At 55.3% G+C, this 50,492-nt stretch carries 45 protein-coding genes; 21 read left to right on the forward strand and 24 right to left on the reverse strand.

What is annotated here, in order from left to right; translation table 11 throughout:
• Positions 1-38 precede the first annotated feature (38 nt).
• Both HMPREF0201_RS08465 and malX read right to left on the reverse strand, forming a co-directional pair.
• On the reverse strand, positions 39-1,211 hold the full coding sequence (locus HMPREF0201_RS08465; protein WP_016536154.1) for a MalY/PatB family protein: 1,173 nt from the start codon (positions 1,209-1,211) through the stop codon (positions 39-41).
• Positions 1,212-1,255: 44 nt separating this feature from the next.
• A complete protein-coding gene (gene malX / locus HMPREF0201_RS08470; protein ID WP_016536155.1) occupies positions 1,256-2,845 on the reverse strand; it encodes a maltose/glucose-specific PTS transporter subunit IIBC in 1,590 nt (529 codons plus the stop codon).
• A 186-nt stretch (positions 2,846-3,031) separates the two neighbouring features.
• On the opposite strand from malX, the gene HMPREF0201_RS08475 reads away from it, so the two are divergent.
• Complete coding sequence (locus HMPREF0201_RS08475) at positions 3,032-4,066, forward strand: Mal regulon transcriptional regulator MalI (RefSeq protein WP_016536156.1); 1,035 nt, start codon at positions 3,032-3,034, stop codon at positions 4,064-4,066.
• 104 nt (positions 4,067-4,170) lie between these two features.
• Here the strand turns inward: HMPREF0201_RS08475 and HMPREF0201_RS08480 are convergent, their stop codons facing one another.
• Positions 4,171-5,724, reverse strand: coding sequence for a YdgA family protein (locus HMPREF0201_RS08480; protein ID WP_039899252.1), 1,554 nt, complete (start codon positions 5,722-5,724; stop codon positions 4,171-4,173).
• Between the two features lie 126 nt (positions 5,725-5,850).
• Positions 5,851-7,026: a mannose-6-phosphate isomerase gene (gene manA, locus HMPREF0201_RS08485; RefSeq protein ID WP_016536158.1), complete on the reverse strand. Its 1,176-nt coding sequence runs from the start codon at positions 7,024-7,026 to the stop codon at positions 5,851-5,853.
• Positions 7,027-7,232: 206 nt separating this feature from the next.
• Between manA and fumA the strand changes: the two genes are divergently transcribed.
• Complete coding sequence (gene fumA, locus HMPREF0201_RS08490) at positions 7,233-8,879, forward strand: class I fumarate hydratase FumA (protein WP_016536159.1); 1,647 nt, start codon at positions 7,233-7,235, stop codon at positions 8,877-8,879.
• Positions 8,880-8,929: 50 nt separating this feature from the next.
• Positions 8,930-10,327 (forward strand): class II fumarate hydratase, encoded by a 1,398-nt coding sequence (fumC, locus tag HMPREF0201_RS08495; RefSeq protein WP_039898154.1) that lies wholly within the window; start codon positions 8,930-8,932, stop codon positions 10,325-10,327.
• A gap of 16 nt (positions 10,328-10,343) precedes the next feature.
• On the opposite strand, the gene tus is transcribed toward fumC, so the two are convergent.
• Positions 10,344-11,273, reverse strand: coding sequence for a DNA replication terminus site-binding protein (gene tus / locus HMPREF0201_RS08500; RefSeq protein WP_016536161.1), 930 nt, complete (start codon positions 11,271-11,273; stop codon positions 10,344-10,346).
• A 122-nt stretch (positions 11,274-11,395) separates the two neighbouring features.
• Entirely contained in the window at positions 11,396-12,691 is a 1,296-nt protein-coding gene (rstB, locus tag HMPREF0201_RS08505; protein ID WP_016536162.1) for a two-component system sensor histidine kinase RstB, read from the reverse strand.
• Positions 12,692-12,974: 283 nt separating this feature from the next.
• Between rstB and HMPREF0201_RS08510 the strand changes: the two genes are divergently transcribed.
• Positions 12,975-13,328, forward strand: a complete 354-nt coding sequence (locus HMPREF0201_RS08510) for a hypothetical protein (RefSeq protein ID WP_016536163.1) — start codon at positions 12,975-12,977, stop codon at positions 13,326-13,328.
• 79 nt (positions 13,329-13,407) lie between these two features.
• Here the strand turns inward: HMPREF0201_RS08510 and rstA are convergent, their stop codons facing one another.
• The 4 genes from rstA to ydgH all read right to left on the reverse strand — a co-directional run bounded on the left by rstA (position 13,408) and on the right by ydgH (position 17,484).
• Complete coding sequence (gene rstA / locus HMPREF0201_RS08515) at positions 13,408-14,136, reverse strand: two-component system response regulator RstA (protein ID WP_016536164.1); 729 nt, start codon at positions 14,134-14,136, stop codon at positions 13,408-13,410.
• A gap of 78 nt (positions 14,137-14,214) precedes the next feature.
• The gene (folM, locus tag HMPREF0201_RS08520; RefSeq protein WP_016536165.1) at positions 14,215-14,988 is read right to left on the reverse strand and encodes a dihydromonapterin reductase; all 774 of its coding nucleotides are present in this window, start codon (positions 14,986-14,988) and stop codon (positions 14,215-14,217) included.
• Positions 14,970-16,352: an amino acid permease gene (locus HMPREF0201_RS08525; protein WP_039898155.1), complete on the reverse strand. Its 1,383-nt coding sequence runs from the start codon at positions 16,350-16,352 to the stop codon at positions 14,970-14,972. The genes folM and HMPREF0201_RS08525 overlap by 19 nt, the downstream gene beginning before the upstream one ends.
• A gap of 187 nt (positions 16,353-16,539) precedes the next feature.
• Positions 16,540-17,484: a DUF1471 family protein YdgH gene (gene ydgH / locus HMPREF0201_RS08530; RefSeq protein WP_016536167.1), complete on the reverse strand. Its 945-nt coding sequence runs from the start codon at positions 17,482-17,484 to the stop codon at positions 16,540-16,542.
• A gap of 787 nt (positions 17,485-18,271) precedes the next feature.
• Here ydgH and pntA point away from each other — a divergent pair.
• The 3 genes from pntA (at position 18,272) to HMPREF0201_RS23040 (ending at position 21,471) form a co-directional block, all read left to right on the forward strand.
• Positions 18,272-19,798 carry a Re/Si-specific NAD(P)(+) transhydrogenase subunit alpha gene (gene pntA / locus HMPREF0201_RS08535; RefSeq protein WP_039898158.1) on the forward strand — a complete coding sequence of 509 codons (1,527 nt, stop codon included), beginning with the start codon at positions 18,272-18,274 and terminating at the stop codon, positions 19,796-19,798.
• Positions 19,799-19,808: 10 nt separating this feature from the next.
• Positions 19,809-21,197 (forward strand): Re/Si-specific NAD(P)(+) transhydrogenase subunit beta, encoded by a 1,389-nt coding sequence (gene pntB, locus HMPREF0201_RS08540; RefSeq protein WP_016536171.1) that lies wholly within the window; start codon positions 19,809-19,811, stop codon positions 21,195-21,197.
• A gap of 136 nt (positions 21,198-21,333) precedes the next feature.
• On the forward strand, positions 21,334-21,471 hold the full coding sequence (locus HMPREF0201_RS23040) for a hypothetical protein (RefSeq protein ID WP_016536172.1): 138 nt from the start codon (positions 21,334-21,336) through the stop codon (positions 21,469-21,471).
• A gap of 57 nt (positions 21,472-21,528) precedes the next feature.
• Here the strand turns inward: HMPREF0201_RS23040 and uspE are convergent, their stop codons facing one another.
• From uspE to ogt, 3 genes are all read right to left on the reverse strand, one after another.
• Complete coding sequence (gene uspE, locus HMPREF0201_RS08545) at positions 21,529-22,479, reverse strand: universal stress protein UspE (protein WP_016536173.1); 951 nt, start codon at positions 22,477-22,479, stop codon at positions 21,529-21,531.
• Positions 22,480-22,613: 134 nt separating this feature from the next.
• Positions 22,614-23,366, reverse strand: coding sequence for a fumarate/nitrate reduction transcriptional regulator Fnr (gene fnr / locus HMPREF0201_RS08550; RefSeq protein WP_147293938.1), 753 nt, complete (start codon positions 23,364-23,366; stop codon positions 22,614-22,616).
• A gap of 197 nt (positions 23,367-23,563) precedes the next feature.
• Positions 23,564-24,079: a methylated-DNA--[protein]-cysteine S-methyltransferase gene (gene ogt / locus HMPREF0201_RS08555; RefSeq protein WP_039898162.1), complete on the reverse strand. Its 516-nt coding sequence runs from the start codon at positions 24,077-24,079 to the stop codon at positions 23,564-23,566.
• A gap of 379 nt (positions 24,080-24,458) precedes the next feature.
• On the opposite strand from ogt, the gene smrA reads away from it, so the two are divergent.
• On the forward strand, positions 24,459-25,022 hold the full coding sequence (gene smrA, locus HMPREF0201_RS08560) for a DNA endonuclease SmrA (RefSeq protein ID WP_039898163.1): 564 nt from the start codon (positions 24,459-24,461) through the stop codon (positions 25,020-25,022).
• Between the two features lie 24 nt (positions 25,023-25,046).
• On the opposite strand, the gene HMPREF0201_RS08565 is transcribed toward smrA, so the two are convergent.
• On the reverse strand, positions 25,047-25,970 hold the full coding sequence (locus HMPREF0201_RS08565; RefSeq protein WP_016536178.1) for a LysR substrate-binding domain-containing protein: 924 nt from the start codon (positions 25,968-25,970) through the stop codon (positions 25,047-25,049).
• 379 nt (positions 25,971-26,349) lie between these two features.
• On the opposite strand from HMPREF0201_RS08565, the gene hglS reads away from it, so the two are divergent.
• Positions 26,350-27,693 (forward strand): 2-oxoadipate dioxygenase/decarboxylase HglS, encoded by a 1,344-nt coding sequence (gene hglS, locus HMPREF0201_RS08570; protein WP_016536179.1) that lies wholly within the window; start codon positions 26,350-26,352, stop codon positions 27,691-27,693.
• A gap of 41 nt (positions 27,694-27,734) precedes the next feature.
• Positions 27,735-29,237: a carboxylesterase/lipase family protein gene (locus HMPREF0201_RS08575; RefSeq protein ID WP_016536180.1), complete on the forward strand. Its 1,503-nt coding sequence runs from the start codon at positions 27,735-27,737 to the stop codon at positions 29,235-29,237.
• Here HMPREF0201_RS08575 and HMPREF0201_RS08580 read toward each other — a convergent pair.
• Positions 29,224-30,075: a LysR family transcriptional regulator gene (locus tag HMPREF0201_RS08580; RefSeq protein ID WP_039898164.1), complete on the reverse strand. Its 852-nt coding sequence runs from the start codon at positions 30,073-30,075 to the stop codon at positions 29,224-29,226. The two genes, HMPREF0201_RS08575 and HMPREF0201_RS08580, sit on opposite strands and share 14 nt — an antisense overlap.
• 118 nt (positions 30,076-30,193) lie before the next feature.
• Between HMPREF0201_RS08580 and HMPREF0201_RS08585 the strand changes: the two genes are divergently transcribed.
• From HMPREF0201_RS08585 to HMPREF0201_RS08595, 3 genes are all read left to right on the forward strand, one after another.
• The gene (locus tag HMPREF0201_RS08585; protein WP_039898166.1) at positions 30,194-31,363 is read left to right on the forward strand and encodes a pyridoxal phosphate-dependent aminotransferase; all 1,170 of its coding nucleotides are present in this window, start codon (positions 30,194-30,196) and stop codon (positions 31,361-31,363) included.
• A gap of 11 nt (positions 31,364-31,374) precedes the next feature.
• Positions 31,375-32,151, forward strand: coding sequence for a transporter substrate-binding domain-containing protein (locus HMPREF0201_RS08590; RefSeq protein WP_039898167.1), 777 nt, complete (start codon positions 31,375-31,377; stop codon positions 32,149-32,151).
• A gap of 270 nt (positions 32,152-32,421) precedes the next feature.
• Positions 32,422-34,077: a glucan biosynthesis protein D gene (locus tag HMPREF0201_RS08595; RefSeq protein WP_016536184.1), complete on the forward strand. Its 1,656-nt coding sequence runs from the start codon at positions 32,422-32,424 to the stop codon at positions 34,075-34,077.
• A 38-nt stretch (positions 34,078-34,115) separates the two neighbouring features.
• Here HMPREF0201_RS08595 and HMPREF0201_RS08600 read toward each other — a convergent pair whose 3' ends face one another.
• Both HMPREF0201_RS08600 and HMPREF0201_RS08605 read right to left on the reverse strand, forming a co-directional pair.
• Positions 34,116-34,478 (reverse strand): type II toxin-antitoxin system HicB family antitoxin, encoded by a 363-nt coding sequence (locus HMPREF0201_RS08600; protein ID WP_016536185.1) that lies wholly within the window; start codon positions 34,476-34,478, stop codon positions 34,116-34,118.
• A complete protein-coding gene (locus HMPREF0201_RS08605) occupies positions 34,475-34,750 on the reverse strand; it encodes a type II toxin-antitoxin system HicA family toxin (RefSeq protein ID WP_016536186.1) in 276 nt (91 codons plus the stop codon). The genes HMPREF0201_RS08600 and HMPREF0201_RS08605 overlap by 4 nt, the downstream gene beginning before the upstream one ends.
• A 270-nt stretch (positions 34,751-35,020) precedes the next feature.
• Here HMPREF0201_RS08605 and rimL point away from each other — a divergent pair, with 270 nt between their 5' ends.
• Positions 35,021-35,575 (forward strand): 50S ribosomal protein L7/L12-serine acetyltransferase, encoded by a 555-nt coding sequence (gene rimL / locus HMPREF0201_RS08610; protein ID WP_016536188.1) that lies wholly within the window; start codon positions 35,021-35,023, stop codon positions 35,573-35,575.
• Here the strand turns inward: rimL and ydcK are convergent, their stop codons facing one another.
• The gene (ydcK, locus tag HMPREF0201_RS08615; protein WP_039898169.1) at positions 35,576-36,502 is read right to left on the reverse strand and encodes a YdcK family protein; all 927 of its coding nucleotides are present in this window, start codon (positions 36,500-36,502) and stop codon (positions 35,576-35,578) included.
• A gap of 113 nt (positions 36,503-36,615) precedes the next feature.
• Between ydcK and tehA the strand changes: the two genes are divergently transcribed.
• Positions 36,616-37,608, forward strand: a complete 993-nt coding sequence (tehA, locus tag HMPREF0201_RS08620; RefSeq protein ID WP_016536190.1) for a dicarboxylate transporter/tellurite-resistance protein TehA — start codon at positions 36,616-36,618, stop codon at positions 37,606-37,608.
• Positions 37,605-38,198 (forward strand): tellurite resistance methyltransferase TehB, encoded by a 594-nt coding sequence (gene tehB, locus HMPREF0201_RS08625; protein WP_016536191.1) that lies wholly within the window; start codon positions 37,605-37,607, stop codon positions 38,196-38,198. The genes tehA and tehB overlap by 4 nt, the downstream gene beginning before the upstream one ends.
• A 119-nt stretch (positions 38,199-38,317) precedes the next feature.
• Here the strand turns inward: tehB and pepT are convergent, their stop codons facing one another.
• Complete coding sequence (gene pepT / locus HMPREF0201_RS08630; protein ID WP_016536192.1) at positions 38,318-39,547, reverse strand: peptidase T; 1,230 nt, start codon at positions 39,545-39,547, stop codon at positions 38,318-38,320.
• Between the two features lie 119 nt (positions 39,548-39,666).
• Between pepT and HMPREF0201_RS08635 the strand changes: the two genes are divergently transcribed.
• Positions 39,667-41,262 (forward strand): ABC transporter substrate-binding protein, encoded by a 1,596-nt coding sequence (locus HMPREF0201_RS08635; RefSeq protein ID WP_016536193.1) that lies wholly within the window; start codon positions 39,667-39,669, stop codon positions 41,260-41,262.
• 83 nt (positions 41,263-41,345) lie between these two features.
• On the opposite strand, the gene celB is transcribed toward HMPREF0201_RS08635, so the two are convergent.
• The 3 genes from celB to HMPREF0201_RS08650 all read right to left on the reverse strand — a co-directional run bounded on the left by celB (position 41,346) and on the right by HMPREF0201_RS08650 (position 44,431).
• The gene (celB, locus tag HMPREF0201_RS08640) at positions 41,346-42,713 is read right to left on the reverse strand and encodes a PTS cellobiose transporter subunit IIC (protein ID WP_016536194.1); all 1,368 of its coding nucleotides are present in this window, start codon (positions 42,711-42,713) and stop codon (positions 41,346-41,348) included.
• 91 nt (positions 42,714-42,804) lie between these two features.
• Positions 42,805-44,106, reverse strand: coding sequence for a 6-phospho-beta-glucosidase (locus HMPREF0201_RS08645; RefSeq protein WP_016536195.1), 1,302 nt, complete (start codon positions 44,104-44,106; stop codon positions 42,805-42,807).
• A gap of 19 nt (positions 44,107-44,125) precedes the next feature.
• Positions 44,126-44,431, reverse strand: a complete 306-nt coding sequence (locus HMPREF0201_RS08650) for a PTS sugar transporter subunit IIB (protein WP_039898171.1) — start codon at positions 44,429-44,431, stop codon at positions 44,126-44,128.
• A gap of 250 nt (positions 44,432-44,681) precedes the next feature.
• Here HMPREF0201_RS08650 and HMPREF0201_RS08655 point away from each other — a divergent pair, with 250 nt between their 5' ends.
• Positions 44,682-45,806, forward strand: a complete 1,125-nt coding sequence (locus HMPREF0201_RS08655; protein WP_071704089.1) for a MurR/RpiR family transcriptional regulator — start codon at positions 44,682-44,684, stop codon at positions 45,804-45,806.
• Between the two features lie 82 nt (positions 45,807-45,888).
• The gene (locus HMPREF0201_RS08660) at positions 45,889-46,557 is read left to right on the forward strand and encodes a DUF3313 domain-containing protein (protein ID WP_039898172.1); all 669 of its coding nucleotides are present in this window, start codon (positions 45,889-45,891) and stop codon (positions 46,555-46,557) included.
• A gap of 47 nt (positions 46,558-46,604) precedes the next feature.
• On the opposite strand, the gene HMPREF0201_RS08665 is transcribed toward HMPREF0201_RS08660, so the two are convergent.
• Complete coding sequence (locus HMPREF0201_RS08665; RefSeq protein WP_016536200.1) at positions 46,605-47,504, reverse strand: DMT family transporter; 900 nt, start codon at positions 47,502-47,504, stop codon at positions 46,605-46,607.
• Between the two features lie 172 nt (positions 47,505-47,676).
• Here HMPREF0201_RS08665 and HMPREF0201_RS08670 point away from each other — a divergent pair, with 172 nt between their 5' ends.
• Positions 47,677-48,546 carry a helix-turn-helix domain-containing protein gene (locus HMPREF0201_RS08670; RefSeq protein WP_039898173.1) on the forward strand — a complete coding sequence of 290 codons (870 nt, stop codon included), beginning with the start codon at positions 47,677-47,679 and terminating at the stop codon, positions 48,544-48,546.
• Here the strand turns inward: HMPREF0201_RS08670 and HMPREF0201_RS08675 are convergent.
• A complete protein-coding gene (locus HMPREF0201_RS08675; protein ID WP_016536203.1) occupies positions 48,529-49,695 on the reverse strand; it encodes a benzoate/H(+) symporter BenE family transporter in 1,167 nt (388 codons plus the stop codon). The two genes, HMPREF0201_RS08670 and HMPREF0201_RS08675, sit on opposite strands and share 18 nt — an antisense overlap.
• A 94-nt stretch (positions 49,696-49,789) precedes the next feature.
• Here HMPREF0201_RS08675 and HMPREF0201_RS08680 point away from each other — a divergent pair, with 94 nt between their 5' ends.
• Positions 49,790-50,329 carry a helix-turn-helix domain-containing protein gene (locus HMPREF0201_RS08680; protein ID WP_016536204.1) on the forward strand — a complete coding sequence of 180 codons (540 nt, stop codon included), beginning with the start codon at positions 49,790-49,792 and terminating at the stop codon, positions 50,327-50,329.
• The last annotated feature ends 163 nt before the right edge of the window (positions 50,330-50,492 follow it).

Consider the following 50,492-nt stretch of genomic DNA (forward strand, 5'->3'; position numbering starts at 1 on the left):
GAATAGGGGGGAGTTTGTGTATTGCTCCCCCTCTAAAACTATTGCAGCGAGCGTATCCCGGCGATAAGCCGCTCAACGCCTGCCTCGAGCTTGATGCGCGGGCAACCGGCGTTAAGGCGAATAAAACCGTTCCCTTCCACGCCGTAGGTGTAGCCCGGCATAATGGCGACTTTCTGCTGCTCGATAAGCACTTTTTGCAGTTCACGGTCATCCAGCCCCAGCGGGCGCAAATCGACCCAGGCCAGATAAGTGGACTGCGGCGGCTGCCAGTTAAGCTCCGGGAAAGCCCGATTGAGGCTATCGGCTACAAACTGCAAATTGCTTTGCAGGTAAGCACGCAGGGCTTCGAGCCACGGCTCGCCTTCCTGATAGGCCGCGATGTGGGCGACAATCGCCAGCACCGCAGGGGATGAAAGACCGTCCTGGCCTTTCAGCACGTTCAGATAATGCTGGCGGTCTTCTTCATGATTGATCAGGCCGTAAGCGCCGGTCAGCGCCGGAATGTTGAAGCTTTTAGAGCCTGAAGTGAACAGCGCCCAGCCGCCGCGGCCGACTTCGCACCATGGAATGTGCCGGTTCTCGCCCCAGACCATATCCATGTGAATTTCATCGCTAATCACCCGCACGCCGTGGAGTTCGCACAGGTCTGCCATCAGCTCAAGTTCTGCACGTGTCCACACTTTGCCGGTCGGGTTGTGCGGGCTGCACAGCAGCATAATTTTGCACTCGGGGCGGGCGAGCAGGGCTTCCAGCGCGGCCATGTCACACTGCCAGCCGTTCGCCGTATTTTGCAGCGGGGCGCTCAGGACCTGGCGCTGGTTCCCTTCTATCGCTTTATAGAATGCGTCGTAAGCCGGGGTATGGATCAGCACGCCGTCGCCGGGCTGAGACCACTGGCGTACCAGCTGCGAAACCATATAAATCACCGATGGGCCATAAACCACGCTTTCCGCGTCGATGGTGGAATTAAAGCGGCGCTGATACCAGTGGGCAATGGCTCCGAGGAAATCTTCGTTTTTCCAGCGGCTGTAGCCGAGCACGCCGTGGGCCAGGCGTTTTTGCAGGGCTTCAAGAATGCAGGGAGCGGTAGGAAAGTCCATATCGGAAATGGTGAAGGGGAGCAGGTCTGCCGCGCCGAAGCGGTCGGCAACGTAGTCCCACTGGGTACACCAGGTGCCGTGGCGGTCTACAGGAACAGAAAAATCAAACATAAAGCCTCACAGCTAAAAAGGGCGCCTGAGCGCCCATTTATAGATTAAGCCTCGACGGTTCGCATCAGGCCGACCATCTCATCTTTTACCGACTGAACCTGCGGCCCGATAACGACCTGGAGGTTATGGTCGTTGAGCTGTACCACGCCGATAGCGCGGTTAGCCTTCAGGGCTGCGGTATCAACCAGCGTCATATCTTTTACCGACAGGCGCAGGCGGGTGATGCAGTTATCAAGCGTGGTGATGTTATCGCTGCCGCCCAGCGCCGCCAGAATCGCCGGAACATTATAGCCGGACTTGCCAGGCTGGCCGATAACCGGTTTTTCAGCCGTGGTGGTTTCGATATCACGACCCGGCGTTTTGATATTAAAGCGGGTGATGGCGAAGCGGAAGATGGCGTAGTAGCCAGCAAACCAGACCGCCGCCACTACCGGCACCATGTACCACTTGGTGGACAGGCCGTGCAGCACGCCGAAGACGAAGAAGTCGATAATGTTGCCGTCGGTGTTGCCGATGGTGACGCCCAGCACGGACATTAAGGTGAAGCCGATACCCGTCAGCACGGCGTGGATGAGGTACAGCACCGGCGCGACGAACAGGAACAGGAACTCGATTGGCTCGGTGGTGCCCCCGACTACGCAGGCGATAACGCCGGAAATCAGCAGGCCTTTAATCTTGTGGCGGTTTTCAGGGCGAGCGCAGTGGTACATCGCCAGCGCGGCGCCGGGCAGGCCGCCAAGGAAGGCAGGCATTTTACCCTGAGAAAGGAACTGGGTAGCGCTTTCAGAGAAACCGTGGGTGGTCGGGCAGCTTAACTGAGCCTGGAAGATGGTCAGCGCGCCGCTTACGGTGTGGCCGCAGACGTCCATCGTGCCGCCCGCTTCGGTGAAGCGAATCAGGGCAACCAGGATGTGTTGCAGGCCGAACGGCAGCAGCAGACGTTCGCCGGTGCCGAAGATCATCGGTCCGAACACGCCAGCGCTGTGGATCATATAGCCCAGAGCGTTGATCCCGGCGGCAAATACCGGCCAGATAAGCGGAATAACCAGGCCAACAAGGCCCATCACTACGGTGGTGATAATCGGGACGAAACGTGTGCCGCCGAAGAAGGCCAGCGCATCCGGCAGGCGGATGTTATGGAAACGTTCATGCAGCAGGTAAACGATAATCCCGGCAATCACCGCCCCGAGAATACCGGTATCGATGGATTGAACGCCAAGCACGCTTTGAATGTTGTTGGCTTTCAGAATTGCGGCGTCGGTAGTCGGCAGAATTCCCTTGGCGGTGAGCCAGAAGTTAACCGCAAGGTTCATCACCATATAGCCGACGAAGCCCGCAAATGCGGCAACGCCCTTGTTTTCACGCGCCAGGCCAAGCGGGATGGCAATACAGAACATCACCGGCAGGAAGCTGAAGGCGAATGAGCCCATTTTGCTCATCCAGGTGAAGATCAGCTGCAGGACAGGGTTGCCCAGTGCCGGAATTTCTGTAATGACGTCGTGGCTGCTTAACGAGCTGCCGATGCCGAGCATGATGCCGCAGAACGACAGCAGCGCCACGGGTAACATAAAGGTTTTGCCGAGGTTCTGGAAAAATTCCCAAAGCGATTTTTTTTGTGGTGTATTAGCCGCCATCACGACTCCTTGACCCGGTTAAAATGAGATGTTGAGTAACGAAAGTTTGGCGATGATAAAACGTTTTACCAAACTTTATCGTGAGGACGATCGCAGAATTACCGCGCATAATGAAGCTTAATATGCCAGCATAAGTAAAACGTTTTATCTTTATATTTACCGATTCACGGAGGATCTGACTTAACGATGTCGACGCTGACCAAAAGAATCACTATTAACGAGGTTGCCGAAGCCGCAGGCGTATCGGTGACCACGGTATCGCTGGTCCTTAGCGGCAAGGGGAGGATCTCCACCGCCACCGGCCAGCGGGTCAATGAAGCCATCGAAAAGTTAGGGTTTGTGCGTAACCGCCAGGCGGCGTCGCTGCGCGGCGGGCAGAGCGGCGTAATTGGTCTGATCGTGCGTGATTTGTGTAACCCGTTTTATGCCGAGTTAACCGCCGGGCTGACCGAGGCCCTGGAGCAGCAGGGGCAGTTGCTGTTTCTCACCCAAAGCGGCAGCAAAGGGCAGCATATGCAGCGCTGCTTCGACACCTTAGTGTCGCAGGGCGTGGACGGCATTATTATCGCCGGGGCGGCTGGGCAGGGGGCAGACCTGCGTGAAATGGCGGCGCAGAATAAACTGCCGCTGGTTTTTGCCTCCCGCGCCAGCTATCTCGATGAAGTGGATATTATCCGGCCGGACAATATGCAGGCCGCGCAAATGGTGACCGAACATCTGATTAAGCGCGGGCACCAGCGTATAGCCTGGCTTGGCGGGCGCAGTTCATCCCTGACGCGGGCCGAGCGGCTGGGCGGCTTTTGCGCCACCCTGATGCAGCACGGCTTACCGTTCCACAGCGACTGGATCCTCGAATGCGAGCCGAGCCAGAAGCAGGCGGCGGACGCGATAACTGAATTGTTGCACAATTTTCCGACCATCAGCGCGGTGGTCTGCCACAACAGCACGGTGGCGATGGGCGCGTGGTTTGGCCTGACACGTGCTGGCTGGCAGATGGGCGGCGGCAGCGTGGACAGCTATTATGACAGGCATATCGCCCTTGCGGCCTTTGCCGAAGTGGGCGAAGACGACCTGGATGATGTCCCGATGACGTGGGTAACGACTCCGGCCAGAGAAATTGGGCGCAGTGCGGCACAGCGTATTCTCCAGCGCGGCCAGGAGAGCGAAGTTGCCTTTAGCAATCAGATAATGCCCGCCCGCCTGATAACCATCAAAAACTGATCTTCCCCGAACGCTGGAAGGGATTGTGCGCCATGAAAGAATTATGCCGGATGGCCGCGAGGGACTAAAAAAATAGCCAGTCATTCGACTGGCTATTTTTAAGCTTACTGCTGAGGAGCCGGAGCGGCATCCTGAGGCTGAGGAACGGCATCGCTGTCGTTATCCTGTCCCGCCGGGCCGCCGAGGCCTGCCGGCAGGGCAAACATGCTAAACAGTTCGCCCAGAGACATTTGCTCGCCGTTCAGGGAGGCTTTCCCCGTGCCGTATTGCAGGCTGGTGGTGATGTTGTCGCCGTCAACTTTAGTGACGCGGAACATCTGGCCCATTGCCGCGAGGCCTTTGATCTGCTGGCTTGCCAGTTTACCCGCTTCATCCTGGTTGTAGCCTTCCAGTTGAGCAATCTGGGTCATCATTTCGGTTGCCATCGGCATCGGAATAACCAGCTTCGCGTCAAGAGACTTCACATAGCGGTCCAGCTGTTCTTCCGGCGTGTTGGCCGGGCCGGTTACGCCCTGCGGATCTTTCATAAACAGCGACAGGTTGAAGCTGGACTCGCCTTTTGCGTTCTTCCAGCTCAGCGGCGCGACGGTAATTGTCGGGTTGCCTTTCAGCAGCAGCGGCAGGTTAGCGCCAAGCAATTCAACGGACTTCTGCTGATACAGCTCAGGATTTTGCTGCAACGCCGGGTCGGTCATTAATTGCTGCACGCCAGCGTTATATTTCTGGGTGAATTCACGCAGCGCGGCGGCGTCGATATTGCCCACTTTCAACGTCAGTTTGCCGCTGCCCATATTCTGGCTTTGCACTTTAAGCGCGTCCAGGCTGTAGTCGAACTGGCCGGTGAAGTGTTTTTTATCGTCCTGAACGTCGGTTTTGGCGTTGAGGTTAAACCCTTCCACCACAGCAATTTCTTTACCATCCACCACCATCGAGAGCTTATCTACAGTGGCTTTTTGTGAGCCAACGCGCTGGTCGAACAGGCTGCGCTTGCTGTCACCGTCGGTTTTGATGCCGTTGAATGAAAGCTGAACGCGCTGGCCGTATTCGTTAACGGTATTGATAAGCCCGCTATCGGCAGAACCGGAAAGCGTAATTTCATTGCCGGAGCCGTCAACATCGGCGTTCAGTTTAGCTCCGCTGAAGCTGAACTTGTTTTCGCCTTCGGTGGCGTCGATGGCCGCCAGCGTGATGTCAGAGGAGGTTGCTCCGCTATAGCCCACCCGGGTTTCCACTTCAACAGGCTGTTTGTCTTTGGTCAGGGTGAACAGTTGTTTGGTAATGTCGGTGTTCACAAGCTCGGTGTGGATAGACGCCATGCTCGGGATCGGGTTGAATTTCTTCAGCTGAGCGAACGGGAACGGGCCGTGATCGATGGTTTCGTTAAATAATACGCTTTGCTCCGGGGTCAGCAGCGCATTTTTGGTACCGGCAGCCTGTTTAACAACCAGCTGCACGCTGCTGTGGAACAGGCCGCGTTTATAGTTCTGATAGCTCAGAACCAGCCCTGATTCTGGCGCCGAGTTTTTGATCTCCGCATTGGCGTTATCGATCATTTCGGCCATACGGCCTTCGAGCTGTTTGCCCGTAAACCAGGCTCCGCCGGTCCACACTACGCCCAGCGCCACAATTACCCCAACCGCAACCAGAGATTTTTTCATCGTATCATTGTCCATGTTAAGAAGCCGGTAGCCGTCCTCCACCGGGCGAATGAAAAACGCCTGATGACAGGCGTTTTCGTAAACGTAGACTCTAGCTTAGCAATCCGCGCTAAAAAGATCAGTAAGTTAAAGTTTGTTAAACACTCGCGCTACCCGGCCAACGCCGCTGACCGCTACCGGCGACTCGTCGGCACCGATAAACGCCGACTCGCCCGGCTTCAGCACCAGTCGCTGCCGGTCTTTACTCAGGACGGCTTCTCCTTCCACGCAGAACACGATGGCCGCGCTCTGCTGGGCCAGCGTCGATTCCTGAGCGCTCAGGTCGTGCAGGGAGAAAGCGAAGTCGTCCACCGGGATCGGGAAGTCCAGTTCGCTGCCGTTTTTCTGCGGCTGAGTAAGCAGCTGGTCGGCCGGTTTTGGCTCAAATTTAACGTTGGCAACAAGCTCAGGGATATCGATGTATTTTGGCGTTAACCCCGCGCGCAGCACGTTGTCGGAGTTGGCCATAACCTCCAGCGCTACGCCGTTCAGGTAGGCGTGCGGCGTTTCGGCGAACAGGAACATGGCTTCGCCTGGCTCAAGCTTAACCACGTTGAGCAGCAGAGGGGAGAACAGGCCGCTGTCGTCCGGGTAGAATTCGGAGATCACGCGGATGGTTTCCCATGGCTCGCCCTGTTGGCTGTTCAGCGCCGCTTTTAACACGCCTAAAGCCAGCGCTTTTTCTTCACCCTGCATATTCAGCAGACCGGCAAACAGCTTAGCCAGGCCATCGGCGTCCGGCTGTTGCAGGAAGTGAGCAATTAAAGGGTGCGCCCCGGCAACCGGCTGTAGCAGGGAAACTATGTCGGAGAATTCGCGGAAGGCGTTCATCGCAAGGAACGGCGTTAAGGCAAACACCAGCTCCGGTTTATGGTTAGGATCTTTGTAGTTGCGCTCTGCGGCGTCCAGCGGAATGCCCGCTGCGTTTTCTTTCGCAAAACCAATTTCAGAGGCTTTTTTGTTCGGGTGAACCTGAATAGAGAGCGGCTGGGCAGCACACAGCACTTTGAACAGGAACGGCAGCTCGCCAAAACGCTCGGCCACGGCTTTGCCGAGTAAAGTCGGCTGGTCGGCATCAATTATTTCGCGCAGCGAGTGCTGTTTACCGTCGGCTGAGGTGACTTTTGAGCTACTCTTTGGATGGGCACCCATCCACAGCTCGGCCATCGGTTTATGTTCCGGGTTGGCTACGCCGTACAGTTCCGTCAGCGCCGTCTTACTTCCCCAGGCATAATTTTGTACCGCATTGATCAATTTTTGCATTTCTGGTCCCTGTAATCATTTAGTCGAAGTTTCAGTTATTAAAGCAATTATCCGCGGGGAAGTAACCAGGGCAACAAAAAGTCGTATTAGTCTCAGTTTCTGTTAAAAAATTGTGTAGGATGTTATGACTTGTTTTTGGAACACAGCGCGAAATTCTGTGCTGAACAATAAAAATTAACATTACTGTTGTCGCAAGTGAGAGAAATATGTCGAATAAACCCTTTCATTATCAGGAGCCGTTCCCGCTCCAAAAAGACCCAACCGAATACTACCTGCTGAGCTCCGACTACGTTTCCGTTGCCGAGTTTGACGGCCAGCAAATCCTTAAAGTTGACCCTAAAGCCCTGACGCTGCTGGCTCAGCATGCCTTCCACGACGCATCCTTTATGCTGCGCCCCGCTCACCAGCAGCAGGTGGCCGATATTCTTGCCGATCCGGAAGCCAGCGAAAACGATAAGTACGTGGCGCTGCAATTCCTGCGCAACTCGGACATCGCCGCGAAAGGCATTCTGCCGACCTGCCAGGATACCGGCACCGCGATTATCATGGGCAAGAAGGGCCAGCGTGTCTGGACCGGCGGCGGGGATGAAGAAGCGCTGTCCCGCGGGGTGTACAACACCTTTATCGAAGATAACCTGCGCTACTCCCAGAACGCCGCGCTGGATATGTACAAAGAGGTCAACACTGGCACCAACCTGCCTGCGCAGATTGACCTCTACAGCGTGGACGGGGACGAATATAAGTTCCTGTGTATCGCCAAAGGCGGCGGCTCGGCCAACAAAACCTACCTTTACCAGGAAACCAAGGCGCTTATTACTCCGGCGAAGCTGAAAGACTACCTGGTTGAGAAAATGCGTACGCTCGGCACCGCGGCCTGCCCACCGTACCACGTTGCGTTCGTTATCGGCGGCACTTCCGCAGAAGCTACGCTGAAAACCGTGAAGCTGGCCTCGACTAAATACTACGACGGCCTGCCGACGGAAGGTAACGAGTACGGGCAGGCTTTCCGCGACGTACAGCTGGAAGAAGAACTGCTGAAAGAGGCGCAAAATCTTGGCCTCGGCGCACAATTTGGCGGGAAATACTTCGCTCACGACATCCGCGTTCTGCGCTTGCCGCGCCACGGCGCGTCCTGCCCGGTCGGTATGGGCGTGTCCTGCTCTGCGGACCGTAATATCAAAGCCAAAATCAACAAAGATGGCATCTGGCTTGAAAAACTGGAGCATAACCCTGGGAAATACATCCCGGAAGAGCTGCGCCAGGCCGGTGAAGGCGAAGCGGTAAAAGTGAACCTGAATCGCCCGATGAAAGAGATCCTCGCTCAGCTGTCGGACTTCCCGGTTTCAACCCGCCTGTCGCTGACCGGCACCATCATTGTGGGGCGTGATATCGCCCACGCTAAGCTCAAAGAACGTCTTGATAACGGCGAAGAACTGCCGCAGTACGTGAAAGATCACCCGATTTACTACGCAGGTCCGGCGAAAACGCCGGACGGTTATGCATCCGGCTCTCTGGGGCCGACAACCGCAGGCCGTATGGACTCCTACGTGGATCAACTCCAGGCCAACGGCGGCAGCATGATAATGCTGGCGAAAGGCAACCGCAGCCAGCAGGTGACCGACGCCTGCCACAAACACGGCGGCTTCTACCTCGGCAGTATCGGTGGTCCGGCGGCGGTGCTGGCGCAAAACAGCATCAAGAGCCTTGAATGTGTGGAGTACCCGGAACTGGGTATGGAAGCTATCTGGAAAATTGAAGTGGAAGACTTCCCGGCGTTTATCCTGGTGGATGACAAAGGTAACGACTTCTTCCAGAAGATTCAGGCTTCACAGTGCTCTCGATGCGTTAAGTAATACCCGAGCCGCCCTCCGTGGCGGCTTTTTTTATCGCAAAGGAGAAAGAAATGGCATCCAGTCGCAGTGAAAAAGATTCAATGGGCGCAATCGATGTACCCGCAGATAAACTGTGGGGCGCGCAGACCCAGCGGTCACTTGAACACTTCCGCATCTCTACCGAGAAAATGCCAACCGAGCTTATCCGGGCGCTGGCGCTGACCAAACGTGCGGCAGCGAAGGTCAACGTCGACCTCGGCCTACTGCCTGCCGACCGGGGTACGGCGGTTATCGCGGCCGCGGATGAAGTGCTGGCGGGGAAACACCCCGATGAATTTCCGCTAGCCATCTGGCAGACCGGCTCAGGCACCCAGAGCAATATGAACATGAATGAAGTCCTGGCGAACCGTGCCAGCGAAATTCTGGGTGGCGTGCGCGGCATGGAGCGACTGGTGCATCCGAATGATGACGTTAACAAAAGTCAGAGTTCAAACGACGTATTCCCGACCGCAATGCACGTTGCGGCAATTATTGCGGTACGCGAGCATTTGCTGCCGCAGTTAAAAGTGCTGAAGCAGACGCTGGCGCAAAAAGCGGATGCGTTTAAAGATATCGTAAAAATTGGGCGAACCCACCTGCAGGATGCGACGCCGCTGACTCTCGGCCAGGAGATTTCTGGCTGGGTGGCGATGCTGGAGCATAATCTGAAGCATATCGAGCATAGCCTGCCGCACCTCGCGGAACTGGCGCTTGGCGGGACGGCTGTAGGGACGGGGCTGAATACTCATCCTGAATATGCGGTGCGCGTGGCGAAAGAACTTGCTGACTTTACTAAGCAGCCGTTTGTGACCGCGCCAAACAAGTTTGAAGCTCTGGCCACCTGCGATGCGCTGGTACATTCCCACGGTGCGTTGAAAGGGCTGGCATCTTCCCTGATGAAGATTGCCAACGATGTTCGCTGGCTGGCTTCCGGGCCGCGCTGCGGCATCGGCGAGCTGTCCATCCCGGAAAACGAGCCGGGCAGTTCCATCATGCCGGGGAAAGTGAACCCAACCCAGTGCGAGGCGATGACCATGCTCTGCTGCCAGGTGCTGGGCAACGACGTGGCGGTGAACATCGGGGGCGCTTCGGGCAACTTTGAACTGAACGTTTACCGCCCGATGGTTATTCATAATTTCCTGCAATCGGTGCGCCTGCTGGCGGACGGCATGGAAAGCTTTAACGAGCACTGCGCGGTGGGCATTGAGCCGAACCGCGACCGCATCAGCCAGCTTCTGAATGAGTCGCTGATGCTGGTGACGGCGTTGAATACCCACATCGGCTACGACAAGGCTGCTGAAATCGCCAAAAAGGCCCATAAAGAGGGGCTGACCCTTAAGGCGTCTGCGCTCAAGCTCGGCTATCTCAGCGAAGAAGAGTTTGATGCCTGGGTGCGCCCGGAAGATATGGTCGGCAGCATGAAGCCGTAAGTTTTCACCCGCAAATCTATTCTTCGCAATACAGGTGCAGCCGCGGGATAATTAATCTTAGCGGCTGCGCTTTCGGTTTATAGCGATGGCGAATGTTTTCCGCATCGTAATTCAGCAACTCTCCTAAGTCCGGCGGCGTTTCACCATTGTCCTGCCTGCACAGCACAACCAGCGGCGAAGGGCAGGCGAGCTGCACTTGCTTTTGCTGAGCCTGATACCAGACGCGGGCCACGGGCTGTACTTTAACCGGCCTTTTAATTTTCAGTCGTGCGTTTTCCGGCAGGCTCGCCACATCGTTTATTTCCTGCGTCACGCGCTCTGCCCACTGTTCTTTGCTCCACGGAGCAACCGCCCGCCCGGCGTTCAGGCTTTTCTCCAGCATTTCCAGCACCTGCTGGCGGCTCAGGTTTTTGACTATCTGCTTGTTGGCCCAGCCAAAACGCACGGTATCCGGCGTTTCAGGCTGCGTGATGGTGCGGTAGGCGTTGAGCGTGATAAGCCCGGGAATATGGCGATGCACCCACTCAAAACGCTGAGAAGAGGGCAGCCCGGACTCAAGGCTGATTATCTGTTCCAGCGCCTGTTTCAGCTGGTTAACCTGCGTGATAAGCGCCGTGGTTTCCCGAAACTGGCCTTCTGTGACGGCATAGCAAACTGCGCCCGGCAGGCGTACGGCGGCTTTGCTGCTGGCCTTTTCTGACTGCTGCTGGATAAACATCCGGGTGAAGTGGGCTACCGCCGCTTCGTGCGCATCCTGGCCCACGCGTTGCGTGACCTGTATCGACGAGAGCGGGTCGTGCTCCTTGCTCTTTTCAATTTCTGGCAGGGTGAAGACCCGGCCGCTAAGCAGCCTGAGCTCTCCAAGCTGCCCGCGGAGCAGGTTCAACGCCTGCTCCAGAGAGCGGAAGGTGGAAGTCAGGCGTTCAATCAGATCGTAACGGGCCATAAAAACTCACTTTAGTTACAACATACTAATGAACTGTAGCAGGGGGCGATAGCATCGGCAACAGTGTTTGATTTTGTTTAGCAGGAGGGAAATACCCGGCCTGGGGGCCGGGCAAGCTGTTATCAGGAGAGGTAAGTGGTGTTTACCGGCCACGAGAAGCGGAAGCTGGCTCCGCCAAGAGGGCTGCTATCAATGGTGACCTGGCCGCCCATGGCAACGGCGATAGAATGGACGATGGCCAGCCCGAGGCCGCAGCCGCCGGTGGCTCTGTCGCGGCTTGGATCCAGGCGTACAAACGGCTCAAATACCCGGGCGCGTTCTTCTTCCGGTATTCCCGGGCCGTCATCTTCAACCTGTAAATTGGCGATGTCGCCTTCGCGCCACAGGCTGATGCGCAGCTGCTGCTGGCTGTAGCGCAGGGCATTGTTGATCAGGTTGTCGGTCACTCGCTCCATCAGGCGCAAATCAATAGCGCCGTAGTCGATGGCGTTTACTGTATCGGTGGCGAGGGCTATCTGGCGCTGGCGGTGAATGAGCTGCACGTCGGCAATGTGGGTTTCCATCCAACTGGCGAATTTGACGTGAGCAAGATGAAGTTCGGTTTGGGGCCTGTCGAGACGGGCATAGGTCAGCAGCTCGTCAATCAGCGCTTCCAGCTGGCCGATGTCGCGATTAAGCGCCTGCGACTCCTCAGGGCTGAGGTTATCACTCATTTCAAGGCGGTAGCGCAGGCGAACCAGCGGCGTTCTTAGCTCGTGCGCAATGCCGTCGATCAGCTGTTTTTTACTGGCGATCAGGGCGTTGATGTTATCCGCCATCTGGTTAAAGGCGATGCCGAGCCGCTCAAAACTCGAAGCATTATCAAAATGAATATGCTCATCGAGATGGCCTTGACCAAAGCGCTGGGCGGCACTCTCAAGCTTTAGCATGTCCTGCCAGTGCGGGCGCATCCAGATAAAAACCGGGAAGGCGAGGGAGATAGCGATAAAGGCAATTAGCCCGATGTCCAGCAGCCGCATTTGGTGCAGGTAAAACAGGTAGGGAATCGGCCCAACGGCCAGCACATAGTGGCTGCGCGGAATGCGCTGGATAAAGGTGTATTCTTCGTCGAGCGCGACTATTTCGCCCTCGCGCAGGTGACGAGCGGCAATATCATCCAGCTTAAACTTGCTCATTGGCTCAATGTTGAGCTTAAAAGAGAGGTTAAGGTCGAGATCGTTGATGGTTTTATTCCAGTCGCGCGGAGGAATTTCTCTCAGCTCGCTGCGCATCAGGTAGAGCGAACTTTTCATCAAGTCATCAAGCGACTGCCGCCCGGCGCGCTCTGCGGTGAATTTATACACCAGGCCAACCAGCATGGTCATCACCAGGAAGCAGACAAACAGCAGGAGATAAAACTGTACAAACAGCTTTTTCATCAAATATTACCGTGAAATTAATAGATTAGGCGTGGTGCCATAGGCGCGTCAGGCACTATCAATGCATTATATCTGCCGATGTGCTGAATCAGGAATGTAATTCCATCTGGTTTACGCTAAACCCGGCCGACAACATCCATCTATGCCCGTAAATTGGAAGATGCTTATGCGAGATTTTAGCGCTTTTCACAGCAATAATTTCCCGCAAGACAAAATTTTGGTAGTTTTTAACTGAGATAAATCTGATAAATTAGCCGAGCGTAAAATTACAACGGATTTAGAAATGACAAGGAAATGGATTCTGGGTGCTGTTGCACTCACTGTTACTTTAGTTGTGGCTTTGGCAACTCAACTAAGTTTTTCAACCGCTCCTGATTTTGTTTCTGGCGCACAGGGTAGGCTCGAATCTTATCTTTCATACAGCTATGGGCCGCTACATTGCTCGAGCACGAAGGACAAAGAACAGGCATGGACAATCAATTGTGCTGCAAACAATGGAAAAAATAATTTTGTCTATATTGTTCACGATGCGCAAGACGAACCATACGGTTTCTTCCTGACGGCTGTAAATGATGCTGCCAGAGAGACGTCTGGCGTAGATCTGCTCTCATATCTGGATATCAGAGCCAACGGTTAATATTGATTACCGGCATGTCTAAACCCGCTTTTGCGGGTTTTTTTACGCCCGCCTTCGGCAAATAACCGAAGGCGTTTCATCATGCTTCGCTTTCCCAGGCGTGCGGGGCAAATAAGTATCCTTTGTTGCGCACGGTTTTAATGCGGAAGGGTTCTGTCGCATTATCGAGCAGCTTTTTACGCAGGCGAGAAATCGCTACGTCGACGCTGCGATCCATACCGTCATAGGTTACGCCACGCAGGTTCTTCAGCAGCGCATCACGGTCCATTATCTGGCCTGCATGAGTGGCCAGCTCCCACAGTAAGTCAAAGTCAGCGGTAGAAAGCACAACATTTTCTGCCCCAAGCGTGACCTGGCGGTTAAGCGGGTCGATGCACAGAGTGCCAAAGCGTATCGCTTTATGGGGCTTGAGGTTACTGGCCGTTGTATCCGCCGTATGCTGGGCCGACACACGCTGGCGCAGATGCAGCCGCAGGCGAGCCAGCAGCACCGCAGGCGGCGTGGTTTTCAGAATATAATCATTAGCGCCCATCTCGAGCGAAAGGATGTGGTTCATGTCGCTGTCCAGCGAGGTCAGCAGCACAATCGGGCCGTCCCACTGCGGGCGTAGATCCCGACACAATGTCATCCCGTCTTTACCCGGAAGCATAATATCGAGCAGCACCAGGTCAGGTTGCTGTTGTTGAATAACCGCTTCGGCACGATCGCCGCGGGTTTCAACGATAACATCAATGTCGTGTTTCCCGAGGTAGGCCGCTATCAGGCCGCCTACTTCCGGGTCGTCTTCCACATAAACAATTTTGCTCATAACCTGCCGCGTTGGCTGTTAAAGAAATAAACATACAATGATGCAATAGATTACACCATTAATGGTTGGTAAACAGTTTTAGCGCAGGTGGCGCCCGCCGTCGACCGCATGACTGCGCCCGGTAACGTAGCGGCTGGCTAACAGATATTCCACCAGGTTAACGACCTCCTGTTCACCCGGCGCGATTTTCATCAACGATTTATTTAACGCGCGTTGGCGATACTCCGCATCATCACTTTCATTAAACATAATCAGGGCAGGGGCGATGGCGTTAACCTTAACCTCAGGCGCAAGTTTGAGCGCGAAAGAGAGCGTCATGTTTTCAAGTGCGGCTTTGCTGGCGGCATAAGCGATATGCTTGTCGCTCCCACGCTCTGCGACATAATCGGTGATGTGAATAATATCGCTGCCGCCCTGGCCGTGGCCGCGCAACAACGCTTCTAATTCGTGGTTGAGCAAATAGGGCGTGGCAACGTGGATTTGCATCATCGCATTAAGCGTTTCACTTAGCGGCGTGTGGCGACTTTCCGGCTGCCATTCGCTGGCATTGTGGATTATTGCACGTAATGAAGGAGTCAACGCTTTCACCTGCTCCGCAAATCGGAGTATCCCTTCAGTGCTAGAAAAATCCGCATGCAGGCAGGTTACGCCAGCATGTTCGAGGGCGTCGATTGAGGAGTGTCGGGTGCGATAGCTGATAATCAGCGGCTGCCCCTTTGCAATAAACTGTTGAGCCAGCGCCAGGCCAATACGTTTCCCGGCGCCGGTTATCAGAATAGGACGGTTAATAGCAATTCTCCCCTTAGAATGTATCTGCCGGGGGAGTAATGCTTCTAGCCCACCAGCATCCATGTTGCCGGGAATGCTGCCAGCAGCATCAGGCAAATAACGGTTCGCTCTTTTAGGTTAAGCGATTTTTCGTGCATGTGGGTACTGCGGGCATACATAAACACCAGCAGCCCTGGAGCATAAAGTACCACTGAAAGCAGTAAATGCATCGGGCCTGATGCATAAAGCAACCACAGGCCATAAACGCAGGCACCCACGCCAATTGCCTTGTGCAGAGGGCGACTGGCGACTTTCAGCAGGTATGCGCCGACCAGGAAATAGGGCACCAGAATCATTTCCGAGGCGATGGTCAGCAGGGTGTTGTAGTCCGAGCCGGTAAGCCAAATTAATACCAGACAGACCTGCACGCTAATATTAGTTAGCCACAGCGATGCCGACGGAGCGTTGTTTTTATTCTGACGGGCGAACATCTTCGGAAAGGCTTTATGGGTAGCCGCCAGCAGCGGGACTTCCGCTGCCATGATTGTCCAGCTCAGATAAGCGCCGCATACGGAAACAATAAGCCCGGCGGCAATAATAATCTCGCCCCACGGCCCCATCATTTCAACCATCAGGCCAGCCATCGACGGATTGCGCATTGCCGCCAGCTCCGGGCGGGCCACTACGCCAAGCGAAAGTAGAGTGACCAGCAGGTAAACGACCAGGGCGGAGACCACGGCCAACAGCGTTGCGCGACCAACATCTTTTTTATTTCTTGCACGAGCCGAAACAACCACCGCGCCCTCAACGCCGATAAATACCCACAGGGTGATGAGCATAGTATTTTTCACCTGCTCCCAGACGGGCACGCCGAGCTTGAGGCCGGTGAAATCGAGGGTGAATGTCGGGAGTTTGAACGCCATAAAGGCCAGAACCACAAACATACCCAGCGGCAAGAGTTTTGCTAGCGTGGCTACAAGATTGATGCTGGCTGCGGTCTGTACGCCGCGCAGCACCAGCCAGTGCACCATCCACAATAGTATCGAAGCGCCTACGATAGACTGCCAGGTGTTCCCGTCGCCGAACAGCCGAATCTCGGGCGTGTCGGTAAAGAAACTGAGAGCGGAAAAGACGATAACCAGGTAGGAAACGTTGGCGATAACGGCGCACAGCCAGTAGCCCCAGGCCGAGCAAAATCCAATGAGCTCGCCGAACCCTTCGCGCGCATAAGTAAATATGCCGCCATCGAGATCGGGGCGCAGGCGCGTCAGTACCAGCATCGCCAGCGCCAGCAGCAGGATACCTACGCCGGTGATTGCCCAGCCAATAAGCAGGGCCGCAGGGCTAGCGACAGCGGCCATATTCTGCGGCAGGCTGAATACTCCCGCGCCGAGCATAGAGCTTAATACCAGAGCGGTTAGCGCCGCGAGGCCGAGTTTCTTTTCCATAGAGGTCCTGTAAAGAGTTAAGGGATCCAGCATAATTATTATGCTTTTACGCATATAAATAGAGGATCACGCTAAGGCGCGGGATTCTACGGAGTGTGAACACTGCTTGCAATGAGCTGAGCCATAAAATGAACTGAATGGCAAAAAAAAGGGCAGCTTTCGCCGCCCTGAGGTTTTTTAACGCACCTTATTTATACAGGTCTGCGCTAATGGTGATGTTATTACCACGCTCCTGCCACTGGCGGGTAATGTGGTAGAACTTGGCACCTTTTTTAGCCGCGCGTTTGGCGACCTGGTAGGAGATCTCGGTCATGTTGCCGTAGTTCCCTGTGAACTGAATATTATCAAACGGCACCATTTGGGCTGCGGTGATTTTATTCACTTCTTCGATCTTAGTCCCGTCCGGTAAAGTGACGGTGTAACGGCCACCTTTAGAGCTTTGAGTCTCGAAGAAACGGCCCACGTCGCTGGACGGCGCTTCGGAAGAGGCGATACCCGGGATTTCAACCTGTTTCGCCGCCGCGCCACCGGCCGCTAATGCCGCTTTACCTGCTTCAGAGTTAGCCGGCAGCAGGTCCGGGCTCTGAACCACACGCTGTTTAGCATCGGCTTTGTAAATGAATGCGGTAACGCGCTGGTTTCCGCCCTGGTTAGCATCAACCTGGCGCACGATGAAGAATGAGGCGGCACCTTTGTTGCGTGCGGCTTTCGTTATCGCATCATTCACTTCAGGCTGGCTGCGGTAGAAACCCTGAACGGTCACGGTATCGAAAGGCTCAAGCTTAAAGGCCTGCTCTTTCGGCAGTTCCACAATGCCGTTAATTACGCGGTTTTTGATCGCATCTGCTTTTGGTGCGTCGGCTTTGTACACATCCGCTATTACACGAGCATTGCCGCTTTCCCCGATGAAATTGCTGTCCAGTACATAGAAAGAGGCCGCGCCAATTTCATCCGCACGGTGAGAAACAGCAGACACAGCATCGCCGATGGCGTTAAAGCGCCCGGTGACGGTGATACGATCGTAGGGTTTAAGAGCAGATGCTTGTTCAGGCGTCAGTTCTGTCGCAGCCTGAGCGGACAGCGAAGTAACAGAAATAAGAGCTGACGCCAGAAGGGTGTTCTTGAGATTCATAAAAATAATCCTTCGCCTTGCGCAAAATGAGTGCTGATACTGCGTTCTCTGATAATGACAGGTTAACGGCCGATTATGGCACTGAAATTAAGGCTAATCTACAACCGTTTGCTTGGCGATAAGTGCCGCTAAAGTCTAAATCCGGCATGGGGTTTCTGTTTCTCAGCCCATATAACCGGCGATGCCATCCCACAGTAGTTTGATTGCGGTTATCACCAGCAAAAGCAAAAAGTAAATCCGGCTGTAATGGGGAATGGTGCAAGGAATGGCTGCGGGTTCGCATGGTGTACTACAGTTACCGGGACTGCGAGCACTGGCCGTTGAGGCGATTGATGAGGGGATTCGACTACTTGCGGCGGCGATCCAGGATTATATTGCTGCTGGAGAAAAAAGATAAGTTGAAAAAATAGCCTTTGAAGTCTGAAGCCTGCTAAAGATTATGACTTATTTGGTTAATTTATTGTTAATTGCTGGTTTTGCTATGAGTAAGAATCATGTTGACGGGCTTCTATTAAGCGTATTATCAGGCTCTGAGGGTTAAATAGCGGTAAAAACGACTGCCTGGGTGCCGCAGCACTAAATTTTTGCGATAAAAATACAAATACCAGGATGCAGATGTAGATCACAGTCGTTATTTTCAGTAGGTTATAAAAAGTTTGTTACAGATCTAATTTTTGTTGAAGTGAGCGTGGAGAAGATATCTGCCGGCGGCGCGCGGGCGGATGTTTGCGTCTGGCCACGGCAATGTCTGGCAAACCATCATCAAAAACAGGTGGAAGGGAATATTATGCGTATTGGCGTACCAAAAGAGCGGTTGACCAATGAATCCCGAGTAGCAGCCACGCCGAAAACGGTTGAGCAGCTGCTTAAACTGGGGTTTACGGTCGCCATTGAGAGTGATGCGGGAAAACTTGCAAGTTTTGACGACGAAGCTTATGAGCGTGTTGGCGCAAGCATCACTGATAGCGCGGATGTCTGGCAGTCGGACGTAATTTTAAAAGTGAACGCGCCGCTGGAAAACGAAATCGAACTGGCGCGCGAAGGCTCTACGCTGGTGAGTTTTATCTGGCCTGCGCAAAACCCGGAGCTGCTTGAGAAACTGGCCGCACGCAATATTACCGTGATGGCGATGGACTCCGTGCCGCGTATTTCGCGCGCCCAGTCTCTGGATGCACTTAGCTCTATGGCGAACATTGCTGGCTACCGTGCAATTGTTGAAGCCGCACATGAGTTTGGCCGCTTCTTTACCGGCCAGATTACCGCTGCCGGTAAAGTGCCTCCGGCCAAAGTGATGGTTATCGGTGCGGGTGTTGCTGGCCTGGCGGCCATCGGGGCGGCGAATAGCCTTGGTGCCATTGTTCGTGCGTTTGATACTCGCCCTGAGGTTAAAGAGCAGGTTCAGAGTATGGGCGCGGAGTTCCTCGAGCTGGACTTCAAAGAAGAAGCGGGCAGCGGTGACGGCTACGCGAAGGTCATGTCCGAAGCCTTTATTAAGGCAGAAATGGCGCTGTTTGCCGCCCAGGCGAAAGAAGTCGATATCATCGTCACTACCGCCCTGATCCCGGGTAAACCCGCACCGAAGCTTATCACCCGTGAGATGGTTGACTCCATGCAGGCGGGCAGCGTGATTGTCGATCTTGCTGCGCAAAATGGTGGTAACTGCGAATACACCGTGGCGAATCAGGTGACCATTACGCCTAACGGCGTGAAGGTCATCGGCTATACCGATTTGCCGGGGCGCCTGCCGACTCAGTCTTCCCAGCTGTACGGCACTAACCTCGTTAACCTGATGAAGCTGCTGTGCAAAGAGAAAGACGGCAATATTACCGTTGATTTCGAAGACGTTGTGGTACGCGGCGTGACGGTTATCCGCGAAGGTGAAGTCACCTGGCCCGCTCCGCCGATTCAGGTTTCTGCCCAGCCGCAGGCGGCAAAGGCAAAAATCGAGCCTGTTGAAGAGAAAAAACCAACTTCACCATGGTTTAAATACGGCCTGATCGCGCTGGCGATTATTCTGTTTGGCTGGTTCGCAAGCGTGGCGCCAAAAGAATTCCTCGGCCACTTTACCGTGTTCGCGCTGGCCTGCGTGGTGGGCTATTACGTGGTCTGGAATGTTTCGCACGCGCTGCATACTCCTTTGATGTCGGTCACTAACGCCATCTCCGGGATAATCGTCGTAGGCGCATTATTACAAATCGGCCACGGCGGCTGGGTCAGCGTGCTGAGCTTTATTGCTGTGCTGATAGCCAGTATCAATATTTTTGGTGGATTCACCGTCACTCAGCGCATGCTGAAAATGTTCCGGAAGAACTAAGGGGTAACAAATGTCTGGAGGATTAGTTACAGCTGCATACATTGTTGCCGCGATCCTGTTTATTTTCAGCCTGGCGGGCTTATCCAAACACGAGACCTCAAAACAGGGCAACTTGTTTGGGATCGCGGGGATGGCAATTGCCCTGGTGGCGACGATTTTCGGCCCGGAAACCGGCAACGTGGTGTGGATCATCATCGCCATGGTTATCGGCGGGGCAATCGGTATTCGCCTGGCGAAGAAAGTCGAGATGACCGAGATGCCGGAGCTGGTGGCGGTGCTGCACAGCTTTGTCGGTCTGGCCGCGGTGCTGGTGGGCTTTAACAGCTACCTCGATCATGCGCCGGGCCTCGAGCCAATCCTGGAGAATATCCACCTGACGGAGGTATTCCTTGGGATCTTCATCGGGGCGGTGACCTTTACCGGGTCTATCGTGGCGTTTGGTAAGTTGTGCGGCAAGATTTCGTCTAAACCGCTGACGCTGCCTAACCGTCATAAGCTGAATCTCGCTGCGCTGGTGGTTTCCTTTGCGCTGCTGATCGTGTTTGTGCGTACCGAAAGCGTGGGCCTGCAGGTATTAGCCCTGCTGCTGATGACCCTTATTGCGCTGGCGTTCGGCTGGCATCTGGTTGCCTCCATCGGCGGTGCGGATATGCCGGTAGTGGTTTCTATGCTGAACTCCTACTCCGGCTGGGCGGCGGCGGCGGCGGGCTTTATGCTTAGCAACGACCTGCTGATCGTCACCGGTGCGCTGGTGGGTTCTTCCGGTGCCATCCTGTCGTACATTATGTGTAAGGCGATGAACCGCTCGTTTGTCAGCGTGATTGCCGGTGGTTTCGGAACGGATGGCTCCTCAACCGGTGAGACGGAAGAAGCGGGCGAACACCGTGAAGTAAGCGCCGAAGAAACCGCTGAAATGCTGAAAAACTCCACTTCGGTCATCATCACCCCGGGGTACGGTATGGCTGTTGCTCAGGCACAGTACCCGGTTGCTGAGATAACAGAGAAACTGCGCGCTCGCGGCATCAAAGTGCGCTTCGGCATTCACCCGGTTGCGGGGCGCCTGCCGGGCCATATGAACGTGCTGCTGGCAGAGGCCCGCGTGCCGTACGATGTGGTACTGGAGATGGACGAAATCAACGACGATTTTGCCGACACAGACACCGTGCTGGTTATCGGGGCTAACGATACCGTCAACCCGGCGGCTCAGGAAGATCCACGCAGCCCAATTGCCGGTATGCCGGTGCTGGAAGTGTGGAAGGCTCAGAATGTCATCGTGTTCAAACGTTCGATGAACACCGGCTACGCTGGCGTGCAGAACCCGCTGTTCTTTAAAGAGAACACGCAGATGCTGTTTGGCGATGCTAAAGCAAGCGTTGAGGCGATTCTCAAATCACTCTGAGTTTGCAATACGCTGTTCACGAGGCCGCCCAAAGGGGCGGCTTTTTTTTGTCTGAACGGAACAGAGCACTATCCCGAAGGCAATAAATAGGGCACTAACCAGATGGAAACTCTGCACAGGAAGGTCAAGAAACAGAATGCTTAAGACGCCGCCGCTCAGTGGGATCGGAGATGTAGGGGCGGTGATGCCGCAAGGCGGGGTGATGGTTGAGGCCGACAGAGCGGTACTCGATTATTTGCGAGGGGCGATTATCCGCCTTGATGATAACGCCTGAAGGCCAATAAAAAGCCCGCCAGATTGGTGGCGGGCTGCATTACTTCAGAGGCTTCAGCTAGTCGTCTTCGGGGTCATCCAGCTCGACCGGCGTCTGGTAATCGTCCGGTTTTATCACCAGTAGATCACAGCGAAGATGGTCGATAACCTGCTCGGCGGTGTTGCCAAGAAATGCCGCCGACAGGCCTGTTCGCCCAACCGTGCCCAGAACAACAATCCCCGCCTGGAGATGTTCCGCCATATCGGGAATCACTTCCTCGGGCAGCCCTTTCTCGACGTGGGTCATTTTTTCATCAATGGCGTATTTCTGACGCAGCGCCTTCATCGCAACGAGGTGCTGGCCGCGAATCGCATCGTTGTACACGCTGGGATCAAAGTCGGGGAGTTCAATAGCAATATTGATTGGGGTCACCGGGTAGGCGCCAATCAAATGCACTTCGGTGTGGTTAACATCGTCGGCAAGCTTAAGGGTCTCTTTAACCAGCTTTTCGTTCAGCGCATTGTGGTACAGCTCTTCGCTGGCCAGGTTAACCGCCACCAGCGCCTTACCGCCTTCCGGCCAGGGCTGATCTTTAACCATCCACACTGGGCAAGGACATTTGCGCAGCAAATGCCAGTCGGTAGGCGTAAAGATAACCGCTTCCAGCTTATCGTGCTGGTGCGCCATTTTTAGCATCAGGTCGTGGCCGCCGGCGATCACTTCCTGGATGATGGCTTCAAACGGGCGGTTATGCCACACCACTTTGATATCAATAGGAATACCGGCTTCGATGTAGTACTGGGCCTGCTGTTTGATCCAGGCCGTGCGCTGGCTGATAACGCCTTTGCGCATCGCCGTACGTTCGTCAGGTGACAGAAGCGTGGTCATTTCGTAGGAAAAGTCATAGATGGGCAGGAAGGCTTTGATTCTGCCGCCAATCCGTTGATGCAAATAAACAGCTCGCCGCAGGGCAGGTTGATCGTCCTGGTTGGGGTCAATCGCGACTAGCATGTTTTGGTAGTTTGCCATACAGGTCTCCTTACAACTGCTTAACCACAGTCTGTAAAGTAAGATTAACCCATAAGCAGGGAATGAAACAGGTGGGCAGCCCTTGCCGGATCAATAAAACAGAGAAAAGGCGATCCGGCAAAGGAGGGCGGTTATCACGCGACGCTGCGCGACTGACCCGCTAAATCAGAGAGCAGGTCGATATTCTCGATGGTGATGTATTTGCCCTTCACCGCCAGCATGCCGCTTTTCTGGAAGCGACCCAGCAGGCGGCTGATGGTTTCAACCGTCAGACCGAGATAGTTACCGATGTCACCGCGCGTCATGGTCAGGCGGAACTCACGCGGAGAGAAACCACGCTGGGCGAAGCGACGGGACAGGTTATAAATGAACGCCGCCAGGCGCTCTTCAGCATTCTTCTTGGACAACAGCAGGATCATGTCCTGGTCGCCTTTGATCTCGCCGCTCATCAGGCGCATCATCTGCTGACGCAGGCTCGGCATCTTGCCGGACAGGTCATCAAGCGTCTCAAACGGGATTTCACAAACCATTGAGGTTTCCAGCGCCTGAGCAAAGCTCGGATGGTGGCCGGTGCCGATGGCGTCAAAGCCGACCAGGTCGCCCGCCAGATGGAAGCCGGTGATCTGCTCATCGCCCTGTTCGGTAATGGTGTAGCTTTTTATGGTGCCTGAGCGAATAGCGTATAGCGATTTCAGTTCATCACCCGCTTTAAACAGGGTTTGTCCCTTTTGAATCGGTTTTTTACGCTCGATGATATTATCGAGCTGATCGAGTTCATGCTCATTAAGCGTGAAGGGGATGCATAATTGGCTAATGCTGCAATCCTGGCAATGGATAGCGCAGCCGCCAGACTGAATTCGTCGAATAATACGCTTTTCAGGGATCATAGATATGCTCTGACCGTAATTGATATTGGTCAATTTTAACATCTTTTTGCCGGTAGAGTAAGTCTGGCAGAACGCTATTCGGATGATCATAGAGGATGGCGGCAAAAAATAACTCGCCATCTCTTTGAATTTGTTGAAACGTTAAAGAACGGCGTCCTTATTCTGGAAAAAATAGCCGCACTTTTGGCACTATTTGCTTACAGCAATAAATAACCTTCATGTCGCAAAAGCCATTCTTTACGCGCAACGCCGCCCGCATACCCGGTCATTGTGCCGTTGCGGCCGATAACGCGATGGCAGGGCACGACGATACTTACCGGGTTGGAGCCATTGGCGGCGCCAACCGCTCTTGCAGCACCGGCGCGGCCTAGCTGTTCGGCAAGCTCTCCGTAATGCATCACTTTTCCGCACGGTATATCGCGCAGCGCCTGCCAGACCTGGCGCTGAAAATCGGTGCCTGCGGTTGCCGTCGGCAGAGCGTCTATTACCGCCAAATCGCCTTCAAAATAGTCACGCAGCTTGTCGCTCAGCCCGTTGGGGTTAACGCTGCCAATACGCTGAAATCCCCGGGTGCCATAATGAATATTCAGCAACTGCTCCATGCGGGAGCTATGCTCTTCCCACTCCACGGCTCGCAGATTGAATTGCTCGTCGCATAAAATCCATAGTGGACCTACCGGGGTGTCAATTTTATCTTCCAGTATCGTCAGCACAGCTTGCTCCGTTTCACGCAGGCGAGGGCGAATGCCCGGGCCAATTATCCGAAGCAAAAGATAGCACGCGCTGCCGGAAGGCAACCAGACCCCAAAAGGATTAGCATAATAACCGGGCTCGCCTGCGGGTAGATTTATTCATAGATGAGATAAATAAAATGCTGCTCAGGCAGGCCTGATGGCGGAATTATTATTTATTCGTGAGTCTGTTATTTATTTCACGTTTTGTTAACGAACAGGCAAAGCGATTATTTGCGGTTGCGGAATCTGAGTTTCCAAATAATGAACTGCCGAACCGATGGCTTTGCGCCCGGCAGACCCGTTGAGCCGGGGCAAATGCGAGGTTATAGTAGCCGCAGATAATGCAGGAGGATTGACCGTGAACCTTGACGACAAATCGCTTTTTCTTGACGCCATGGAGGATGTCAAGCCGCTGAAAAACTGCGCGGACAGCCAGTGGATCAAACCTCAAAAAGAGCACATCGTCGCTAAGCCGGACCTGCTCCAGCTGGATAACTTCCTGACTACAGATTTTTTGGAAATCGTGCCGCTGGGTACGCAGCTTGAGTATAAACGGGAAGGGCTGCAAAACGGCGTGCTGGACAAGCTGCGCCAGGGAAAATACAGCCAGCAGGCGAGCCTGAACCTGCTGCGCCAGCCGGTGGAACGCTGCCGCCAACTGCTGTTCGCTTACATTATGCAGGCGAAGCAGGACGGCCTGCGTAATTTGCTGATCGTTCATGGCAAAGGGCGCGAAGATAAATCTCACCCCAATGTAGTGCGCAGTTTTCTCGCCCGCTGGCTGGTGGAATTCGACGAAGTTCAGGCTTTTTGCGTGGCGATGCCGCACCACGGCGGGAGCGGTGCCTGCTATGTGGCGCTGAAAAAGTCCGAGCAGGCCAAGCTCGAAACCTGGGAAAAACACGCCAAGCGCAGCCGCTGAAAAAACGGCTGCGCTTCGTTATTTTTAACCCGGCATAGATTTCCGAATCGAAGAAAGCAAGATTTGTGCGGCGGTTGAAAGCGGCCTGTCCACCCGGGTGAGAATGCCGATAGGCTCTCCTGCGCCCGGAATGGCGACCGGCAGCGCGGTCAGCGTGCCCTGGCGCAAATCATCCTTCACCGCGCCGGACGGCACAAACCAGACGTAGTTGTAGTCCACGGTAAGCTGACGCGAAAGCGAGGCAGAAAGAGTCTCGATGCAGGTCGAAGGCAGCTTGCAGCCCTGGGCCGCCAGCAGCGATTCGGCGTTATCACGCGGCACCGTTCCCTGCGGCGAAACGACGGCGGGCCACTCCATCACCCGGCTCAGGGTAATGTTTTCATGCAGCAGAGGGTGGTTAGGGCGCACCACCAGCTTCAGCGACTCAAGGAATAGTAGCTCATAATTTAGCCCGGTCATCAGCTCCGGGTCAGACATCCTCCCGATGCCCAAATCCAGTTCACCGGACTTAAGCCCCGCCAGCAGCATGGTGTTATTCATGGTGCCAACCTGAAGCGTCACGTCGCTTTGTTGCTTATGAAACTCGCCAATTACGGTCGGCAAAATGCCCAGGGCAGCGGTTGGCAAAGCGCCAATTCTCACCACATCCGGGCCGTTTTCGTCTTTGCGGTTAAACGACTGCCCGGCATGATTCAGGGCGTCGAGAACTTTAACCGCATGGGTCAAAAACTGCTCGCCCGTCAGGGTTAATTGCGCGCCGAGGCGGCCACGTTCGAACAGGCGGGTGCCGGTCAACTGCTCCAGTTCATTAAGGGTTTTGGAGAGCGCTGGCTGGCTAAGGTTAAGGGTTTCAGCCGCGCGACCCAGGGTTCCCTGCTGGGCGACGGCTACGAAAGTATGCAAATGGCGCAGGCGAATGCGCTGACTGAAAAGAGCATTTTTTTCCATAGGCGATGTTAAAAACAGACCGGTTGTGCTGACAAGCTTCGTTGTTTGATTTTGATAACCTGATTGCAAAATATCATTAACATTTAGCTATGGGTAGCAACATAAGCGATTTATATCAGAAGAATTTTTGCTCAGCAGGATAACCAGATAGTGCCGAAAAGCGGCATCGCCAGCAGAATTTAGCCTCGCCTGTTTTAGTTAATTTATTGTTAATTTAGAATCTGCCGGGCGGCGATTCCTCATAACACGATGTTATGTAATACGCTGAAACAAATTACTTTTTAGGCGCTGCAAAGCAGATCACAAAACGGAAATTCTTCCACCTGGCCGACTCGCCAGGCTCTACGCTTTCAGCAATATCCACTGGAGGCATGACATCATGGCGAACACCATCACGGCCGATGAGATTCGGGACAAATTTTCGCAAGCTATGTCGGCGATGTACCAGCAAGAAGTGCCGCAGTACGGCAGTTTGTTAGAACTTGTGGCCGATGTGAATTTCGCGGTGCTGGAAAACGACCCGGAACTGCATCAGCAGCTGGAAAATGCCGACGAGCTGGCAAGGCTCAACGTGGAACGCCACGGCGCGATTCGGGTGGGGAAAGCGGAAGAGTTGGCCATCCTCAGGCGAGTTTTTCAGGTGATGGGGATGCACCCTGTCGGCTATTACGATCTCTCGCAGGCGGGCGTGCCGGTGCATTCAACCGCGTTTCGCCCGGTGGATGACCAGGCGCTGGCCCGTAATCCGTTTCGCGTGTTTACCTCGCTGATGCGCCTTGAGTTGATTGATAACCCCGAACTCAGAACCCGAGCCGCTGCCATTCTGGCGAAGCGGGATATTTTTACCCCGCGCTGCCGCGAAATGTTGGATCTCTATGAGCAACAAGGCGGTTTTAGCGAAGCGCAGGCCGATGAGTTTGTGGCCGAGGCGCTGGAAACATTCCGCTGGCACCAGCACGCAACGGTTGACGCCGAAACCTACCGCGCGTTGCATGATGAGCACCGGCTGATCGCCGATGTAGTCTGCTTCCGTGGCTGCCACATTAACCACCTGACCCCGCGCACGCTCGATATCGACCGCGTGCAGTCGCTGATGCCGGAACGCGGAATTACCCCAAAAGCCATTATCGAAGGGCCGCCGCGCCGCGAGCGCCCGATTTTACTGCGCCAGACCAGCTTTAAAGCGCTGGAAGAGCCTATTTTGTTCGCCGGTGAGCATCACGGAACGCATACCGCCCGTTTCGGCGAAATAGAACAGCGCGGCGTAGCGCTGACGCCGAAAGGCCGGGCGCTGTACGACGAACTGCTGCTGGCGGCGGGCAACGGCACGGATAATCTCAGCCACCAGCAGCATTTACACGAAGTGTTCAGCCGTTTCCCGGACAGCGACGCGCTGCTGCGCCGCCAGGGGCTGGCCTATTTCCGCTATCGTTTGACGCCCGTTGGCGAAATGCACCGCCACTCAATCAAGCCAGGCGACGACCCGCAGCTGCTTATAGAACGCGGCTGGCTGGTGGCGCAGCCGGTTATTTATGAAGATTTCCTCCCGGTCAGCGCGGCGGGTATTTTCCAGTCAAACCTTGGCAGCGACGGCGGGCAACGGCAGCACGGCCATTCCAGCCGCAGCGAGTTTGAACAGGCCCTTGGCGCAGAGGTTGCAGACGAGTTCGCCCTCTATCAGCAGGCCGAGGATCGCAGTAAACGCCGTTGCGGTTTGCTGTAAACGCGCTACCCTGCTGGAGTGTCAGTAACAAGGAACAGCAGATGGAACAAGTTGTTAGCGTTGCTCAGGGGAGACTGAGCGGCGTTCTTCAGGGGAAAGTTGCGGTCTATCGCGGCATCCCCTTTGCCGCTCCGCCGGTGGGTGAACTGCGCTGGCGGGCACCTCGTCCCCCGGCGCACTGGCAGGGTATCCGCCAGGCGGATACATTTGCGCCTGCATGCTGGCAAAGCCTCGAATACTGCAAAGCGGTTGGCGGCGGCGATCCCGGCCAGTTTTCTGAAGATTGCCTGTATCTCAATATCTGGACCCCGGCCCGGCGGGATGCGGAGCCGCTGCCGGTTATGGTCTGGCTGCACGGTGGGGGCTACACTATCGGCGCAGGCTCGCTGCCGCCCTACGATGGAGCAGCCTTCGCCTCGCGGGATGTAGTCCTGGTGACGGTGAATTACCGTCTTGGCCATCTCGGCTTTTTCGCCCATCCGGCGCTGGATGAAGAAAATCCAGACGGCCCGGTTCATAATTTCGCGCTTTTAGACCAAATTGCTGCCCTGAAATGGGTGCAGGAAAATATCGCTGCTTTCGGCGGCGACGCGGGGAATGTCACGCTGTTTGGCGAGTCTGCCGGGGCGCGTAGCGTGCTTTCGCTGCTGGCGTCGCCGCTGGCGAAAAACCTTTTCCACAAAGGTATTATACAAAGCGCCTACACGTTGCCGGATGTCGACAGGAAGAAAGCCCTGAAACGTGGCGTAGCGCTGGCCGGTCATTACGGGCTGCAAAATGCCACAGCGGATGAACTCCGCGCTCTGCCTGCGGATGGGCTGTGGGCGCTTGAAGGGCCGCTTAACATTGGTCCAACGCCAATCTCCGGCGACGTCGTGCTGCCTGAGCCGATGCTGGATATATTCTTCGCCGGGCGTCAGCACCGCATGCCCTTGATGGTCGGGAGCAACAGCGACGAGGCAAGCGTGCTGAGCTACTTCGGCATCGATCCTGCCGGGCAGGTCGAACTGCTGCGCCGGGAGCGGCGTTTCGGACTGGGGCTTATCAAACTGCTGTATCCCGGAGTGAAAGGGGATGCCGAACTCGGGCGACAGGTGTGCCGCGATATGGCTTTTACCACGCTGGGTTTTGTTGTGATGCAGGCCCAGCAGCGGGTCAATCAGCCCTGCTGGCGCTACTATTTTGATTATGTGGCGGAGGCGGAACGTAAAATCTATGCCAACGGCACCTGGCACGGCAACGAAGTGCCGTATGTTTTTGACACGTTAAGTCTGACGCCACCCGCAAGTGAATACGTCAACCAAAACGATCTCACGTTTGCCGGGCAAATTTGTGACTACTGGACCCGTTTTGCCCGCAGCGCCGGTCCCCACAGTAAAGCGATACCGGGCCCGCTAAGCTGGCCTGCCTGCGTTCGCGGCAAGGACCGAACGATGCGGTTAGGCGTTCACTCGCGGGCGCGGTTCAAAGTGGAAAACCGCTTTATGCGCATGAGAATGCAGCTGTTTAAGCGGGTCATGAAGCATCACGTCAGCCTTGACTGAGCAACTCATGGCAAAATGCTTCAAGCCCGGCGGCGTGCTCGCTGCCGGGTTTAACCGCCAGACGGTAGCCCGCACCGGTTTTTACACTGCGATCAAACGGCCTGACCAGCCGCCCGGTACGAATATCTTCTGCCACCAGCGTTTCATCGGCGATGGCGATCCCAAACCCCTGAATAGCGGCGCTGATGGCGAGATCCATAGTGTCAAAATGCTGATTTTTACTCATTGCCTGCCAGGGCGCAGAAAACCCGGTCTGCCAGAGTGACCAGTCGGTGCGGTCCCGCGTTGGGTGCAAAAATGTCAGTCTTTCCCAGCCGCTATCTTCTTTTGGCAGCAGGCTCTGGCTTACAACCGGCGTCAGCGCCTCCTCGAACAACAGCGTGCCGGTTTTCGCCGACTGCCCAAAAACAATTGCCGCGTCAAACGGCTCATTTTTGAAGTTCACGCCGTGCTCAACGGTCGTGGTCAGCGCAACCTGTAGCTCCGGCATGCGTTGTTCAAGCTGAATCAGCTTTGGCACCAGCCAGCGCATCGCGCAGGTTGGCGCTTTAAGACGAATAATTTCTGGCTTGTGGCAGGCGCGGTCGGCTACGTCCAGCAGATTATTGAACGCGCTTTGTAATTCCGGGAGCAGGGCGCTGCCCTGTGGCGTAAGGCGCAGCCCGCGCGCGTGGCGTTCAAAAAGCGCAAAGCCAAGCCACTGTTCGAGGGCGGCAATTTTGCGGCTGACGGCGCCCTGGGTGAGGCAAAGTTCCTTCGCGGCCCTGGTCAGGTTCAGGTGCCTGGCGGTGACGAGAAAAGCGTCCAGAGTATTCAGGGGAAAATTGCGCCGCGTCATGATGCTCTCCGTTGAGCTATGCATTTTTTGCATGGCTATTATGACAACAATTCGATTGTCGTGGCAATCGCATCCGGATTGAATAGTTATGCAAATCGCATATTGTTCAGGAGCGGCTATGGCCATGCAAACCCCGGTGCAACATCGTTCAAAACTGCCGGATGTAGGAACCACCATATTTACGGTTATCGGTCAGCTTTCCGCCCAACATAAGGCGATCAACCTTTCTCAGGGCGCGCCCAACTTCCCCTGTGACCCGCAGCTTATTGCCGGAGTCACCAGGGCAATGCAGGAGGGGCATAACCAGTATGCGTCCATGACCGGACTTGCGTCGCTGAAAAATCTTATTGCTGAAAAAGTCGCGGCGCTTTACGGCTCAACCTACGATCCGGCGGATGAAGTGCTGGTTACCGCCAGCGCCAGCGAAGGGCTGTATTCCGCTATCGGCGGACTGGTACACCCCGGCGACGAAGTTATCTATTTCGAACCCTCTTTTGACAGCTACGCGCCGATTGTTCGGCTCCAGGGCGCAACGCCGGTTGCCCTTAAGCTCAGCCTGCCTGACTTCACCATTAACTGGGATGAAGTGCGCGCTGCCATAACGCCGCGTACCCGCATGATTATTGTCAACACGCCGCATAACCCAAGCGGGCAGGTGTTCAGCGCTCATGATCTCGAAATGCTGGCGGCGCTTACCCGTAATACGGATATCGTTGTCCTGTCTGACGAAGTGTACGAGCACATCGTGTTTGACGGACAAAAGCATCACGGCATGGCCACGCACCCGCAGCTTGCCGAGCGTAGCGTTATCGTTTCATCGTTTGGCAAAACCTTCCATGTTACCGGCTGGCGCGTGGGGTACTGCCTGGCGCCCGCCGCGTTGATGGATGAGATTTGCAAGGTGCATCAGTTCCTGATGTTTTCAGCCGATACGCCAATGCAGCACGCTTTTGCTGATTACATGAGCGATCCGCAAACTTATCTCTCGCTGGCGAGCCTTTACCAGCGCAAGCGTGATTTAATGCAGTCTCTGCTGGCGGAGTCGCCATTCGAGCTGCTGCCGAGCGCCGGATCCTTCTTCCTGCTGGCTCGTTTTGGCCACTTCAGCGACGAGTCCGACAGCGAAATGGTGAAGCGTTTGATTACCGAATACGGAGTGGCAACCATCCCGCTCTCTGCGTTTTATACCGACGGTACCGATAACAAAATTATCAGGCTGTCATTTGCCAAAGATGAAGCCACATTACGGGCGGGCGCGCAGGCGCTGTGCCGGGTTAAGCCACGCTGAAAGGGGTCATGATGAAAAAAGTTTATGCGCTTAGTTTGCTTATTGGGCTGTGCTCTTCGTTTTCTGCGCTGGCGGCCGGCGAGCTGCGTTATGGCCTCGAAGCCGAATATCCGCCGTTTGAAAGCCGCAACAGCGCGGGCGAGCTGGAAGGCTTTGATATTGAACTGGGGAAAGCGATTTGCCAGGCAGCCAGCCTCAAATGCACCTGGGTTGAAACCTCGTTTGACGCACTGATTCCGGGGCTTGCGGCGAAGAAATTCGACGCCATCAACTCGGCGATGAACATTACCGCCCAGCGCCAGAAAAGCATTGATTTCACCCAGCCAATCTACCGGATTCCTTCCCAACTGGTGGGCAAAGAAGGCAGTGGCCTGCAAGCCACGGCGGAGGGGCTGAAAGGCAAATCTATAGGCGTTCTGCAAGGCTCGATTCAGGAAACCTACGCGAAAGAGCACTGGGAAAAGCAGGGCGTTAGCGTAGTGTCGTACAAAGACCAGAATATGGCCTGGGCCGACCTGCTGAATGGCCGTATCGACGCCTCGCTGGTGATGTCCGCCGCCGGTCAGGCCGGGTTCCTGAGTACGCCGCAGGGCAAAGGCTTTGGCTTTATCGGCAAGCCGGTGAGCGACGACACCATTCTCGGGAGCGGGATCGGTTTTGGTTTGCGTAAAGGTGACGCTGTCACTAAAAAAGAACTGGATGCGGCCATCGACAAAGTTAAAGCCGACGGCACCGTAACGAAGCTGGCGCAGAAATTCTTTCCCGGTATCGACGTTAGCGTGAAATAACCCCGTCAGATATCGCCCCGATAAGCGTGCAGCTCCGGGGCGATATCTCCTCGCGTGCCGCCTTTTCTTGCCGGAGAATTGCAAAATTTTCGGCTATATCTGGTTTCCATAAAAAAAACCTTCGTTCAATCCCCGGAAAGCTTCGCCGCCCATTGGATTCATTGTGAATTTTGTCTAGAGTGTGCGGTCGTACAGGTAGCAGTCTCTTGCCGCTGTTCTGCCCGCCGGGCGGGACGAAACACATCGACACATAAGGACGATTTCTCAGGCATGAATCGCAGACGTTTTATCCAGGCCTCTATGGCTCTCGCCGCTGCCTGCGGCACGCCGACCCTTGCCACGCTGTTCTCCCGAAGCGCCTTTGCAGCCGAGTCCGGCATTGCGGACGGCCACTCCACCGCGTTCGACTTTGCGGTATTACAGGGAATGGCCCATGACCTGTCGAAGAAACCCTGGGGTGGAGCACCCCGACCGCTGCCAAATACCCTTGCCAACCTGACGCCTCAGGCCTACAACAGCATCCAGTACGATGCCGATCATTCGCTGTGGAACAATATCGACAATCGCCAGCTCGACGTGCAGTTTTTCCACGTCGGCATGGGATTCCGCCGCCGCGTCAGAATGTTTTCCCTGGACTCCGCAACCCACCAGGCTCGCGAAATCCACTTCCGCCCGGAGCTGTTTAACTACAACGACGCGGGCGTCGATACCAGGCAGCTTGAAGGCCAGACCGATCTCGGTTTTGCCGGCTTAAAAGTGTTTAAAGCGCCAGAACTTGCCCGCCGTGACGTCGTTTCATTCCTCGGCGCCAGCTACTTCCGCGCCGTGGACAGCACATATCAGTATGGCCTTTCCGCGCGTGGCCTGGCCGTTGACACCTTTACCGATACGCCGGAAGAGTTCCCGGACTTCACCTCGTTCTGGTTCGAAACGCCTAAAGCTTCCGACACTACTTTCGTGGTTTATGCCCTCCTGGACAGCCCGAGCGTCACCGGCGCGTATAAGTTCACCATCAGCTGCGAGTCCGAGCGCGTAGTGATGGATGTGGATAACCACCTGTTTGCCCGCAAAGACATCAAGCAATTGGGCATCGCGCCGATGACCAGCATGTTCGCCTGCGGAACCAATGAACGCCGCACCTGCGACACCATTCATCCGCAAATTCATGACTCAGACCGCCTGGCCATGTGGCGCGGCAACGGCGAGTGGATCTGCCGCCCGCTGAATAACCCGCAAAAGCTGCAATTCAACGCGTTTATGGATGAGAACCCGAAGGGCTTCGGCCTGTTGCAGCTGGATCACGATTTTGCCAGCTATCAGGACATCATGGGCTGGTACAACAAGCGCCCGAGTCTGTGGGTGGAGCCGCGCAACAAGTGGGGCAAAGGCACCGTTGGCCTGATGGAGATCCCGACCACCGGCGAAACGCTGGATAACATCGTCTGCTTCTGGCAGCCGGAAAAGCCGGTGAAAGCCGGGGATGAGTTTGATTTCAAATACCGCCTCTACTGGAGCGGTCTGCCGCCGGTTACTACGCCGCTGGCGCGCGTTTACGCCACCCGCACCGGCATGGGCAGCTTCCCGGAAGGCTGGGCGCCGGGCGAGCACTTCCCGGAAAAATGGTCGCGCCGCTTTGCCATCGACTTTGTAGGCGGTGACCTGAAAGCCGCCGCGCCGAAGGGCATTGAGCCGGTCATTACGCTCTCCAACGGCGAAGCGAAGCAGGTTGAGATCCTCTACGTCGAGCCGTTTGACGGTTACCGCATTCTGTTTGACTGGTATCCGACCAACGACTCCACCGACCCGGTTGAGATGCGCATGTTCCTGCGTTGCCAGGGTAAGGCCATCAGTGAAACCTGGCTTTATCAGTATTTCCCGCCGCCGCCGGACAAGCGTAAGTACGTCGACGACCGCGAAATGCGTTAATCATCCAGCCCCGCCGTGTAAAAGCAGCGGGGCTTTTTTTAACGAGCTTTTAGCTGTTTTGCCAGGGCGTCAATAATGTAGCTGTTAAGAGACATACGCTGTTCTGCCGCAGCCAGCGCGAGGCGCTCGCCTAATGATTCAGGGTAGCGAAGCGTAAAGGTTTTCACTTTTTCCTCTTTCTCAAAAGGTTCAATGCCGCTTTCCCGGCAGTCCTCGATATACAGCTGCAGCGACTTTTCGCCTTCCCGCTGTAGCCCCGGCGCGCTGTCAGCCACAAAGTCGCAATAGCCCGTCAGCCCGAGAAATTTGCCACGGAACAGATTGATTTCGGGTATCCAGGCGATTAGCGCTGGCTGGCCGTTGATAATCATAATGTTAGGCAGTGCTTGTGCTGTGGTCATGGCGTTACTCCAATGCTCTCAAACCATTCTTTTACGTTATTAATCGCACCCTTGTCGGTATCAGGTGAGGGATGGGGTCGGTGAAAATGAGCGATGCTACCGTTGAGCAGAAAGCGCACCCGGGAGCCGCTGCCCTGGCTTACTTCACCGCCTGATGCCAGAACCAGCATTTCAATATCCTGCCATTTAATGCCTGAAGGCACCGGGCGGGCAAAAATTTGAATTAGCGTCTGATGATGTTTTTTTCTGAGGTAGTCCTTGCCATATCCCATGAATCCTTCCGTGACTTCAAATTATGATGTCATCATAGCATACAGGGTTTTGACGTCAATTTATGAAGTCACTTTGCGCGATGTTTTCCAGATTTTGATAAAAGTCAGGTCGGGCAGGAGGGCGGTTATTCAAGACACTTATTGATTGATGAATTATCCATAGTGAATTTTTATGCATCACCATTTGGTGAGGCTGTCGCAGCGGATGCAATTTTCGGGAAAAGTGACATAAGATAAGCGTCACCTGTTTAATAACGCCGGAGCCTGAGTGTGGAAAATAATGAAGAATGGCGGGATGAAATCATCGAGGTAGACGGTCAAATAGCGCTGCATTCGGTTAGCGATAAGTACGTTGAGCCGCTATTTTCACTGATCCAACGTAACAAAAACTGGCTGCAAAAGGCGATGAACTGGCCACAGTTTGTCACAACCACTGAAGATACGCGCAAAACCGTTCAGAGCAACCTTATGCTGCATCATCGCGGTTACGCGAAGATGTTTATGATCCTCTATCGCGATGAGCTGGTAGGCGTATTTTCGTTTAACCAGATAGTGCCGACCGACAAAACGGCCTACATCGGTTATTGGTTAAGTGAAGATATGCAGGGGAAAGGTATTGTTTCTGCGGCGCTGGAAGCGGTTATCGGTAAATATTCCGCAGAGGGAACGGTGCGGCGCTTTGTGATTAAATGCATCGTCACGAATATTGCCAGCAATAGCGTCGCAACGCGCAATGGATTCACCCTTGAAGGCTGCCTGAGGCAGGCCGAATATCTGAACGGCGAGTTCCACGACCAGAATATTTACGGACGCATCGTCGACTAATCAGAACACGCCGTAAAAAGGCGAGCGGGTAATAAGCTGCTCGCCGTTGATATCCTTAATGCCGCGGATATGGATAAGCTCGTCGCCGCAGCCTTCCACGACGGCGCGGTCATAGATCTGCACGTTGTTCTCAATCAGCACATTGCCCGTTAATCGGGCCTCGCCATAAATGTGCACATTGTCATCCAGTTGGATAGGGCCGCCAGTCAGTGTCGCATCGCCAAAAACGCGCACACGATGCTTCAGCACGCAGTCACCTTCGATAACCGCATTATCATAAACCTGCGAGGAATAGCGAACGGTGGGAATTTGGCTGTCGCCGAAGCCGGCAACTATTCTGGCGCTGCCGAACACTTTGGCGCAGTCGCAGATCCAGACGTTATTTTCCTCGTTGCCTTCAATGATGGCGCGGTCATAAACCTCTGCCCGGTGCTCAATAAACGCGTTAATGATCCGTGCATGGCCGTAAATTTGTGCCTGATGCACCACGCGAGAGGCGCTGAGCGTGGCATGGCCGTAGATCTGTAGCCGTAGCTCAGGGTCTTCCGTCAGCCCGAGTACGGCAATAATCTGGCAGCGGTTTTGCAAGCGGGCGTGGTCGAAAATGTGGCATTCGCCGCTGATTTGCGAGTGCTCAATCCGCGCGTTGCCGCTAATTCTCGCTCCCTGGCAAATCTCTGACTCGCCCGTAACAAAGGCATTATCCTCAACGCTTGCGCCGCCCCAGATTTTTGCATCCTCTTCCAGCCAACAGTCGCCCGTCTGGCTGAGATTTCCCTCACTTTCCACCCAGCCGCCGCTTTGCCCGGCACGCACATCGGCAAAGTCGCGAAGCGCCTCGATTTGCCAGAGCCGGACTTGCTGGTTTTCCCCCCCAGGCTGATAATCATGAAGCCGTGAGTCCTCGGTAAGCCGGTATTTTTTCATCGCAGTTTCTCGCCGTTGCCTGATGATAAACGTAGCAGGAAAATCACCGGCGTAGCGTTCTGCCGGGGGATCGAATAAAATGCATTTAAAATACATTTTAAAATATAAACAGAATGAATAAATCTTCTTCCGCCAGCTTTATCAATCTGCCCGCAGGTTACTTCGGCATGGTGCTGGGTATTATCGGGATGGGCTTTGCCTGGCGTTATGCCGCCACCATCTTGCCGGTGTCGTCGGCCATCGGCGAAGCGCTGGTAGCTCTCGCCAGCGTTATCTGGCTACTGCTTGCCGCCGCGTTTGTCACCCGCCTGGTGCGTCATCCTCAGAGTGTAAAGGCAGAAATCTATCACCCGTTGATGAGCAGTTTTGTCAGCCTGTTTCCTGCTACCACTATGCTGGTGGCGATCGGCATTACGCCGTATTTTCGCCCACTTGCCGTGGCGCTGTTTGGCTTCGGGGCCGCGGTGCAGCTTTGTTATGCGGCCTGGCAGTCCGCCGGGTTATGGCGTGGCTCTCACCCGCAGGACGCCACCACGCCGGGCCTTTATTTACCCACGGTTGCCAATAACTTTATCAGCGCGATGGCAAGCGGGGCGCTGGGTTACCACGACCTCGGCATTATGTTTCTTGGTGCGGGCGTCTTTTCCTGGCTTAGCCTGGAGCCAGCAATTTTGCACCGCATGCGCAGCGCGGGTGAGCTACCTGCGCCGGTTCGGACTTCTCTCGGTATTCAACTGGCTCCGGCTCTGGTTGCCTGTAGCGCTTATCTGGCGGTTAACGGCGGCGTCACCGACTTCTTCGCCAAAATGCTATTCGGCTACGGCCTGCTGCAACTGCTCTTTATGCTGCGATTAATGCCCTGGTATATGGCGCAGCCGTTCAACGCGTCCTTCTGGAGCTTCTCGTTTGGCATCTCGGCGCTGGCAACGACCGCGCTGCACCTGAGCCACGGCAGCACCGACGGCCTGTTCCGCATCATCGCTATTCCGCTTTTTATTTTTACTAATGTAATTATCGGCCTGCTGCTGGCGCGCACCTTTATCCTGCTGATGCAGGGAAAGCTGATTTTGCGCTCCGCACTGCCTGAGAAAAAGGATCTGTTATGACCGTGAAGTCTGAAAGCTACTACAGCGAAAAATATGGTTTAACCGCAACACACTCCGATGTTGTTAATGCCGCGACTATCGTACTGCCCGGTAAAGCGCTGGATCTTGGCTGCGGCGGCGGGCGCAACAGCCTGTACCTGAACCAGAAGGGGTTCGACGTCACCGCGTGGGATAAAAACCCGATGAGTATCGCCAACCTGAACCGGATTATCGAGACGGAAGGGCTGAGCAACATTGTTACCGCGGAAGTGAATCTCAATGAGCTGACCTTTGACGGCGAGTACGACTTTATTCTCTCCACCGTGGTGATGATGTTCCTTGAGCGCTCTACTATTCCGGGGCTGATCGCCAATATGCAGCGCTGCACGAAGCAGGGCGGATACAACCTGATTGTGGCGGCAATGGATACCGAAGACTTCCCTTGTACCGTCGGCTTCCCGTTTGCATTTAAAGAGGGCGAGCTGCGTAATTACTACGAAGGCTGGGAGCTTGTTAAGTACAACGAAGATGTGGGTCAGTTGCATAAGACCGATGAGAACGGTAACCGTATTAAGCTGCGTTTTGCCACTATGCTGGCGCGGAAGGGATAAAGGTTAATCCTCAATCCCTCTTGCTCCGATCTCCGCGCCTCCGGGAGAGGGATTAAGTTCCCTCGCTCTTGTTCTGATCCCCTCGCCCCTTTGGGAAGAGGGTTAGGGTGAGGGGAAAACTACTTCGCCGCCAGCAGGCAGAGTTTCAGAGCCACATTGTAAGAAGCCTCAAAAGCCCTCAGCGGCAAAAACTCAAACCGGGAATGGAAGTTATGCGCCCCGGTAAAGAAGTTCGGGGTTAACAGCCCCTTGGCCGACAGCGCTGCGCCGTCCGTGCCGCCGCGCATTGGAATAACCTTCGGCTCAATATCAAGCTCTTCGAGTGCGGCAAAGATCAAATCAATCGCCCGGCGATCTTCGGTAATAGCATTGCTGATGTTGCTGTAGGTATCGCTGATGCTGTATTCCACTCGCGCGGTTGGGTATTGAGCAGCAATTTTCTGTGCCACTTCGCCAATCTGCTGTTTGCGGCGCTCAAAGTTTGCCTGGTCGAAGTCCCGAATATTGGCCTTCAGCACCGCTTCGCTCTGTGAAGCCTGAATTCCGTTAAACCAGATATAACCCTCGCGGCCTTCGGTATGCTCCGGCGTCTGCTGGCGGTCAAAGTGGCTGATGTAATCCGTCGCCATTAGCAGAGGATTTACCAACACGCCTTTGGAAGACATCGGGTGGCTGGTCACGCCGGTAAATTTTAGCTCGGCGTGCGCGGCGTTGAAGTTCTCATAAACCACTTCACCCAGCTCACAGCAGTCAATAGTCCAGGCGAAATCTACGTCAAACCGCGCCAGATCCAGCGCCTTCGCGCCGCACAGGCCAATCTCTTCATCCGGCACAAAAGCTACCACGATATCGCCGTGCTTATGCTCCGCCGTCAGGTTTTCCAGCAGGGTCATCACCACCGTTACCGCCGCTTTATTGTCTGCGCCCAGCACGCTGGTGCCGTCGCTAAAGATAATGTCTTCCCCTGGATAAGCGTTGATTTCCGGGTGTTCGGCGGTGCGCAGCCAGATGTTTTCTTTGGCATTAAGGCACAGGTCTTCGCCGCTGAAACGCAGGATTTGCGGATGGATATCCGGGGAGAGGCCAACGTCAACGGTGTCGATATGGGTGATAAATCCGATGCGAGGCGCGCCCTTTACGTTGCCTTTTTTCACGGCGGTTACCGTGGCGTGCTGGTCAATAACAATATCGTCCAGGCCGAGCTGACTCAGCTCTTCTGCCAGCAACTGAGCCATCTCATGCTGCCCCTGCGTGCTGGGCAGCGTGCCGGTGCGCGGGTCGCTCTGGCTGGTGACCGCCAGGTAGCGGAAGAAACGTTGGGTAAGCTGGGCGCTGAGCGGCGAAGGCATAGTGTTTCCTTATTGTTCGATGTTGTTTGTTGGCAATGTAAATTTAATGTTATTTATTAAGGCGATTTGCACAAGCTTTATTCATTCAGGGTCAGGACAAACACCACAGGAAGATAGCGATGAGAACAAAGATTACAACGCTTGCGCTCGCCGTGGCGGCGCTCTCTTTAAGCACCGGCGTTGCCGCCAGTACGCTGGTTTACTGCTCGGAAGGCTCGCCGGAAAACTTTAACCCGCAGCTTTATACTTCCGGCACCAGCGTGGATGCCAGCGCGGTGCCGGTTTATAACCGCCTGGTGGACTTCAAAGTCGGCACCACCGAGTTACAGCCAAGCCTGGCGGAAAGCTGGGACGTGAGTGAAGACGGCAAGGTTTACACCTTCCACCTGCGCAAAGGGGTAAAGTTCCAGAGCAATAAATACTTCAAGCCCACGCGCGACTTTACCGCCGATGATGTCATTTTCTCGTTTATGCGCCAGATGGACCCAAAGCATCCGTACCACAACGTTTCCAACGGCAACTACTCCAACTTTGAAAGCCTGGAGTTCGGCAAGTTAATTACCGCCATCGATAAAGTGGATGACAATACGGTTCGCTTCACGCTCGCTCACCCGGAAGCGCCGTTTGTTGCCGATCTGGGCTGGTATTTCGCGTCGATACTTTCCGCCGAATATGCCGACTCTATGCTGAAAGCGGGCACGCCCGAGCGCGTGGACTCCGATCCTATCGGCACCGGGCCATTTGAGCTGAAGCAGTACCAAAAAGATTCCCGCATTCTGTTTACCGCTTTCCCGGACTACTGGCAGGGCAAGTCGAAGCTGGATCGACTGGTATTTTCCATCACGCCGGATGCCTCGGTACGCTATGCCAAGCTGGAGAAAAACGAGTGCCAGGTGATGCCGTTCCCGAACCCGGCTGATTTGCCGCGTATGAAGGAAAATAAAGACATTAACCTGATGCAGAAAGCGGGGCTGAACACCGGTTTTCTCGCCTTCAATACTCAAAAGCCGCCGCTGGATAACGTGAAGGTTCGCCAGGCGCTGGCGCTGGCCATCAACAAGCCGGCGATCATCGAAGCTGTCTTTCACGGAACCGGCATTGAAGCAAAAAATCTGCTGCCGCCGGGCGTGTGGAGCGCGGACGATAAGCTGAAAGACTACGATTACGATCCGGAGAAAGCTAAAGCGTTGCTGAAAGAGGCTGGCTTTGCCAACGGCATGAGCATCGATCTGTGGGCGATGCCGGTTCAGCGCCCGTATAACCCGAACGCTAAACGCATGGCGGAGATGATTCAGGCCGACTGGGCGAAAATTGGCGTTACGGCGAAGATTGTTACCTACGAATGGGGCGAATACCTCAAGCGTGTGAAAAGCGGTGAACATCAGGCCGCGCTGATGGGCTGGACCACGGCAACCGGCGATCCGGATAACTTCTTCGGCCCGCTATTTACCTGTACCGCGGCCAACGGCGGCTCCAACTCATCAAAGTGGTGCTATCAGCCGTTTGATAAGCTGATTATTGAAGCCCGCGCCGAAGGTAATCATGACAAGCGCGTGGAACTTTACAAAGAAGCGCAGCAGATGATGCACGACCAAATGCCGGCGGTGATGATTGCCCACTCAACCATCTTTGAGCCGGTACGCAAAGAAGTAACCGGGTATGAGGTTGATCCTTTCGGGAAGCATATTTTTTATCAGGTGGATGTGAAGAAGTAACTCAGGCAGGCTGCTTTTTACCCTGCACGTTCAGAGAACGGTAAACGTGTCAGGGGGAATTATGCCATTCCCCCTGATTCCGGTTAGCCTGGACTACGCTCGCTAACCGCCTCTACCGGCGTAGCCGCCGCCGTCTGATTAGCCTGCTGTTCTTCGCGGAATTTCAGGTTATCCCATACCCGGAAGAACGGGTAATACATCACCAGCGAAATCGCCAGGTTCACAATTTGCAGAATCGAGCCGGAAATGTGGCCGCCTGTTGCCAGATAGCCGCTGACGATAATCGGCGTGGTAAACGGCAGGGCGATACCGGCTGGCGGCGCGACCAGGCCGGTTGCCATCGCGGTGTAAGAAACGATGACCAGCACTACCGGCGTCAGGATAAACGGCACCACCAGGTACGGGTTCATCACCAGCGGAATACCAAATACCATCGGCTCGCTGATGTTAAACAGACTGCCGGGTGCGGCGATTTTCCCAAGTTGCTTCATTTGCACGCTGCGGCTGCGGATAAGCATAAAGATAACCAGGCCTAACAGCGCGCCCGTACCGCCCGGGGCAATCCACAGGTCATAGAACTGCTGGGTAATGATGTGCGGGATCGGCAGGCCGTTCTGGAAGGCTGCCAGGTTTTCGGACATGTTGGTCAGCCACACCGGGCGGATAAACACCAGTACGATGGTGTCTCCGTGCAGGCCCAGGGTCCACAGAATACCAATCAGAATAACCGAAACGATCATGCCCGGCAGAGAGCCGCCGATGTGGCTCATCGGGATGCCAACCAGGTCGGTAATCATGGTGTTGATATCGCCGAACGGTGTGGCTTCAACCAGCAGACGCAGCGCCAGCACGACCGCCAGCACGCAGAAGCCCGGCACCAGCGCGAGGAACGATTTTGCCACCGCAGGCGGCACGCCTTCCGGCATGCGGATAACCAGATTGCGGTTGCTGATAAAGCGGTAGATTTCGGTGGAAAGCAGGGCAACCAGAATCGCCACGAACAGCCCCTGGCTACCAATTTGCCCCATCGGCAGCACGCCTTTTACGAACTCAGCAGGCCCGCCGGAAGGTGGCGTGAACATAATGTTCTGCGGAATTGTCATAATAAAGGCCACCAGCGACACCGCGCCTGAAGTCAGCGGATCGATGGTGCGGTATTTTTCGGCCAGGCGATAGGCGATGCCAAAGCTGGAGATTATCGCCATAATATCGTAGGTCGCTTTTACCGGGTAAAGCAGCTTGCTCTGCCAGCTGGCACCGAACAGGTCGCTCATCAACTGCGGGTAACCGGGCACCGGCAGGTAGGCAAAAATCAGGAAGAACGAGCCGATAAGCATAAACGGCATGTTCAGGATTATCCCGTCGCGGACGGAGAGCACATGTTTTTGCCCGGCGATCTTCAGCGCCACCGGCAGCACATATTTTTCAAGGAACGATTTTTTTGTAGACACGGTTACCCCTGTCCCGGCACGGGGCCGGGTATTATTGTTATTGGTCTGGTTTCCCGGCGAGCCTGCATAGCGCGCCAGCCGGGCAGCGGCGCTAGTTAAATTGCGGCAGCCATGCCTTATTACTTTCCAGCACTTCTTCAAGCAGCGCCTGTGCGATGTTGACGTCCGCCACCAGCGGGTTGGCAATCAGCGCCAGCAGCGCCTGTTGCTTATCGCCGTGGACGGCCGCTTCAATCGTCAGCCGCTCAAAGTCTTTTACCTGCTGCGTCAGGCCGTTCATCAGCGGCGCCAGCTTGCCAAACGCCAGCGGATGAGCGCCGAGAGCGTCTATCACGCAGTTGGTTTCGATAACCGCATCGTCCGGCAGGCCCTGAATCGCACCGTTATTGGCGGTGTTGACCACCATTTGCTGGCCGAGGTTGTTGTACAGCGCGTCGATAAGCTCCAGCGCCACCTCGGAATAAAACGAACCGCCACGCTGGCTAAGCTGCTCCGGCTTTTTGTCGAGCTGCGGGCTGGCGTAAAGTTCAAACAGCTCGGCTTCAACCTTCATTACCTGCTCGGCACGGGTGCCTTTACCGCTGGCAGCATCGGCCAGCTCGTCTTTGAGCATGGTGCGGGTTTGCCAGAAATAGCGGTGATAAGGGCAGGGAATAGCCTTCAGGGCGCGCAGCAGCGCCGGAGGCCACGGAATGGCTTTGATGTTGTTCATCGAAAGCTGCTCGCCGTCGCACAGCATTTCGATGACTTCGGCGGTGGCGTCTCGCCCATCGGCAATGACTTCGTGCACCCAAACCATGTGATTGAGCCCGGCAAAGCGCAGCGTCACTTTGTCATAAGGCAGTTTCAGCATGTCGGCGATGGTGTGGTGCATGGTCACCGGCACGTTACACAGGCCAACGATCTTCGCGTTGCTATAGCGGGACACCGCCTCGGTCACGATACCCGCCGGATTGGTGAAATTGATTATCCAGGCATCAGGCGCAAGGCGCTCCACGCGTTTAGCGATATCCAGCATCACCGGAATAGTGCGCAGCGCTTTGGCAAAACCGCCGACGCCGGTGGTTTCCTGGCCCAGCAGCTCGTGGCTTAATCCGAGGCGCTCGTCTGCGGCGCGCGCGGGCAACTGGCCAACGCGCAGCTGGGTCAGCACAAAGCTGGAGCCGGAAATTGCGGTATCCGGATCGAAGTGAACCGAAACTTTGACCTGCTCCAGCCCCTTATTAGCGAACATGCGGCGGGCAAGGGCGGCGATAATCTCTACTTTTTCGCGCCCGGCTTCCACGTCCACCAGCGCCAGCTCCGTCATCGGCAGGGCGGCATGGCGCAGGATCAGGCCTTCAATCAGTTCCGGGGTGTAGCTGCTGCCCCCGCCCACAACGGTAATTTTCATCTCTGCTCTCCCGGGCCGGTCAGGCCATTAAGGTGATGGCTTTATCCAGCACGCGGTCGCCGCGCATGGTGCCGTAATCCATCATGTCGATAACCGCGACTGGCTTACCAAGCGGGGCAGAAAGCTCGGTCAGGCGAGCCAGCTCGAACTGTACCTGCGGGCCAAGCAGCACCACGTCCGCGCTGGAGAGGTGGCTTTCAATCTCGGCGACCGACACGGCATCAATCTGCACATCCAGGGCGCGCTTCGTCGCCTCTGTGCGCATTTTTTGCACCAGCATGCTGGTGGACATTCCCGCGGCGCAACATAACATGATCTTTTTCATTACCTTTCCTCTCAAAAATGAAAACCTGTTTCAAACAACAGCGCGTTTATTCAGCATGTATGAAAATTATTTTCATGACCGTGATCTGCGTTGGATTATTGATTTCCCGAATAGCAAAGCAATTTGCAGCAGGATGCGGTATGACTGAGAGAAGGCACGCGGCAACCACGCCGCAGTAATTGAAAAATAATTTCAAAGCACTATGATGACTTATCAACCCGTGACGCAGACACAAGGAACCCATACCGCGATGGATATTGTTTATCACCTGGTCCACGGGTTAGCCGACTCATCTCCCCAGGAAACTCGCCTGGCCCGCTTTTTCTTGGAAAACTTCTTCCAGTTACCGGACGCCAGCATGGAACAGCTGGCTGCCAGGGCAGGCGTAAGCCAGGCGACGCTGCAACAGTTTGCCCGCACCATCGGCTGTAGCGACATGAACGACTTCCTGGGCCAGGTTCGCCACCAGCGTGACGACAGCCGCGTGCAGCAGGCGCTGGCCGTACCGTCTCAGGTTCTGGGCGACGCGGCCTGGGTGGATAACGAAACTCTGCAATACCTCGCCAACCGTGGCGGCGTGGCAAAGGACGTGCTGGAACGTTTTTCTCATTCCATCGGACGGGATACCGACGGCGACATCATCACGCGCATCCGCCAGCGGCTTGCGGAGTTCAGCCAGCAAGAGTCCCGGGTTGCCCAGGCGATACTCGACGATCCCGGCTTTGCCGCATCGGCAACCATTGACCAACTGGCACAGGCCGCAGGCGTCAGCCCGGCAACGATTACCCGCTTTGCGCGGGCGGCGGGCTGCGACGATATACGCGACCTGCGCATGAAGCTGGCTCAGGCCAGTACGGCACTGCCGGGCAGCGGGCTGTCATCACGCTGGCAGCAGCGGCTAAACGGCATTCAACAAACGCTGAATCAGCAGCTGGAAACGCTCCTGGAGCCAGCGGTTACCCGGGCGATAGCGCTGCTTAAACGCGCCAACGCAATCCATATCTTTAGCGCCGGAGCGGCGGACACGCCTTTCGCCAGCCTGCTGCAATACCGGTTGTTAACCCAGGGATTGCCGGCGAGCGTCTGCTCTGACCCTGCGCTGATGAGCTTTACCGCCTCAATGTTAAATAGCGGCCAGGCGATGATAGTCCTTGCCAGTTCGGTGCCGGACGGGGCGTTGCTGGCTGCGGTACAGCAGGCCAGAAAGCAGGGGGCGGAAGTGATTATGGTCACCAGCGATCCGGGCGCGACCGCGCATGCCAAAGATATTCTGCTATCACCCGGCGACGGTCGCTACGGCTCGCTGCTGATTATTGATTTACTGTGCGACGGCGTAGCCGCCGAGCCGGAAGCGAGCGGTGGCTCTGAGTTTTAAAATCAAAGCAGCATTACCCACACGAGGAATGTCGTTTTTTGCTATACCTGAAAGGCTTATACCAACTAACAGGGATCAAACGATGCGTACCACAACGTGTTTTAAAGTTGCTTGTCTGGCAGGATTGTTAGCGTTGGCGGGGTGTGCTTCAAAAACCACCGCGCCGGAAAAATACTCTGGGTTTTTAAAAGATTATTCCGGCCTGCAGGAAACCAAATCCGCGACCGGGAAAACGGTTATGCGCTGGGTTGACCCGAATTTCAAACCGGCGAATTACGACAGCCTGGTTTATAACCCGGTAGTTTATTACCCGGTTCCAAAACCAACGACGCAAATAGGCCAAAAAACGCTGGACGGTTTGCTGGCTTATACCAACACCAAACTAAAAGCCGCGGCGCAGCAACGTAAGCCGTTGGTCACCACGCCTGGCCCGCACAGCCTGATTTTCCGCGGGGCCATTACCGGCGTGGATAGCAGCAAAGAAGGGCTACAGTTCTATGAAGTTATCCCTGTCGCTATGGTTGTGGCGGGTACGCAAATGGCTACCGGCCACCGCACCATGGACACCAATCTCTACTTTGAAGGCGAGCTGATTGACGCCGCAACCAATAAGCCGGTGCTGCGCGTGGTACGTAAAGGCGAGGGCAAAACGCTCAATAATGAGAATGCCAAAGTGACCGTCGATACGCTGAAACAGGTTGTTGATGGCCTGGCAACGGACGCCACAATGTTTGACGTTCCGAATAAATAATCGCTTTAATTCAGACAAAAACCGCAGCTCATGGCTGCGGTTTTTTATTACGCCAGCTTTCTGCGCCACGGCAGCCACTGCTCGGGTTTGGCAAACATCACCAGGTTACCCACCAGAATCATCACCAGGCCGAGCACAGCGTTAGCGTGCCAGACGTAACCTTCGTAAACCGTCGATAGCGAAAGCGCTACCAGCGGGAACAGCAGCGTGCTGTAGGCCGCCTGGCTCGCGCCGATGCGGCCTACCAGCGTGAAATAGGCACCAAAGGCGATAACCGAGCCGAAAATCGCCAGGTAGAGCAGCGAGCCGATATAGCGCACGCTAAAGTCGGGCATAAATGACTCTCCGCTTGCCAGCGCTACTAACCCCATAATGGCGGTGCCGTAAAACATCGCGTAGGTGTTGGTGGAGAGCGTTTCCAGGCCACGGCTCTGATGGCGGGCGCTAATCATATTGCCGAGCGAGAACCCGAAGGTGCCGAGCGCGCTAAGGCCAATGCCAATTAACAGCGAAGGCGCAAGCTGGGTAGCGACCAGATCATGCCAGAACAGGGCGATAATCCCCGCTATCCCCAGCGCTGCCGCAGGCAGAACGCGTGGTGACGGCTTTTTGCGGAAGAACAGCATATTGTTGAAGGCGTTAAACAGCACCGCCATCGAGAAGATGACCGACTCCAGGCCGGAACTGATATAGGCCGCAGCGTGATAAAAGCAGAAGAAGTTAAAGCCAAACACGCACGCGCCCTGCAACACGCAAAACAGATGATCTTTAAGCGCTATACGCTTCAGGCGGCCCAGCGCCAGCAACGTAACCAGCATCACCACGGCCGCTACGGCAAAGCGCCAGAAAATGGAAACGGGTACGGACACCACTCCCTGTTGCATATAAATAGCAATCCAGGTGGTTCCCCAAATCACCACCACCAGAATATAAAGCAAAGCGTTCATTGAATTTCTCATTAGTCCAGAGCAGGGGAAGAGTATCAACCGCTGCTCTTAAAAGCGCTTTCACCCACCTGCGGGACTTGCATATTCTTGCGGTTTTTTTTCATCGTGATGCTGGCGGCTAAGATGCACAATCCCTAAACTAACAGGCATGTTCCAGAAGCCAAATTCCCCTATGACCGCGCCTTATCACGCCTTCGAAACGCTGCAAAAGCACAAAGCCCGTCTGAACGGTAGCGTTCAGCTTGGCTCCGGTATTCAGCTTGCGGCCTGGTCGAACGGCGACGACTGTATTACCCAGCGCAGCGATCACCACACGCTCAGCCTGTACGTGACTGAGGGGTATGAAACCTATCAGAAAACGGCCTCCGGCTGGCGCAACGGCGGAGGACCGGATCGTTTCTGCATCATGCCGGAAGACAGCGAGTCAACCTGGGACGTGAGGGATGAGTTCTCGTTTGTCCATCTCTACTGTACGGACGAACACCTGCGGGATATTGCCGAACAGATTTGGGAGCGCAGTCCGGCGGGGATTAATCTTGATGAAAAAACTTTTGCCGACGATCCGCGAATAACCCAGCTGTATCGCCATTTTCTGCTGAGCAGCGACTGGCAGCAACGAGCCAATCATCTGACGTTAAGCACCGCTTCAACGCTCTTGCTGACGCATCTTGTGCAGCACTACAGCAGCGTACAGTGGAAGCTGCCGACGGTTCGCGGCGGGCTGGCACCTGCGGCGTTACGCAACGCTCAGGCCTATATCGAGCAGAATATTAGTGAATCGCTGACGCTGGGCGAACTTGCTCAGCTCGCGGGCCTGAGTGAATATCACTTTGCCCGCATGTTTAAGCAGTCCACCGGCCTTGCGCCGCACCAGTACGTGATGCAGCGCAGAATGGCGAGGGCGGAGCAGCTGGTACGCCACGGACAGTTGCCGCTGACGGATATCGCCATGGCCTGCGGGTTCAGCTCGCCAAGCCATTTCAGCAACCGCTTCAGGAGCGTATTCGGCGCAACGCCTTCACAGCTACGCGCGCTTAAATAGCGAAAACGCCGTATAACAAACGCCCCCGGCAACCAGCCCCCAGAATGCCGAACTCACGCCCAGCAGGTTCACGCCGGATGCGGTGACCAGAAACGTCACGATTGCCGCATCCCTTTCGCGCTCATGGCTTAGCGCCTGATGCAAACTCCCGGCGATGGTGCCCAACAGCGCCAGCCCGGCAAGAGTATGTATCCAAGCCAGCGGCAGCGCGGTGAGCAGCGCTGAAATTGAACCGCCAAAGATCCCCGCAATCAGATAAAACACCCCGGCGGCCGCGGCGGCCATCCAGCGTTTGTCTTTATCAGGATGCGCTTCACCGCTCTGGCAGATGGCTGCGGTAATGGCCGCGATACACACGGAAAACACGCCAAACGGCGCAAGCAGCAGGGCGATTGCGGCGGTAACCACCATCAATGGAGAAACGGGAATGTTGTAGCCGGACGCCTTTAGCGTCGCCACGCCGGGTGCATTTTGCGAAGCCATCGTCACCAGGAAGAAAGGGACGCCGATGCCCAGCAGGCTGGTAAGGCTGAACGCGGGCGCGGTGAATTCGGGGATAACCACGGAAACCGGAACCGCGTTGGCATTAATCTCGCCGCCGACAAGGCAAATTGCCAGCCCGGCAAGCATTGCCGCCACTACGGCATAACGCGGTGCAAATACCTTAGCCAGCAGCCAGGCCAGAAACATACTGCCGCTCAACAAAAAGTGACCCTGTAACGAAGTGAAGGCCTCAAGCCCGAAACGCAGCAGCACCCCGGCCAGCATTGCCGCCGAAAGCGTAGGGGGAATAACGCGCATCAGCCGTGCGAACAGCCCTGTCGCGCCGCAAATCAGGATAAGCAAAGACGCAAAAATAAATACGCCAACGGCTTCGTTAAGGCTGGTGCCGGGCAGGCTGGTAGCCAGCAGCGCCGCACCGGGCGTTGACCATGCCGTCAGCACCGGCACGCGATACCAGAGCGTAAGCGCCAGGGTACTGACGCCCATTGCAATCCCCAGCATCGTCAGCCAACTGGCTATCTGGTGGGCATTAGCCCCTGCGGCGTCGGCGGCCTGCCAGATAATAGCGGCCGAACTGGCGTAGCCGACCAGCACGGCAACAAACCCTGCCAGCACGGTGGGTAGCGGAGGAAAGGAAAGACGCATGATGTTCTCGCTTGTGCGTTATAACGTCCGGCGAATATAACATTGTGCGCTATAGCGCACAAGGCGCTATACTACGTCGCCAAAGGAGAGCGATATGGATATAGCATTACATCTGGCTAATACCCTAAAAGGCCTGCGCCAGGCGCGGGGCTGGAGCCTGACTCTTGCCGCCGGGAAAACCGGCGTTTCGAAAGCGATGCTCGGGCAGATCGAACGCAATGAATCCAGCCCGACGGTGGCGACGCTCTGGAAGATAGCCACCGGCTTTAACGTGCCGTTCTCGGTATTTCTTGAGGCGGAAGCCGCGCCCGCTCGCCCGGTATTTGATCCGCAGCAGCAGGATATGGTGGTGGTGCCCATTTTCCCTTATGACCCGCAGCTACGTTTCGATCATTTCTCTATCCGGCTTGCACCGGGGGCGCTTAGCGAGTCCTCCGCACACGACCACGGCGTGGTGGAGCATGTGGTGGTAATTACTGGCGAGCTGGAGATGAAAATCGACGGTGAATGGCGGCTTTTACGCGCGGGAGAAGGGGTTAAATTTCACGGTGACCGGCCTCATGCATACCGCAATCCCGCTGACGATGAGGCACATTTCCATTCGCTGATTCACTATCCGGCGACGACGGCGTAACGTCTCTTTTTTGCACTATTTTGCATGAGCGGAATCATCTCCGGATTGGCATAAACGGCTGTAATCAGAAGAGATAATCTCTGTGAGCCGGCTATGTTCCGTTCACCGGTAAATCTGCTTCCCCTGCACGTTCTGCGAACGGTGAACGTGTCAGGGGAAATTC

This window comes from Cedecea davisae DSM 4568 (genome assembly GCF_000412335.2).
In the GTDB taxonomy this organism is placed as follows: Bacteria; Pseudomonadota; Gammaproteobacteria; order Enterobacterales; family Enterobacteriaceae; genus Cedecea; species Cedecea davisae.

Excerpts from the sequence above, each read along its gene's own strand:
- HMPREF0201_RS08525 (WP_039898155.1), bottom strand. The coding sequence starts at position 16,352 with ATGGAAAAGAAACTCGGCCTCGCGGCGCTAACCGCTCTGGTATTAAGC.
- HMPREF0201_RS08680 (WP_016536204.1), top strand. The coding sequence starts at position 49,790 with ATGGATATAGCATTACATCTGGCTAATACCCTAAAAGGCCTGCGCCAG.
- hglS (WP_016536179.1), top strand. The coding sequence starts at position 26,350 with ATGGCGAACACCATCACGGCCGATGAGATTCGGGACAAATTTTCGCAA.
- folM (WP_016536165.1), bottom strand. The coding sequence starts at position 14,988 with ATGGATGCTGGTGGGCTAGAAGCATTACTCCCCCGGCAGATACATTCT.
- tus (WP_016536161.1), bottom strand. The coding sequence starts at position 11,273 with ATGGCCCGTTACGATCTGATTGAACGCCTGACTTCCACCTTCCGCTCT.
- HMPREF0201_RS08590 (WP_039898167.1), top strand. The coding sequence starts at position 31,375 with ATGAAAAAAGTTTATGCGCTTAGTTTGCTTATTGGGCTGTGCTCTTCG.
- HMPREF0201_RS08655 (WP_071704089.1), top strand. The coding sequence starts at position 44,682 with ATGGATATTGTTTATCACCTGGTCCACGGGTTAGCCGACTCATCTCCC.
- HMPREF0201_RS08660 (WP_039898172.1), top strand. The coding sequence starts at position 45,889 with ATGCGTACCACAACGTGTTTTAAAGTTGCTTGTCTGGCAGGATTGTTA.
- fumA (WP_016536159.1), top strand. The coding sequence starts at position 7,233 with ATGTCGAATAAACCCTTTCATTATCAGGAGCCGTTCCCGCTCCAAAAA.
- manA (WP_016536158.1), bottom strand. The coding sequence starts at position 7,026 with ATGCAAAAATTGATCAATGCGGTACAAAATTATGCCTGGGGAAGTAAG.
- HMPREF0201_RS08670 (WP_039898173.1), top strand. The coding sequence starts at position 47,677 with ATGACCGCGCCTTATCACGCCTTCGAAACGCTGCAAAAGCACAAAGCC.
- fumC (WP_039898154.1), top strand. The coding sequence starts at position 8,930 with ATGGCATCCAGTCGCAGTGAAAAAGATTCAATGGGCGCAATCGATGTA.
- rstA (WP_016536164.1), bottom strand. The coding sequence starts at position 14,136 with ATGAGCAAAATTGTTTATGTGGAAGACGACCCGGAAGTAGGCGGCCTG.
- HMPREF0201_RS08635 (WP_016536193.1), top strand. The coding sequence starts at position 39,667 with ATGAGAACAAAGATTACAACGCTTGCGCTCGCCGTGGCGGCGCTCTCT.
- HMPREF0201_RS08510 (WP_016536163.1), top strand. The coding sequence starts at position 12,975 with ATGACAAGGAAATGGATTCTGGGTGCTGTTGCACTCACTGTTACTTTA.
- HMPREF0201_RS08605 (WP_016536186.1), bottom strand. The coding sequence starts at position 34,750 with ATGGGATATGGCAAGGACTACCTCAGAAAAAAACATCATCAGACGCTA.
- malX (WP_016536155.1), bottom strand. The coding sequence starts at position 2,845 with ATGGCGGCTAATACACCACAAAAAAAATCGCTTTGGGAATTTTTCCAG.
- HMPREF0201_RS08595 (WP_016536184.1), top strand. The coding sequence starts at position 32,422 with ATGAATCGCAGACGTTTTATCCAGGCCTCTATGGCTCTCGCCGCTGCC.
- HMPREF0201_RS08475 (WP_016536156.1), top strand. The coding sequence starts at position 3,032 with ATGTCGACGCTGACCAAAAGAATCACTATTAACGAGGTTGCCGAAGCC.
- HMPREF0201_RS08580 (WP_039898164.1), bottom strand. The coding sequence starts at position 30,075 with ATGACGCGGCGCAATTTTCCCCTGAATACTCTGGACGCTTTTCTCGTC.
- pntA (WP_039898158.1), top strand. The coding sequence starts at position 18,272 with ATGCGTATTGGCGTACCAAAAGAGCGGTTGACCAATGAATCCCGAGTA.
- HMPREF0201_RS23040 (WP_016536172.1), top strand. The coding sequence starts at position 21,334 with ATGCTTAAGACGCCGCCGCTCAGTGGGATCGGAGATGTAGGGGCGGTG.
- HMPREF0201_RS08650 (WP_039898171.1), bottom strand. The coding sequence starts at position 44,431 with ATGAAAAAGATCATGTTATGTTGCGCCGCGGGAATGTCCACCAGCATG.
- uspE (WP_016536173.1), bottom strand. The coding sequence starts at position 22,479 with ATGGCAAACTACCAAAACATGCTAGTCGCGATTGACCCCAACCAGGAC.
- pntB (WP_016536171.1), top strand. The coding sequence starts at position 19,809 with ATGTCTGGAGGATTAGTTACAGCTGCATACATTGTTGCCGCGATCCTG.
- rstB (WP_016536162.1), bottom strand. The coding sequence starts at position 12,691 with ATGAAAAAGCTGTTTGTACAGTTTTATCTCCTGCTGTTTGTCTGCTTC.
- HMPREF0201_RS08585 (WP_039898166.1), top strand. The coding sequence starts at position 30,194 with ATGGCCATGCAAACCCCGGTGCAACATCGTTCAAAACTGCCGGATGTA.
- tehA (WP_016536190.1), top strand. The coding sequence starts at position 36,616 with ATGAATAAATCTTCTTCCGCCAGCTTTATCAATCTGCCCGCAGGTTAC.
- HMPREF0201_RS08465 (WP_016536154.1), bottom strand. The coding sequence starts at position 1,211 with ATGTTTGATTTTTCTGTTCCTGTAGACCGCCACGGCACCTGGTGTACC.
- HMPREF0201_RS08575 (WP_016536180.1), top strand. The coding sequence starts at position 27,735 with ATGGAACAAGTTGTTAGCGTTGCTCAGGGGAGACTGAGCGGCGTTCTT.
- HMPREF0201_RS08645 (WP_016536195.1), bottom strand. The coding sequence starts at position 44,106 with ATGAAAATTACCGTTGTGGGCGGGGGCAGCAGCTACACCCCGGAACTG.
- HMPREF0201_RS08665 (WP_016536200.1), bottom strand. The coding sequence starts at position 47,504 with ATGAACGCTTTGCTTTATATTCTGGTGGTGGTGATTTGGGGAACCACC.
- HMPREF0201_RS08565 (WP_016536178.1), bottom strand. The coding sequence starts at position 25,970 with ATGGAAAAAAATGCTCTTTTCAGTCAGCGCATTCGCCTGCGCCATTTG.
- tehB (WP_016536191.1), top strand. The coding sequence starts at position 37,605 with ATGACCGTGAAGTCTGAAAGCTACTACAGCGAAAAATATGGTTTAACC.
- HMPREF0201_RS08675 (WP_016536203.1), bottom strand. The coding sequence starts at position 49,695 with ATGCGTCTTTCCTTTCCTCCGCTACCCACCGTGCTGGCAGGGTTTGTT.
- pepT (WP_016536192.1), bottom strand. The coding sequence starts at position 39,547 with ATGCCTTCGCCGCTCAGCGCCCAGCTTACCCAACGTTTCTTCCGCTAC.
- HMPREF0201_RS08480 (WP_039899252.1), bottom strand. The coding sequence starts at position 5,724 with ATGAAAAAATCTCTGGTTGCGGTTGGGGTAATTGTGGCGCTGGGCGTA.
- fnr (WP_147293938.1), bottom strand. The coding sequence starts at position 23,366 with ATGATCCCTGAAAAGCGTATTATTCGACGAATTCAGTCTGGCGGCTGC.
- HMPREF0201_RS08600 (WP_016536185.1), bottom strand. The coding sequence starts at position 34,478 with ATGACCACAGCACAAGCACTGCCTAACATTATGATTATCAACGGCCAG.
- ydgH (WP_016536167.1), bottom strand. The coding sequence starts at position 17,484 with ATGAATCTCAAGAACACCCTTCTGGCGTCAGCTCTTATTTCTGTTACT.
- ydcK (WP_039898169.1), bottom strand. The coding sequence starts at position 36,502 with ATGAAAAAATACCGGCTTACCGAGGACTCACGGCTTCATGATTATCAG.